Source organism: Pantoea sp. EKM103V, assembly GCF_011800365.1.
Classification (GTDB): domain Bacteria; phylum Pseudomonadota; class Gammaproteobacteria; order Enterobacterales; family Enterobacteriaceae; genus Pantoea; species Pantoea anthophila.
Window position 1 is genome coordinate 1 of the sequence record NZ_JAALFQ010000013.1, and the last position, 57,215, is coordinate 57,215.

Consider the following 57,215-nt stretch of genomic DNA (forward strand, 5'->3'; position numbering starts at 1 on the left):
TGCGGGGGCCGGATTTGAACCGACGACCTTCGGGTTATGAGCCCGACGAGCTACCAGGCTGCTCCACCCCGCGTCCGTCATGCGCTTTGCGACTTTTTATTTTCTGACATCTGTGAAACCGCTGCAAAAGTGTGGTTGCGGGGGCCGGATTTGAACCGACGACCTTCGGGTTATGAGCCCGACGAGCTACCAGGCTGCTCCACCCCGCGTCCGTCTTGCGCTTTGCGACTTTTCACATTGTCACTTCTGCCAGAGTGCTACAGAAGTATTGGTTGCGGGGGCCGGATTTGAACCGACGACCTTCGGGTTATGAGCCCGACGAGCTACCAGGCTGCTCCACCCCGCGTCCGTGGAAGCGCACTATACTCTCCGCGCTGATTGATGCAACCCCTTTTTGCAGATAAAAGCCAAATTAACAGCCAGTTGCTGAAGGATTCCCCCATCTGACTAATTATTGAACTGTTCCGCGCGAGGTCAAAGCGGATGCATTTCATTCTGCCGGGGGCTTTGCTATCGTCGCGTGGCGAACAGTTATAAAAAGAGAAGAGAATGAAATTACATTGGGTGAAGTATGCACTCACTGGCGCGTTGATTACGCTGCTGGCGGCCTGTAGCTCTAAACCGACCGATCGCGGTCAGCAATATAAAGATGGCAAACTGGAACAGCCGCTGGCGCTGGTGAATCAGCCCAATGCCAAAGGCGCGCCGGTCAATGGCCGGGACTTTGGCGAGCAGGTTCGTCAGATTCAGTCCGCCTCGTCTGCGCTCTATGGTCGCCAGAACGGCACCTACAGCGCGATTGAGAGCTGGCTGATGGCGGGCGCCGACACCCGGCAGCTTCGTCAGTACGGGCTGAACGCCTGGCAGATGGAGGGCACGGATAACTACGGCAATGTGCAGTTTACCGGTTACTATACGCCGGTGGTGCAGGCGCGCTACACCCGCCAGGGTGAATTCCAGTATCCGATTTACCGCATGCCGCCGCGCAAACGTGGTGCAAAACTCCCGAGCCGCGCCTCTATCTATAGTGGTGCACTCGATGACCGCTACATCATCGCCTACAGCAACTCGCTGATTGATAACTTCATGATGGATGTGCAGGGCAGTGGCTACGTCGACTTTGGCGATGGTCGCCCGATGAGCTTCTTTGGTTACGCCGGTAAAAATGGCTGGGGTTATCACAGCATCGGTAAGGAGCTGATCGATCGCGGTGAAGTGAAGCGCGAAGATATGTCGATGCAGGCGATTCGCCAGTGGGCGCAGGAGCACTCGCCGCAGGAAGTGCGTGCGCTGCTGGAGACAAACCCCTCTTTCGTCTTCTTTAAGGCGGAGCCTTTCACGCCGGTGCGCGGTGCCAGTGCGGTGCCGCTGGTGGCGAAAGCCTCTGTGGCTTCTGACCGCTCCATCATTCCGGCAGGCACGGTGCTGCTGGCTGAAGTGCCACAGCTGAATGAGAAGGGCAAATTCAACGGTAAGTATGAGATGCGCCTGATGGTGGCCCTCGACGTGGGCGGTGCGATTAAAGGGCAGCACTTTGATATCTATCAGGGTATCGGCCCGGACGCGGCGCATCTGGCGGGCTTCTATAATCACTACGGGCGTGTCTGGGTGCTCAAGGCCGCGCCGGGGGCCGGTCAGCCGCTGTTCTCCAGCCCGCAAAATGGCAACAGTGGTTCACTGCTTCTGGGCGCTAACTGATTTCTTCTCTGCGGGCCTGCGGGCCCGCACGACGTAACAGGTTCAACTATGAAAGTGTTAAACGACGCCTGGCATCAGCGCTTTGGCGGCACGGCGCGTCTCTATGGTCAGGATGCGCTGCAACGGTTTGCTGACGCTCACTTCTGCGTGATCGGTATCGGTGGCGTCGGCTCCTGGGCCGCAGAGGCGCTGGTGCGCACCGGCATTGGCAAAATTACCCTGATTGATATGGATGATGTCTGCATCACCAATACCAACCGGCAGCTTCATGCGCTGCAGGGCAACGTCGGTAAGGCGAAAACAGAGGTGATGGCTGACCGTCTGCGCGCCATCAATCCTGACTGTGACGTGATCTGCATTGATGACTTTATTACGCCCGATAACACCGCTGAACTGATGGCAGCCGGTTTCGACTACGTGATTGACGCGATCGACAGCGTGCGGCCTAAAGCGGCGCTGATCGCCTGGTGTCGCCGCAATAAGATCCCGCTGATCACCACCGGTGGCGCAGGCGGGCAGATTGATCCCACCCAGATCCAGGTCGCCGATCTGGCGAAGACCATCCAGGATCCGCTGGCCGCAAAGCTGCGTGAGCGACTGAAAGGTCTGGGCGTGGTGAAAAACAGCAAAGGAAAACTGGGCATCGACTGCGTTTTTTCCACCGAGGCGCTGGTCTATCCGCAGGCGGATGGCAGCGTCTGTGCGTCACGCGCCACGGCAGAAGGGCCAAAGAGAATGGACTGTTCGTCTGGCTTTGGTGCGGCCACCATGGTGACCGCCAGCTTTGGCTTTGTCGCCGTTTCGCACGCGCTGAAGAAATTTCTGGCGCGCGCAGCCCGTCAGGATGCCGTCAGCGCCTGACGCGCGGCCTGCCGGACCGCGTCGGCCAGCGCCTGCAGGCCGCTGCTGCGTGAAGCACTAAGCTGAGCGCGCAGTCCCAGCGTATCAAACAGCGTCAGGGGATCGTCTGCCAGCAGCTGGTCAGGCATCCGGCCCTCAACGGCGGTCAGCAGTACCGCCAGCAGGCCACGTACGATGCGTCCTTCGCTGTCACCGTAGAAATGCAGCGCGCCATCCTCACGCAGCTGGCTGCCCAGCCAGACCCGGTTTTCACAGCCGCTCAGCTCAATGTCCGCGGTTTTCAGCGCCTCCGGCAGAGCCGGCAGCTGACGACTCAGCTGAATCAGCTGACGATAGCGATCTTCCCACTGATGAAAGTGGCTGAAACGCTCTGTCAGGCTGGCAACGGTAATCTCCTCGCCAAACGGGTGTGGCGCTAACAGCGATGAACACATAATCAAAACTCCGATAACAGCGCGACGGCGCTCTTCATGGCGCGCACCAGCGCATCAACATCCTGCAGGTTATTATAGGGGGCAAAAGAAGCCCGCAGCGTGCCGCTGACGCCCAGCGCCGCCAGCAGCGGCTGCGCACAGTGCTGACCGGCCCGCAGCGCGATGCCCTGTTCGGCCAGCAGCGTCACCAGATCGCTGTGATGCTGATCGGCAAAATCAAAGGCCAGCAGGCTGGCACTGCCACAGCGGAAGCTGCGGAAACCCGGCAGCTCCGCCAGCTGCTCCTCGGCCAGCGTTGCCAGCTGCTGGCTCCAGCGCTCCATCTGCGTCAGGTCGTACTGCGACAGCCAGCTCAGCGCGGCACTTAAGCCCACCACACCTGCCACATTCGGTGTCCCTGCCTCGAAGCGCCACGGCACCGGCTGCGGCGTAAAGCCCGTGAAATCGACATCGGTAATCATCTTGCCGCCGCCCTGCCAGGGTTCCATCGCCTCCAGCAGTTCAGCTTTGCCATAGAGCGCACCGATGCCCATCGGCGCGTAAATTTTATGGCCGGAAAAGGCATAAAAGTCGATATCCAGCGCCTGCAGATCGGGCGGGCAGTGCACCACCCCCTGCGCGCCATCGACCATCACTCTGGCACCCACATCGTGCGCCAGCTGAATCGCCCGGGCAAGATCGGGACAACCGCCAGTGACGTTCGACATCTGGCCGACCGCCAGCAGGCGGGTGCGGCGGTTCAGCAGGGCGGGCAACAGGCCGATATCGGGCAGGCGGTCCGGCCCTAAGGGCCATTTCACCACGCGCGCACCGCAGGCCTGGGCGGCCATCAGCCAGGGCACCAGGTTTGCGTGATGCTCTGCTTCGCTGACCACAATCTCGTCGCCGGGCTGTAAGCGCGGACGCAGCCAGCTGTTTGCCACCAGATTGATCGCTTCGGTGGTGCCGCGTGTCCAGACGATCTCACGATCGTCCGCGGCGTTAAGCCAGCGGGCAACCTGCGATCGCGCCTGCTCATAGCGCTGGGTCAGGGCCTGCGCGGCGGCAAACTGACTGCGGTGCACCGTGCCCGCACTCAGGCTGTAAAACTGCTGCGTACTCTCAATAACAGCCTGGGGTTTCAGCGTGGTCGCTGCGCTGTCGAGATAGACACCGGCGTCGGCGAGTGCGGGAAACTGCTGGCGAAATGCGGTGGGATTAAATGCGGTCATGCCTGGCCCATAGTGTGAATAATCATGACCACACTGAAAGCGTGGTCGGCGTCTGGCAAAGCTGGAAAAGCGCGTTATGCTGAATATTGCAAGGTTTGAACCAAACCCGCATAACGATCGGACGTTCACTGGTCGATCTCACTTATCGGCTGCCTCTGGTTAGCGTAACGCGGGTGGTTTGATGCAATCAATCTACAAGGAGATAGCAGATGAATAAACTTACCGCAGTGCTGGCCGTGTGTACTCTGGCTTTTACCCTGGCGGGCTGTTCAAGCAATTACGTGATGCATACCAATGATGGACGCACCATTGTTGCTGATGGCAAGCCTAAGGTTGATGATGATACCGGTATGATCAGCTATAAAGATGCGAATGGCAACGAGCAGCAGATTAACCGTACTGACGTCAAAGAGATGGTTGAGATGGGCCAGTAAGCAGCAAAAAAAAGCACCGCAATTTGCGGTGCTATTTAAAATCACTATGGACAGACAGGGTAAATCTACAGGAATTAAGAGTTCGATCCGCAATCGTCGGATCAAAAAATTGCAAACACAACATCACGACCACAAGCCAAAAGCTTTCAGAAAATCTGCGAACTCACTCACAAATCTAAAAACTTTTCGTTCCGGCTCAGGAAGTGCGGCAACTATAGGTATTTGCTGGTGGTTCCTCAACGGACAAATTATAATGCCTCGGATTAAAAATTCTAATACGTAAACGCTTTGTATAAGCCCGCGTATTTTTCGCCGATCCGGATACGGAAAACCATGTCGAAACGCCTTCCTCCTCTCAACGCACTGCGTGTTTTTGACGCGGCTGCACGTCATCTCAGCTTTACCAAAGCCGCTGAAGAGCTGTTTGTCACCCAGGCAGCTGTAAGCCATCAGATAAAGTCTCTGGAAGATTTTCTCGGGTTAAAGCTGTTCAGACGGAGGAATCGTTCGTTATTACTGACGGAAGAAGGACAAAGCTACTACCTCGATATCAAAGAGATCTTCTCGGCGATAAACGAAGCGACCCGCAAGCTGCAGGCACGCAGCGCCAAGGGGGCGCTGACCGTCAGTTTACTGCCGAGCTTTGCCATTCAGTGGCTGGTTCCCCGTCTCTCCAGCTTTAATATGGCTTATCCGGGGATCGATGTGCGCATCCAGGCCGTAGACCGCGACGAAGAGAAACTGGCCGACGATGTCGACGTGGCGATCTTTTACGGACGCGGTAACTGGCCGGGGCTGCGGGTGGAAAAACTCTATGCCGAATATCTGCTGCCGGTCTGTTCACCGTCGCTGATGACCGGCGATAATCCGCTGAAAACGCCGATGGACCTGTCGCGCTTTACGCTGCTGCATGACGCATCCCGTCGTGACTGGCAATCCTATATCCGGCAGCTCGGCCTGCAGCATATTAATGTGCAGCAGGGGCCGATCTTCAGCCACAGCGCCATGGTGCTGCAGGCGGCGATTCATGGTCAGGGCGTGGCGCTGGCAAATAACGTCATGGCGCAGAGCGAAATCGAAGCGGGGCGGTTAATCTGTCCGTTTAACGACGTCTTAGTCAGTAAAAATGCTTTTTATCTGGTTTGTCATGACAGTCAGGCAGAACTGGGTAAAATAGCGGCCTTCCGACAGTGGATCCTGGCAAAAGCCGCAACCGAACAAGAAAAATTCCGCTTTCGTTACCAACAATAACGTCTTGATTTGTTTGCATTACGATGCAAAAGCACCCTGAGGATCGGTTAATGTCCAGTCGTGCCATGTTTGTTTTTGCGGCTATCAGCGGTTTTCTGCTGGTGGCTTTTGGCGCATTTGGTGCCCATGTTTTACGTCAGTCGCTGGGCGCGGCTGAAATGGCCTGGATTCATACCGGGCTGGAATATCAGGCTTATCATACGCTCGCGGTGATGGGGCTGGGGGCGGCGATGTTGCGCCGCGCCAATATCTGGTTTTACTGGAGCAGTGCGCTGATGGCGCTCGGCACCGTGCTTTTCAGCGGCAGCCTCTACTGTCTGGCGCTGTCGCATCTGAAGTTTTGGGTTTTTATCACCCCCGTGGGCGGAATCTGTTTCCTCGCTGGTTGGGTATTGATGTTGATTGGCGCGCTGCGTCTTAAACGAAAGGCAGAACGCCATGAATAAAGTTTTACTCTATTGTCGTCCCGGTTTTGAAAAAGAGTGCGCGGCGGAAATCAGCGCCAAAGCGGCAGAACGTGAAGTCTACGGTTTTCCGCGGGTTAAAGAGGATGCCGGCTATGTGCTCTTTGAGTGCTATCAGTTTGAAGATGCTGAGCGTCTGGTGCGGGAACTGCCGTTTCAGGAGCTGATCTTTGCCCGGCAGATGCTGGTCGTGGGCGAACTGCTGCGCGACCTGCCGCAGGAGGATCGCATTACGCCGATTGTCGGTATGCTGACCGGCGTTGTTGAGAAGGGCGGCGAACTGCGTGTTGAAGTGCCGGACACCAACGAAGCCAAAGAGCTGACCAAATTCTGCCGTAAGTTTACCGTGCCGCTGCGCGCGGCCCTGCGTGAAAGTAAGATCCTGCTCAACTACGAAAGCCCGAAACGGCCGGTGGTGCATGTCTTCTTCATCGCGCCAGGTACCTGTTATGTCGGCTACTCCCTGCCGGAAAACAGCTCGCCGTTTTACATGGGGATTCCGCGCCTTAAGTTTCCATCGGATGCGCCAAGCCGCTCCACCCTGAAGCTGGAAGAGGCGTTTCACGTCTTTATTCCGGCCGATGAGTGGGATGAGCGCTTAGCCAGCGGCATGTACGCCGTCGATCTGGGTGCCTGTCCGGGCGGCTGGACCTATCAGCTGGTCAGACGCAGCATGATGGTTTACGCGGTCGACAACGGTCCGATGGCCCCGAGCCTGATGGAAACCGGTCAGGTGATGCACGAAAAAGCGGACGGTTTTAAGTTCCGTCCGCCACGCACCAATATCAGCTGGCTGGTGTGTGACATGGTGGAGAAACCGGTTCGCGTGGCAAATCTGATGGCCGACTGGCTGGTCAACGGCTGGTGCCGTGAAGCGATCTTCAACCTCAAGTTGCCGATGAAAAAGCGTTATGAAGAGGTAACGCAGAATCTGGCGATGCTTCAGGAAAGGCTGAATGAGAACGGCATCAACGCTCAGATCCAGGCGCGTCAGCTCTATCACGATCGCGAAGAGGTGACGGTGCACGTCCGTCGCATCTGGGCCGCCACAGGGGGGCGTCGCGACGAACGTTAATCACCGGGCTGAGTGTTGCGGCACTCAGCCACGATAACGCAGCGTGTTCAGATTGCCTGCCAGCAGCAGATCCCGTTTCAGCGTCGCGACCTGACGGCTGATTTCAGCCATCTGCTGTCCTTCCGCGAGCTTTTCCCGCCATTTAGCCGGCACCTTATCGAGTTGCTGATAGATCCCCTCCAGCGTGTGAAACTCTGCGAGCAGCTGTTTCGCGCTTTTCGGGCCGATACCGCTGACACCCGGGATCTTACTGCTGCTGATCCCGCACAGTCCCCAGAAGTCGGGCAACCGCTGCGGGGGAACGCCAAATTCGGCGTCGATAAAGGGCTGGTCGAGCCAGCGCTTCTGGAAGTAATCGCGGATGCGGATTTCCGGGGCCAGCAACTGGCAGTAGCCTTTATCCGTGGAGACAATAGTGGCCTGATGGCCGGCCTGGGCCATTTTGACCGCCAGCGTCGCCGCCAGATCATCTGCCTCATCCTCGCCCGCCATCCAGCAGCTTACCCCGGCGGCACGAAAAGCTTCCTGCAGCGCCGGCATCTCCGCCTGTAAATCCTCAGGCATCGGCGGACGCCCGCTTTTGTAATCGGCTAACAGCTGATGACGCCAGCCCTGATGACGCGCGTCGCCATCAAATACGGCCACAGCGTGCGTCGGGCGGGTGTGGCCTAAGACCTGACGCAGCGCGGCGACGCAGCCTTCGACACAGGGGGAGCCCTGAACCGCATGGAGACGGCGTATCAGGTTCAGCGCATCAACAATAACAAGATGAAGAGCCATGAGAGTCCGGGCAGCCCGATGGGCTGCCTCCTGGTTTATTTAATGATTTCGTAGCAGGGGATGTAGGCGGTGCCGGGCAGTTTCATACGCTGCTGAGCAACGAAGCCCTGCAGCAGCTCGTCCATGCGGTGCATGATGTCGGCATCGCCATGCAGCCGGTAACGTCCCTTCTCACGGATTTCGCGGATCCCGATCTCTTTCACGTTACCGGCTACGATGCCTGAGAAGGCCCGGCGCAGGTCAGCAGCCAGCTTTTCAGGAGGCTGGTTGGTGTAGAGATTGAGGTTCGCCATGTTTTCATGGGTCGGCAGAAAAGGGATCTGCAGATCGGGCTCGATGCGGATGGACCAGTTGAAACTATACGCATCGCCGGTTTCGCGACGATTCTCTTTGACCTGCGGCATCGCTTTCTTCATCAGACGCGCCACTTCGGCTGCATCATTAATGATGATCTGATAATGCTTACGCGCCTGCTCGCCCAGCGTGTTAACAATGAAATCATCCAGCACGCGGAAGTAGTCGGCACTCTCTTCCGGTCCGGTCAGGATCAGCGGCAGCACCTGGTCCTTGTTCTGCGGGTTCATCAGAATGCCCAGCAGGTAGAGCAGCTCTTCGGCGGTGCCGACCCCGCCCGGGAAAATGATAATGCCGTGGGCAATACGCACAAAGGCTTCCAGACGCTTCTCAATGTCCGGCATGATGATCAGCTCATTGACCAGCGGGTTAGGCGGTTCCGCCGCAATAATTGAGGGTTCGGTGAGACCAATAAAGCGGCTGTCACGGTAGCGCTGCTGCGCATGGCCGACGGCGGCCCCTTTCATCGGTGCTTCCATGACGCCGGGGCCGCAGCCGGTACAGATATTCAGCTCACGCAGGCCCAGCTGTGTGCCGACATTGCGGCAATACTGATATTCAACCGCGTTAATGGAGTGACCGCCCCAGCAGACCACGGTGTTGGGGTACTCACCGATGTGCAGTGCCCGTGCATTACGCAGAATGGAGAAAACGGTGTTGGTGATCGTGGCGGAGTCATTCTCTTCACCCGCGGTTAAGCGCCCCGGCATGGCGAGCTGGCCGCTGACAAACAGGATGTCGCGCAGTACCGCAAACAGGTTCGCCTGCAGGGACCGGATAATGCGGCCATCCACAAAGGCCTCTTCCGGTGGGTTGATCAGCTCCAGTTTGACGCCACGCTCACGGCGCAGCACGTTGATGTCGAAGTTTTCAAAGCGGGAGAGCAGTTCGTGGCTGCTGTCAGTCTGGCTGCCAGAGTTAAGCACGGCCAGAGAGCAATTGCGGAACAGCTGATAGAGGTCGCTGCTGGCGGTGCGCTTGAGCATATCGACTTCCAGCTGCGAGAGCAGATCCATTGAGCCAAGGGGGCTGATATGGGTAATCAAATGAACTCCTTTACACCCGCCTGGGTGCGTGTTGGCACTGCAACGGCAGTGACGAAAATCCCTGGTCGGCAACCCGCAGATTGCCGCCATCACCAGAGTAGCCTTGTCGGCCCGCCCAGCTCAAGCGGAACTGCGCTTCCTTCATGCAGCCTGCGAGAGCTCTCGCAAACTACTGACGCACCAGACGCGAAAAACCGGGCGAGAAGGGCACATTCGTGCGCCATGGGTTGATATCCAGCCCGCCGCGCCGCGTGTAGCGCGCATAGACCGTCAGCGCTTCCGGGTGGCAGAACCGCATCACATCGTTAAAGATGCGTTCGACACACTGTTCATGAAATTCGTTGTGCTGGCGGAAGGAGACCAGATAACGCAGCAGCGCTTCGCGGTGAATGCGCGGACCTTTGTAGCGGATCATCACCGAGCCCCAGTCGGGCTGATGGGTAATCAGGCAGTTTGATTTGAGCAGATGGCTGACCAGCGTCTCTTCCACGATTTCGCTGCCTGCGGCATCGGCCAGATAGTCAGCGTTGAAGCGATAATCCTCGATAGCGATATCCTGCTCATCAATGCAGCTCCCCTCAAAATGGCCGATCGGCTGTCCTTCGATTTCATTCAGACGGAACAGCGCCACCCGCACGTCACCTTCAGCACAGGCGCGGAGATCACGCTCCAGCGTCTGACGCACCTCACCCCAGTCGGCAAAGCGGGTCTGGTTGAAACTGTTGAGATAGAGCTTGAAGCTTTTCGACTCGATGAGGTTGCGGCTATGCGCATCCAGCACCACTTCGCCCACGGCAACCTGCGGCAGCCCCTTGCTGTTCAGCCAGGAGAGCTCATACAGCGTCCAGATATCGCCGCCGGTAAACGGCAGACTTTCAGGAAACAGGTTAAGAGGTTCGCGGTTCAGGCTGCGCGGCACCGCCTGCAATAAGCCATTGTCATAGCGATCGTGATAGGCTGTGGGCTTGCCCAGCGTCAGGTTGCTGAGTGCCTGATCCTGTTCGTGTGTAGTCATTGCGGTTACCACCAGAATTCATCAAAGTGGCTAAGTGTAACCCATCAGAAGTGAGAATATGAATGATGCAGCAAACTGCCGCCGCGTTGCGCGACTTTACCACCCGTTACTGCCAGCACTGGCTGGCGCAGAGGGGTCATGCTCCGGCCAGCCGCGATCTCGCTGGCGTCGCGTCGCCCTGCGCGCTGGAGGAGCGCGAGGAGCAGGTCATCTGGCAGCCGCAGCCTTTTAGTCTGCCGCCGACACTGGATGGAGTCGAGCGGGCCGTGGATCTGCAGCTGCAGCCGTCAGTCACTGCCTTCTATACCACCCAGTTTGCCGGCGACATGTCGGCGCGTCATGGTGAGAATCAGCTGACGCTGTTGCAGGTGTGGAGTGAAGAGGATTTCCTGCGGCTTCAGGAGAACCTGATTGGGCATCTGGTTATGCAGCGCCGCCTCCGACAGTCACCGACGCTGTTTATCGCCACGACGGCGTCAGACGAGGAGATCGTCTCCCTCTCTAACCTGACTGGCGAGGTGATTCTGGAACAGCCTGGCCGTAAACAGCGCCAGATTATTGCGGAAAATCTTGAGATGTTTCTTAAGTCATTACAACCGGTTATCATCTGAATTGCAGTGATTTGCCGCCTCGCTTGTGAGAGATCTCTTACATGTGGTGTGAGAGATCGCTATATAAAATCTGAGCCATCCGGAAGGCTGCAATGTAAAAATATTGTGAATCATCAACTTAATGGCGATTATCTGAATTTGTGCCGCACATTTTGTAAAGTTCAGCTGTAAGTCACTTGTGCGCGTAACGAGTTCTGTCAAAATATTTCCCACTGCAGGATGCTCAGGAAAAAGATATCGTCAGGATGATGATAAGCCATGAGGCAGGAACGTAACGGAGCTTACGGCACACGGAAGGTTTCAGGATGAAACAGGATCGCTCAGGATTGAGTCAGGGACACCTCCAGGATGGAGAACGGGAGCCCCTCGGACGAGGTGGCGGGCCAGGATGCTTAGGAATCATCAGGACGATGCGCGACAGGAGTTCGCACTGGACAAGTTGTCACGGAAGAGCAGGGAGCATTAACGTAGCAGGATGGCTGCAAACGAACCGGGAGCACTGTTTATACAGTGCTCCCTTTTTTTGTGCCTGTGCCAACAAGTGATATGCTTGCCGCCCATTTTTTGACGGCTAGCCGGAGGTGGCGCATGACGCCTGAACAATTGATTACGCAGCGGCTGGAGCAGCTGGAAGCGGTGATGCGTGAGTACCAGCTCTGGCAGAGCACGCCGCCTGCCGTGGAGGCACTGGAGAGTCGTGAACCCTTCTGCCTCGATACGCTTGAGCCGCTGCAATGGCTTCAGTGGGTGCTGATTCCGCGGATGCACGCCCTGATGGCGGCCGGTCATCCGCTGCCGCAAAACTTTGCCGTCGCGCCCTATTATGAGGTTGCGCTGGTGCCTGACCAGCCCGGCATTGCGCCGCTGCTGCTCACGCTGCGTCAGCTGGATGCGTTGCTCAGGGATGCGGCCCACTGATGCTGGAGATACTCTATCAGGATGCGTGGCTGGTTGCGGTCAACAAGCCCAGCGGCTGGCTGGTGCATCGCAGCTGGCTGGATCGGCATGAAACCGTGTTTGTGATGCAGACCGTGCGGGATCAGATCGGCCAGCATGTTTTTACCGCCCACCGTCTGGACAAGCCAACCTCCGGGGTGCTGCTGATGGGGCTCTCGAGTGAGGTTGGCCGCCAGCTTTCTCAGCAGTTTGAACAGCATCAGATGCAGAAAACCTATCACGCCGTGGTGCGTGGCTGGCTGGAGAGCAGCGGGACGCTGGACTATCCGCTGGTTGAAGAGCGGGACAAAATCGCGGACAAGCACGCCACTGAAGCACGCGCCGCGCAGCCCGCGGTCACCGACTATCAGTCGCTGGCCACGGTCGAGATGCCGGTCGCCATCAGCCGTTACCCCACCTCGCGCTACAGTCTGGTTGAGCTCTCACCTAAAACCGGTCGCAAACATCAGCTGCGCCGTCATATGTCCCACCTGCGTCATCCGATTATTGGCGATTCGGCGCATGGCGACCTGCGTCAGAACCGGGGCGCCGCGCAACATTTTGGCGCGGACCGGCTGATGCTGCACGCCAGCAGTCTGGCCCTGACCCACCCGGTGACCGGCGAGCCACTGGTGCTGCGCGCCGGGCTGGATAGCGTCTGGCAGAGGCTGATGACGCAGTTTGGCTGGCAGGATTGCATTCCTGAGGTGCCGCGGGTTGAGTTTGACGCCGCGCCAGGACAGGATAACGTTTCAGAATAAGGGAGAGATCAGATGGCAAAGATTGGCATTTTTGTGGGGACGGTTTACGGCAATGCGCTACTGGTGGCGGAAGAGGCCGAGCCGATTCTGCAGCAGCAGGGGCACAGCGTGACCCTGTTTGATGACCCGACGCTGGCGGACTGGCAGGCCTTTGCAGGCGATGTGGCGCTAATCGTCACCTCAACCACCGGTCAGGGCGATTTTCCTGACACCATTTCCGGTCTGTTCCACGCGATAAAGGATCAGCTGGGGCACCAGCCCGCGCTGCGCTATGGCGTCATTGCGCTGGGCGACAGCAGTTACGACCACTTCTGTGGCGCGGGCAAAGCCTTTGATGCGCTGCTGCAGGAGCAGGGCGCACAGCGGGTCGGTGAGGTGCTGCTGGTGGATGCCACCGAAAATCCTGAGCCGGAAGCGGTGACCTCGCCCTGGGTCGATGCCTGGGGTGCGCTGCTCTGATCGCCTCGCCCGGGCTCTCTCTGCCAGCCGACGGCAGGGAGACGCCGGGCACGGCTCACGTCACCGGAGCCGGATTAAAGACCGCCAGCTGATTACGGAGGCCCCAGCGATCGGACCAGGTCTGCTTCCTGCCACTGGCGATATCAAGAATCAACGCAAACAGCCGCCAGCCGACCTGCTCAATACTCTCTTCTCCGGTGGCAATCGTGCCGGCATTGATATCCATCAGATCGTGCCAGCGTTCGGCCAGCGCATTACGGGTTGCCATCTTGATGACCGGAATGGCCGTCAGCCCGTACGGGGTGCCGCGACCGGTGGTGAAGACCTGCAGCGTAATGCCGGAGGCGAGCTGCTGGGTGCCGCAGACAAAATCGCTGGCGGGCGTTGCCGCGTAGATCAGTCCGCGGCGGGTGGGGCGCTGACCGGGGGACAGCACTTCCACAATGGCGCTGCGTCCCGATTTGGCGATGGAGCCGAGCGCTTTCTCCACCACGTTCGCCAGTCCCCCTTTTTTATTGCCCGGTGATGGATTGGCGCTGCGGTCGGTGTTGCCCTGGTCGAGGTAATTGTCATACCAGGCCATCTCTTCAAGTAAACGCCTTCCGACCTCCTCATTAATGACCCGCGGCGTCAGCAGATGAATGGCATCCCGCACCTCCGTGACCTCAGAAAACATCACGGTAGCCCCGCAGCGCACCAGCAAATCCGAGGCGAACCCCACCGCCGGATTCGCCGTCACGCCGGAAAACGCATCGCTGCCGCCGCACTGCATGCCGACAATCAGTTCCGAGGCGGGACAGGTTTCGCGCTGACGCTGATTCAGCCGCTGAAGATGACGCTCTGCCACCTGCAGAATCGCCTTTACCATCGCACCAAACCCCACCAGCTTTTCATCCTGCAAACGCACGATGTCATCATCATCCAGCGAAATCGCCTGCACGTCGGGGGTGCCGGTCAGCAGACGCTCCGGCTGTAACTTTTCGCAGCCGAGGCTGATGACCATCACTTCACCGCCGAAATTCGCATTCAGCGCCAGGTTGTGAATGGTGCGAATCGGCACTACCGCTGCGGGGGCGTTGATTGCCACGCCGCAGCCGTAGAGGTGATTCAGCGCGACCACGCCATCCACATTCGGATAGCGCGGCAGTAACTCCCGTTCGATGATCTGCACCACATGATCCACCACACCCGCCACACAGTGGACGCTGGTGGTGATGCCGAGCAGGTTACGGGTACCCACGCTGCCATCCGCATTGCGGTAGCCCTCAAAGGTGTAGCCCTCCAGCGGCGGCAGGTCGGGCGGGACCTGGGTGGCTAACGGCAGGCTCGCCAGCGGGGGCGCCTCCGGCAGCGACACCAGTGACTCATCGATCCAGCTGCCGCAGGCAATATCCCGCACGGCATAACCGATCACTTCGCCATAACGCACGATCGCCCCTCCCTGGTGAATCGCCTGTAGCGCGACTTTATGCCCCTGCGGCACATGTTCCGTCAGCGTCAGGCCATCCGCAAACTGTGTGCCAGCGGGCAGACCCAGCGTGTTGACCACAATCGCCACGTTGTCATGCTCATGGACTCTGATGCAGAGCGGCTGTTCATCTGTTGTGGGGTTCATCGCCTATCTCCTGTCGGGCGCACCGGCTTGTCCGGCTCGCATAATCTGACCTGTTACCTGCGGTGTATTAGCCAGCTTCAGTATAAAGAGGGGAAGCAGGCCACACATTGTGCAACTGACCACTATTACGCCGATCTGCCGCGCTGTTTTGGGTCGATTCTCCAGAAGCAAGTGAAACGCCTCACAAAGCGGAGGGGAAAGGGCGACCTGGCACGGTTTCGGCCGCGCTATTTGCCGCTTTCGTGAGCCATGCCGCAGGGTTTCGTGCATCCGCCAGACAATCACTTCATAACGGCCATTATTCCAGGGCGATACGCCAATGTGCTCGCCACAGGCTGTTTTTATACTGAGCGCCGTTAGCCAAAGTCAGGTTATCTGGCACGACGTATTAGCCCGTCCTGAACCAAAGAGATCGCCGTGTTTAACCCAACTTCTCTCTGATACCCAACGCGATGTGTATGCAGTCAGAGCGAATGTAGCTCACGCTATATTTCAGGAGTGCATCATGAATAGTTTCAGCCAGACTGCGGAAGCGGTGCAGAAGCGCACCAACGCCCGTTACTGGATTGTGGTGATGTTATTCATCGTCACCTCATTCAACTACGGCGACCGCGCCACCATTTCGATAGCCGGTTCGGCGATGTCCAAAGATATCGGCCTCGATTCGGTCGGACTGGGCTACATCTTCTCTGCTTTCTCATGGGCGTACGTGATTGGTCAGATCCCGGGCGGCTGGCTGCTCGATCGTTTTGGCTCAAAGCGCGTCTACTTCTGGAGTATTTTTACCTGGTCGCTGTTTACCCTGCTGCAGGGCTTTGTCGATATCTTCAGCGGCTTCGGCATCATCGTGTCACTCTTTCTGCTGCGCTTCCTGGTGGGGCTGGCTGAAGCCCCCTCTTTCCCTGGCAACAGCCGCATCGTGGCCGCCTGGTTTCCGGCGCAGGAGCGTGGCACCGCGGTGGCGATCTTCAATTCAGCGCAATATTTCGCCACGGTGATCTTTGCGCCCATCATGGGCTGGCTGGTGTCGGAAGTGGGCTGGGCACACGTCTTCTGGTTCATGGGCGGGCTGGGGATCATCCTGAGCTTCATCTGGCTGAAAGTGATCCACGATCCCACCGACCACCCCGGCGTAAACAAAGCCGAACTGGCCTATATGGAACAGGGCGGGGCGCTGATCAATATGGATGTCAAAAAGGAGAGCCGCAGGGTGAGCTGGAGCGAAAAGTGGTTCCAGATTAAACAGCTGCTGACCTCCCGCATGATGCTCGGCATCTACCTCGGCCAGTATTGTGTTAATGCCTTAACCTACTTTTTTATCACCTGGTTTCCGGTCTATCTGGTGCAGGCGCGCGGCATGTCGATTCTCAAAGCGGGCTTTATCGCTTCGGTACCCGCGGTGTGTGGCTTCCTCGGCGGGGTGCTGGGTGGAGTGATCTCCGACTGGCTGATGCGCAAAACCGGCTCGCTGAATATTGCACGTAAAACGCCGATTGTGCTCGGCATGCTGCTCTCTATCTCGATGGTGATGTGTAACTACACCGAAACCGAGTGGCTGGTGGTCTTCTTCATGGCGCTGGCGTTCTTCGGTAAAGGGATCGGCGCACTGGGATGGGCGGTGATGGCGGATACCGCCCCCAAAGAGATCAGTGGCCTGAGCGGCGGCCTGTTCAACATGTTCGGCAACTTCTCCGGCATCGTGACGCCTATCGCCATCGGCTACATCATTGCCACCAGCGGCTCCTTTGAGGGTGCGCTGATCTATGTCGGTATCCATGCCTTCGTCGCCGCCTTCAGCTTCCTGGTGATCGCCGGTGATATCAAACGTGTTGAACTGAAAACCCGGCCGGTTAAGGACGCCTCATGACGACGCAAAGTTCACCTGTGATTACGGCGATGCAGGTTATCCCGGTCGCCGGTTACGACAGTATGCTGCTCAACATTGGCGGCGCGCACAACGCCTGTTTTACCCGCAATATCGTGGTGCTCACCGACAGCGCCGGACACACCGGCGTGGGTGAAGCGCCCGGCGGCGACACCATCTACCAGACCCTGATGGCCGTCATTCCGCAGGTCGAAGGCCAGCAGATTGCCCGCATGAATCGTCTGGTGCAGCAGGTGCACAAAGGGAATGCGTCGGCTGACTTCACCACCTTTGGCAACGGTGCCTGGACCTTTGAGCTGCGGGTCAACGCCGTGGCCGCGCTGGAAGCGGCGCTGCTCGACCTGCTGGGACAGTGTCTGGGCGTGCCGGTGGCGGAACTGCTGGGGCCGGGCAAACAGCGGGATGAAGTCACGGTGCTGGGCTATCTCTTCTATCTCGGTGACCGCCGCAAAACCGATCTGCCCTATCAGAGTGGCGAGCAGGCCAGCCACGACTGGTATCACCTGCGTCATCAGGAGGCGCTCACCAGCGAAGCGGTCGTGCGGCTGGCGGAGGCGGCGGCGGATCGCTATGGCTTTAAAGATTTCAAACTTAAAGGGGGCGTGCTGCCGGGCGAGCAGGAGATCGCCACGGCGGTGGCGCTGAAGCAGCGTTTTCCCGGCGCGCGCATCACGGTGGACCCCAACGGGGCATGGCGGCTGGATGAGGCCATCGCCCTCTGTAAGGGGATGCAGGATGTGCTGAGCTACGCCGAAGACCCCTGCGGGGCAGAGCAGGGCTATTCGGGACGTGAAGTAATGGCCGAGTTCCGGCGCGCGACCGGCCTGCCGGTCGCCACCAATATGATCGCGACCAACTGGCGGGAGATGAACCACGCGGTGATGGTTAACGCGGTCGACATCCCGCTGGCGGACCCGCACTTCTGGACGCTGAGCGGGGCCGTGCGGGTCGCCCAGCTGTGCGATGAGTGGGGCCTGACGTGGGGCTGCCATTCCAATAATCACTTCGATATTTCGCTGGCGATGTTCACCCATGTCGGTGCGGCCGCGCCTGGTAACCCGACCGCGATTGACACCCACTGGATCTGGCAGGAGGGCGATCAGCGCCTGACGAAAAACCCGCTGCAAATCCGCAACGGAAAGATTGCCGTGCCGGATGCGCCGGGCCTGGGGATCGAGCTCGACTGGGACCAGGTGCACAAAGCCAGTCAGCTCTATCAGTCACTGCCCGCCGGTGCACGCAACGACGCCACGGCGATGCAGTATCTGATCCCCGGCTGGACATTTGATCGCAAGCGCCCGGCATTTGGCCGTGCAACAGCATAAGGAGCAGGAGATGAGTTCAACACCCAAAGTGACCGCCATGCAGGTGATCCCGGTTGCCGGCTACGACAGCATGCTGCTGAATCTCAGCGGCGCGCACTCGCCATTCTTCACCCGCAACATTGTCATTATCAAAGATAACGCCGGACATACCGGCGTCGGTGAAATCCCCGGCGGGGAGAAAATTCGTCAGACGCTGGAAGATGCCGCCTCGCTGGTGGTCGGCAAAACGCTGGGCGAATATAAAAATACCCTCAGCCTGGTGCGCACGACCTTTGCCGATCGGGATGCGGCCGGTCGCGGCAACCAGACCTTTGATCTGCGCACCACAATCCATGTGGTCACCGGCATTGAGGCAGCGCTGCTGGATCTGCTGGGTCAGCACCTGGGCGTTAACGTCGCCTCGCTGCTGGGTGACGGGCAACAGCGCGACCGCGTGGAGATGCTCGGCTACCTCTTCTATATCGGCGACCGCAGAAAAACCGCCCTGCCATATCAGAGCCAGCCGGACGATCCGTGCGACTGGTATCGCCTGCGTCATGAAGAGGCGCTCACCCCCGAGGCCGTGGTGCGCCTGGCGGAAGCCGCCTATGAGAAATATGGCTTCAACGACTTCAAACTCAAAGGCGGCGTGCTGCGCGGCGGCGAAGAGGCCGAAGCGGTGACGGCGCTGGCAAAACGCTTTCCCACGGCGCGTATTACCCTCGATCCCAATGGAGCCTGGTCGCTCAATGAGGCGATTCTGCTCGGCAAACAGCTCAAGGGCGTGCTGGCCTACGCAGAAGATCCCTGTGGCGCGGAGCAGGGCTACTCCGGGCGGGAAGTGATGGCGGAGTTCCGCCGCGCGACCGGCATGCCTACCGCCACCAATATGATCGCCACCGACTGGCGACAGATGGGACATACCCTGTCGCTGCAGTCAGTCGACATTCCGCTGGCCGACCCCCATTTCTGGACGATGCAGGGTTCGGTGCGGGTCGCACAGATGTGCCAGGACTTCGGCCTGACCTGGGGCTCCCACTCCAATAATCACTTCGACATTTCGCTGGCGATGTTTACCCACGTTGCCGCGGCCGCACCGGGCGCGATCACCGCCATCGATACCCACTGGATCTGGCAGGAGGGGAATCAGCGTCTCACCAGAGAGCCGTTCCTGATCAAAGGCGGCATGGTGCAGGTGCCGCAGAAGCCGGGTCTCGGTATCGAGCTGGATATGGATCAGGTGATGCAGGCCCACGCGCTCTATCAGAAGCAGGGGCTGGGCGCGCGTGACGATGCCGAAGCGATGCAGTTCCTGGCGCCTGGATGGACTTTCGATAACAAACGTCCGTGCCTGGTTCGTTAATCTTTCTGGCTCACGCGGAGCCGTCGTCACAGGAGTTCAACCATGAGTAATGCAGCCTGGCCCAACGGATTTCGTCGTCGCCTGTTAGCGGGTGAAACCCTGATTGGCAGCTGGTGCGCGCTGGCCAGTCCGATCTCTACCGAAATCCTGGGGCTGGCCGGTTTTGACTGGCTGGTGCTGGATGGGGAGCATGCGCCCAACGATATCACCACGTTTGTGCCACAGCTGATGGCGCTGAAAGGGAGCCACAGTGCGCCGGTCGTACGGCCGCCCTGCAACGAGCCGGTGATCATCAAGCGCCTGCTGGATATCGGGTTTAACAACTTCCTCGTGCCCTTTGTTGAGACAGAAGAGGAGGCGCGGCGCGCGGTCGCCTCAACCCGCTATCCGCCCGCCGGTATTCGCGGCGTGTCGGTCTCCCATCGCAGCAACATGTACGGCACCCTGCCGGATTACAACCAGAGCATCAATGACAACATCACCGTGCTGGTGCAGATCGAAACCCGGCAGGCGGTTGATCACATCGACGCCATAGCCGCAGTCGATGGCGTGGACGGCATCTTCGTCGGACCGGGCGATCTCTCTGCGGCGCTGGGCTACCTCGGCCAGCCCGCCCACCCGGAGGTGCTGGACGTGATTAAACACATTTTTGACCGTGCCAGAGCGGCCGGGAAGCCGGCGGGCATTCTGGCCCCGGTGGAGGCGGACGCCCGTCGTTATCTGGAATGGGGAGCCACCTTTGTGGCGGTCGGCAGCGATCTCGGGGTATTCCGCAGCGCCACCCAGGCGTTGTGCGACAAATTTAAGCGCTAAGCAGCAAGGAGACATGCAATGAAGATTGGATTTATTGGCCTGGGCATCATGGGTAAACCCATGAGCAAAAATCTGCTGAAAGCGGGCTATTCACTGGTGGTGCGCGATCACCACGCCAGCAATGAAGCTGAACTGGCTGAACTGGGCGCGACCGTGGCGACCTCGCCGAAAGAGGTGGCTGAGCAGTGTGAGGTGGTCATTACCATGGTGCCCAACTCGCCGCAGGTGAAAGCGGTCTGCCTGGGAGAGGGCGGCATTATCGAAGGCGCGAAGCCGGGCCTGGTGGTGATCGACATGAGCTCGATTGCGCCGCTGGCGAGCCGGGAAGTGCACGATGCGCTGGCTGAGAAAGGGATCAGCATGCTGGACGCCCCGGTCAGCGGCGGGGAGCCGAAAGCGATTGAAGGCACGCTTTCCGTCATGGCCGGCGGAGAGAAAGCGGTGTTTGATCGCTGTTACGACATCATGAAGGCGATGGCGGGATCGGTAGTGCACACCGGTGACATCGGCGCAGGCAATGTCACCAAGCTGGCCAATCAGGTGATTGTCGCGCTGAACATCGCGGCGATGTCCGAAGCCCTGTCGCTGGCGACCAAAGCGGGGGTCAGTCCGGAGCTGGTGTTCCAGGCGATTCGTGGCGGCCTGGCGGGCAGCACGGTGCTGGAGGCGAAAGCGCCGATGGTGATGGATCGCAACTTCAGACCGGGCTTCCGCATCGACCTGCATATCAAGGATCTGGCGAACGCTCTGGATACCTCGCACACGCTGGGCGCGCATCTGCCGCTGACGGCGGCGGTGATGGAGATGATGCAGGCGCTGCGTAATGATGGCCAGGGAACGTCCGACCACAGTGCGCTGGCCTGCTATTATGAGAAGTTAGCGAAGGTTGAAATCGCCCGCTAAATCCCGGTGCCGGTCTCCGCGGAAACCGGCCGGGTTCAGCGCCGTTTCAATGACTCAACTGTGCTCGGATTGCCTATGAAAATCGTAATCGCACCGGATTCATATAAAGAGAGTTTATCCGCCCTGGAGGTGGCATCGGCGATTGAAGCGGGATTCCGTGACATCTTTCCCGATGCCCACTACGTGAAAATACCGGTCGCCGACGGCGGCGAAGGAACGGTAGAAGCGATGGTCGCGGCGACGAAAGGAAACATCGTCAGGCTGAAGGTGACCGGGCCACTGGGCACACAGGTCGAGGCTTTCTATGGCCTCTCCGGCGATGCGTCCACCGCCTATATCGAAATGGCGGCGGCCAGCGGACTGGAGCGGGTGCCTGCCGCCCAGCGCGATCCGCTGATCACCACCTCGTTCGGCACCGGCGAGCTGATCCGGCATGCGCTGGATAAAGGGGTCGGCCACATCATTATTGGCATTGGTGGTAGTGCGACCAACGATGGCGGTGCCGGGATGATGCAGGCGCTGGGCGCCCGGCTGCTGGACGATCGCGGCCAGCAGATTGGTTACGGCGGCGGGGCGCTGCCTGACCTCGCCACCATTGAGATTGATGCACTGGATGCCCGGCTTCGGCAGTGCCGCATTGAAGTGGCGTGTGACGTCACTAATCCGCTGACCGGAAAGGAGGGCGCTTCGGCTGTTTTCGGTCCGCAGAAAGGGGCGACACCGGCACTGGTGCAGCAGCTCGATCAGGCGCTGACCCATTACGCCGCGATTATTCAGCGCGACCTCGATATCGACGTGCTGCATATCCCCGGCGGCGGTGCGGCGGGCGGCATGGGGGCGGCGCTACACGCCTTTTGCCAGGCAGAACTGCGGCGTGGCATCGAAATTGTCACGGAGGCGCTGGGGCTGGCAGAGCAGGTAAAAGATGCCGACCTCGTGATCACCGGGGAAGGCCGCATCGACAGCCAGAGTATCAATGGCAAGGTGCCGGTGGGGGTTGCCAGCGTGGCAAAGCGCTTCAACAAGCCGGTGATAGGCATCGCCGGCAGCCTGACGGCGGATGTGGGGGTGGTGCATCAGCATGGTATCGATGCGGTGTTCAGCGTGCTCTACAGCATCTGCACGCTGGATGAGGCGCTCGCCACGGCCGGCAAAAATGTAACGATGACGGCGCGTAACGTTGCCGCCACGCTAAAGCTGGCCGGCTTTCACTGATCCTGCGGCCAGCCCGGATTACCCGATGCCCAGCAGCTGCCGGGCTTCACGCGCCACGTTCTCCATCTCATCCTGCAGCTCCAGCAGTTCCGGCTCCAGGGCGGCGATATCGCTGGCCTGCAGCAGCTCTCTCTCCAGCTGGTGGCAGAGCTGCTTCATGCGCGGCACGCCGCTGTAGCTGGCACTGCCGTGCAGCTTGTGAATGATCTCCCGCAGGGCCGTGACTTCATTGGCGGCCATAAACTGCGCCATCTTCGCGTGAACTTCCGGTAAAAACTCCAGCAGCATCCGCAGCAGATCCCGTGCCAGGTCGGGTTTATTCGCCGCCTGCCGCAGTGCCAGCTGCCAGTCCAGCGTCGGCAGTATCGGCGGCAGTTCCGGCACGGCGACCACCGGTGCGGGCGTATAGCGCGCCAGCAGCTGCCTTAACTTGCTCTCATCAATCGGTTTGGCAAGATAGTCATTCATGCCCGCTTTGATGAGCTGCTCGCGTTCGCCATCAATGGCGTGAGCGGTCACCGCCACGATGGGGGTCGTGGCGTGCAGCGGCAGACCACGGATGATTTCGCTGGCGCGAATGCCATCGATGTCAGGCATCTGAATATCCATCAGAATCACATCCAGCGACTGCTGGCGCGCCTCGCGGATAGCGTGTTCGGCGCTGCTGCACAGCAGGATATTCTGCACCTGCTCCTCCAGCAGCGCACCGATCAGCTTGAGGTTGGCAGGGTTATCATCCACTGCCATCACCGTCAGCGGCAGGCGCGGGGAGAAGGGCAGCTCGCTGATCTGGCGGGTGTGCAGATCCAGCAGCATCGGCAGGAGTCGCGTCAGGGAGATTGGCTTGGCAATGCAGCCGTCAATGCCGCGCACCTTCAGTTCATCAGCCAGCAGCATCATCGGGCTGGGCAGGGCCATCAGCACATTATCTGCCCGATCCAGCAGCGCATTGATCCTCCCCTCGTTCAGCAGCTCGGGCTGGCTGATGCTGACCGGCATCGCCATCAGCAGCAGCGGATAGTGGGACGCCGGCAGGCCCTCCAGCGTTTCGCTGTAGTCGATCTGCAACGGCGTGGCGCTCAGCATCTCCAGCGCCGCGCGGGCAACGGTGGCATCCGCCTCGACATAGGCGATGCGGGACTGTGACAGCGCTTCCAGCACGCGCGGCATACCGGGCGCGTTGGGGTTAAGATCCAGCTGCACGCGAATCACAAAGGTAGAGCCCTGATCCGGCTGGCTGCTGAAGGTGATATCCCCGCCCATCTCCCGCACCAGTTTCTGGGTGATGACCAGCCCCAGCCCGGTGCCGCCATGACGGCGCGAAATACTGGCGTCGGCCTGGCGGAACGCCTGAAACAGCTGCGTCTGCTGCTGCTCAGAGATACCGATGCCGCTATCCTCTACCTGAATCTCCAGCTCGACGCGCGTCTGGGTCATAACGCGCTGCGTGACGCGCAGGCCGATATGGCCCTGTTCAGTAAACTTGATGGCGTTGCCAATCAGGTTGATCAGAATCTGCTGCAGGCGCAGCGCATCGCCGATGACGTTGTCCGGCACGCTGCTGTCGCACACCACCGTCAGCTCCAGCCCCTTGTCATGCGCCGACGGGGCCAGCAGCACCAGGGTCTCATCCAGGGTGGCACGCAGGGGGAAGGGGATCGCCTCCAGCATCAGCTTGCCCGCTTCCAGCTTCGAAAAATCGAGCACGTCATTAATGATGCTGAGCAGGTTGTTGGCCGAGCGCTCGATGGTCTGCATGTAGTCGCGCTGGGTCGTGCGCAGCTGAGTTTTCAGCATCTGGCGGGTAAAACCCAGCACGCCATTAAGCGGCGTTCGCAGCTCGTGCGACATGTTTGCCAGGAACTCCGATTTGATGCGCGCCGCTTCCTGAGCGCGCTTCTTCGCCAGATCCAGTTCGACGTTCTGAATCTCCAGCTGTTCAAGCGTTTCCCGCAGATCGTACGTCGCCTGGTCGATGTTGTGCTGCATCTCTTCGTGATAGGCGGTCAGCGACATCGCCATGGCGTTGATGCCGTTTTTCAGCGTGCTGAGTTCGCCCAGCATGTACCCCTCAACGCGGCTGTCGAGCTGACCGCGGCGGATGCGGTCAACGGTGGTCACCATGTTGCGGATCGGGCCAGTGACATCACGCATCAGACGATAGGCAAACAGCATCGCAAGGCAGAGGCAGAAGAGCAGCATCAGGGTGGCGACAAACACCTCTTTATACTGCTGCAGGCGCACCGACTGCAGATCGAGTTCAATCGCCACATAGCCCAGGGGGTTGCCCGAGGGTTTGACCTTTTCATCGGGTAATTCATCCAGATCGTAACGCTCGGCCGTGATCGGCGTGCGCAGAATCAACAGATTACCGTGACGCTCCATGGAGACATCATCGGGCAGGGCGTGGATATCCTCCTGCTGCAGCAGGCTGAGATTCTGCCGGTTATTGGAGGTGACGTAGAGCTGGTTATGATTATCGAACACCGAGATCGCCCGGACGATGCCGGAGTGGCGGCGGTGCAGTAAACTCACCAGCTCCCGCATCGCATCGCGATCGTCCCAGGTCATGCTGTATTCGCTGGAGATAGCCAGCGGTTCGATGATATTCGCCCCGGCATCGATTACCTGGCGCTGCAGTTCATTGTAGCGGTGGACCACAAAAAATGAGCTGAGCAGCAGGCCAACCATCAGCGTGGGTGCCAGAATTAAAATCATCATTCGCGCCCGCAGGCTGTATTTGGTCATAATAGTCGCCTGGCTACTCCGGCATTAACCTCCCTGCACATCCTGTCGACAGCACCGTGCAGGTCGTTTCGATAAAGAGAACTGATAACACTATGGCGCAATTTTACGTTGCAAAACAGCGCGTGGCGACACAACAGCGGATCACCGTCACCATCGATGAGCTCGATCCGTTCGGTCAGGGCGTGGCGCGTCACAAAGGCAAAACGATTTTTGTCGCCGGTGCCTTGCCGGGTGAACAGGCGGAGATCACGCTGACAGAGGATAAACGCCAGTTTGCCCGGGGGAAAGTGAAACGGCTGCTCAGCCGCAGTCCGGCACGCGTTGCACCGCACTGTCCCCACTTTGATCGCTGCGGTGGCTGCCAGCAGCAGCATGCAGAGGTGGATCTGCAGCAGCAGAGCAAAGCTCAGGCGCTGAGCCGGATGCTGAGCCAGGCCGCCGCGCAGACGATCGCGGTGGAGGAGGTGATCGCCGGTGAACCCTGGGGCTACCGGCGTCGCGCCCGTCTGGGTCTGCAGTGGCAGAATAAAGCGCAGCGGCTGCAGATGGGGTTTCGCCAGGAGGCGAGCAACGATCTGGTCGATATTCAGCACTGCCCCGTTTTAGTGCCCGAACTTGAGGCATTGCTGGTGCCGCTGCACCACTGCCTGAGTGCACTGCGCGCCGTCAGGCGTCTCGGTCATGTGGAACTGGTGCTGGCGGATAACGGCCCGCTGATGATCCTGCGCCATCTTGATGCGCTGCATCCGGACGACCGTGAAAAACTGGAACAGTTTTCGCATAAGCATCAGCTGATGCTCTTCCTGGATGCGGGTGATGAAGGGTTAACGTCGCTAACGACTCAGACACCTTTTTATCACTCTCACCAGCTTAAGCTAACCTTCAGTCCACAGGACTTTATTCAGGTTAACGATGCGGTGAATCAGCAGATGGTGGCAAAGGCGATAGCCTGGCTCGATCTGCAACCGGAGGACCGGGTTCTGGATCTCTTTTGCGGCATGGGAAACTTCACACTTCCTATAGGAATCTTCGTACAAAATGTGGTTGGTGTGGAGGGGGTTGCAGCATTAGTGCGGCAGGCAGCGTATAATGCTGATTCGAATAATCTTAAAAACGTCAGTTTTTTTCAGCATAATCTGGAAGAGACGGTGTCGCGCCAGCCGTGGGCGGCACAGGGATTTAACAAGGTATTACTCGATCCGGCACGCGCCGGGGCTGCGGGCGTGATGGCACATGTGGTTAAACTTGCGCCAGAACGCGTGGTCTATGTGTCGTGTAATCCAACAACACTCGCCCGCGACAGTCAGGTCTTGCTGTCGGCAGGCTACCAATTGGAAAGGGTCGCGATGCTGGATATGTTCCCTCATACCCGTCATCTCGAATCCATGGTGCTGTTCAGAAAAACATAAGCGATGTATGTCGTTGTGCAGGAGAGGTTATGGTTGCGGTCAGAAGTGCGCATTTAAATACTGAGGGGGAATTTGCCCTCGACCAGTGGATCGCCAGTCTCGGTATCGCCAACCCGCAATCATGTCAACGCGTTGCCGATACCTGGCGCTACTGTGAAGCGCAGACGCAGGACCATCCCGATCAGTCGCTGCTGCTGTGGCGCGGGATCGAGATGGTGGAAATCCTCTCCATGCTCAGCATGGATATCGAAAGCCTCTGTGCGGCGCTGATCTTCCCGCTGGCTAACGATGAAGTGGTGAGTGAGGAGGAGCTGGAAACCGCCGTCGGCAAAGGCATCGTCTCGCTGGTGCACGGCGTGCGCGACATGGACGCCATCCGCCAGCTGAAAGCGATTCACAACGACTCCATGGCCTCTGAACAGGTCGATAACGTCCGCCGTATGCTGCTGGCGATGGTCGAAGATTTCCGCTGCGTGGTGCTGAAGCTGGCCGAACGCATCATGAACCTGCGCGAAATGAAAGATGCGCCGGAAGATGAGCGGGTGCTGGCGGCCAAAGAGAGCACCAACATCTATGCTCCGCTGGCCAACCGTCTCGGCATCGGTCAGCTCAAATGGGAGCTGGAAGATTACTGCTTCCGCTATCTGCATCCCGACGAATACAAACATATTGCGCGGTTACTGCATGAGCGGCGTATCGACCGCGAGCAGTATATCGACAACTTCGTCAGCAACCTGCGCAAAGAGATGGCCAAAGAGGGCGTGCGCGCCGAGGTCTACGGTCGTCCGAAACATATCTACAGCATCTGGCGTAAGATGCAGAAAAAGTCGCTGGCCTTTGATGAGCTGTTTGATGTGCGGGCGGTGCGCATCGTGGCCGATCGCCTGCAGGATTGCTACGGCGCGCTGGGCACGGTGCATACGCTCTATCGCCATCTGCCCAGCGAGTTTGATGACTACGTCGCTAACCCGAAACCCAATGGCTATCAGTCGATTCATACCGTGGTGTTAGGCCCGCAGGGCAAAACGGTGGAGATTCAGATCCGTACCCGCCAGATGCATGAAGATGCGGAGCTGGGGGTGGCGGCGCACTGGAAATACAAAGAGGGCCCAACCTCGAGCAGCGCGCGTGGCGCTGCCGGCCACGAAGAGCGCATCGCCTGGCTGCGTAAGCTGATCAGCTGGCAGGAGGAGATGGCGGACTCGGGCGAGCTGCTTGAAGAGGTGCGCAGCCAGGTGTTTGATGACCGGGTCTACGTCTTTACCCCGAAAGGGGACGTGGTGGATCTGCCTGCCGGATCGACACCGCTCGACTTTGCCTACCATATTCACAGCGACATCGGTCACCGCTGCATCGGCGCAAAAATTGGCGGCCGCATTGTGCCGTTTACCTATCAGTTGCAGATGGGCGACCAGGTTGAGGTGATTACCCAGAAGCAGCCGAACCCGAGTCGCGACTGGCTCAACCCGAACCTGGGCTACATCACCACCAGCCGCGGACGCTCGAAGATCCACAACTGGTTCCGCAAGCAGGATCGCGACAAGAACATTGCCGCCGGACGGCAGATTCTGGATAACGAGCTGAACCAGTTCGATATCAGCCTGCGCGAGGCGGAAAAACTGCTGCTGCCGCGCTATAACGTGACCTCGCTTGAAGAGCTGCTGGCGGCGATTGGCGGCGGCGATATTCGTCTCAACCAGATGGTGAACTTCCTGCAGGCGAAGCTGAACAAGCCGAGCGCCGAAGAGGAAGATCGTGAGGCGCTGCGCCAGCTGACGCAGAAAGCCTACACTCCGCCGGCGCGCAAAGAGAGCGGGCGCGTGGTCGTGGAAGGGGTGGGCAATCTGATGCACCATATCGCCCGCTGCTGCCAGCCGATCCCGGGCGACGATATTGTCGGTTTCATCACCCAGGGGCGCGGCATCTCTATCCACCGCGCCGACTGCGACCAGCTGGCCGAACTGATTTCCCACGCCCCGGAACGCATCGTCGATGCGGTGTGGGGCGAAAGTTACTCCAGCGGCTATTCGCTGGTGGTGCGGGTGACGGCCAACGATCGCAGCGGGCTGCTGCGCGACATCACCACCATTCTCGCCAATGAGAAAGTGAATGTACTGGGCGTGTCGAGCCGCAGCGACACCAAAAAACAGCTCGCCACCATCGACATGGATATTGAGATCTACAACCATCAGGTACTGGGACGTGTCCTGGCGCGCCTGAACCAGGTCTCTGATATCATTGACGCCCGTCGCCTGCACTGATTGTCAGTCAGGCCCTGCGGCAACCGGCAGCGTGCGGTTGCGCGGGCGCAATCTGCACCCCGGGGCGCTGCCGGATGCGCGTTACAGCATCCGTCAGCGCCTGTCATGCGCCTCTCTGTTTCCTGTCATCTGACCATCAATCAAGGATCTACCCGAATGAACGCTATTGAGCGCCTGCTTGGCATTATGAAAACCCTGCGCGATCCCGAGCATGGCTGTCCGTGGGATCGTGAACAGACCTTTGCCAGCATCGCGCCCTATACGCTGGAAGAGACCTATGAGGTGCTGGACGCCATCCAGCGCGAAGATTTCAGCGACCTGCGCGGCGAGCTGGGCGACCTGCTGTTTCAGGTGGTCTTTTATGCCCAGATGGCGAGCGAAGCGGATCGCTTCAACTTTGAGGATGTCTGCCACGCCATCAGCGACAAGCTGGAGCGCCGTCATCCGCACATCTTTGGCGAGGCCACGGCGGAAACCAGCACGGAGGTGCTGAAAAACTGGGAAGCGATTAAAAGCGCCGAACGGGCAGAGAAAGCGCAGCATTCGGCGCTGGACGACATCCCCAAAGCACTGCCTGCGCTGATGCGCGCCCATAAAATCCAGAAGCGTTGTCATAATGTCGGCTTCGACTGGACCACCCTGGGACCGGTGGTGGCGAAAGTGCATGAAGAGATTGATGAGGTCATGCACGAGGCGCAGCAGAGCGTGGTGGACAGCGAAAAGCTGGAAGAGGAGATTGGCGATCTGCTGTTCGCCACCGTCAACCTGTCGCGCCATCTGGGCAGCAAAGCAGAAACCGCACTGCAGAAGGCCAACGACAAGTTTGAGCGCCGCTTCCGCGCGGTTGAAGCGATCATTGCCGCGCAGGGACTGAGTATGCCGGGGGCGACGCTGGAACAGATTGAAACCGCCTGGCAGCAGGTCAAAGCCGGGGAGAAGTGATGATTATTCCAGCGCTGTGCATAAAGTCGCCGTTTGCGCTTACACGATTCAGCGCGCCATCAACTTTGTGACGCACGTCAACATTTCTTTGGCGGCTATCCGCTATGTTAGCCGCAGCAATGCGTTGGAGGATGGCTGTGATTCATCAATTGTGGCTGATAGCGGTTTCCAGTATACTGTTTTCCCGTCCTGGTTATTCCACCGTCTTTAAACCTAAACTCTCAGGTTCAGCATGACAACGAATTATATTTTTGTGACCGGCGGGGTCGTTTCCTCTCTGGGTAAAGGCATTGCCGCAGCCTCCCTCGCAGCCATTCTCGAAGCCCGTGGTCTGAACGTGACCATCATGAAGCTGGACCCGTATATCAACGTGGATCCAGGCACCATGAGTCCGACGCAGCACGGCGAAGTTTTCGTCACTGACGACGGCGCCGAAACTGACCTGGATCTGGGTCACTATGAGCGCTTCATCCGCACCAAAATGACGCGTCGCAACAACTTCACCACGGGTCGTATCTACTCAGATGTCCTGCGCAAAGAGCGCCGGGGCGACTATCTGGGCGCAACCATTCAGGTTATCCCGCACATCACCAACGCCATCAAAGAACGCATCATTGAAGGCGGCGAAGGTCATGATGTCGTGCTGGTCGAAATCGGCGGCACGGTAGGCGATATCGAATCGCTGCCGTTCCTGGAAGCGATTCGTCAGATGGCCGTCGATGTGGGCCGCGAGCACACCATGTACATGCACCTGACGCTGGTGCCTTATATGGCGGCGGCGGGTGAGGTGAAAACCAAACCGACTCAGCACTCTGTTAAAGAGCTGCTGTCGATCGGTATTCAGCCAGACGTGCTGATTTGCCGTTCTGACCGTGCCGTACCGGCTAACGAACGCGCCAAAATCGCCCTGTTCTGTAACGTCCCTGAAAAAGCGGTGATCTCGCTGAAGGACGTCGATTCCATCTACAAGATTCCTGGCATGCTGAAATCGCAGGGCCTGGATGACTATATCTGCAAGCGCTTCAACCTGAACGCACCGGAAGCCAACCTGGCCGAGTGGGAGCAGGTGATTTACGAAGAAGCCAATCCGGGTGGCGAAGTCACCATCGGTATGGTGGGCAAGTATGTTGAGCTGCCGGATGCCTACAAGTCCGTGATCGAAGCGCTGAAACATGGCGGCCTGAAAAATCGCGTGACCGTGAACATCAAACTGATCGATTCGCAGGATGTGGAATCACGCGGTGTCGAATTGCTGAAAGATCTGGATGCGATTCTGATTCCGGGTGGCTTCGGTTACCGCGGTGTGGAAGGCAAGCTGATGACCGCGCAGTATGCGCGTGAAAACAATGTGCCGTACCTGGGTATCTGCCTGGGCATGCAGGTCGCGCTGATGGAGTTTGCGCGCAATGTCGCCGGGATGCCGGGCGCCAACTCCACCGAATTTGTGCCAGACTGTAAATACCCGGTGGTGGCGTTAATCACCGAATGGCGTGACGAAGAGGGCAACGTCGAAGTCCGCAGCGAGCAGAGCGATCTGGGCGGCACCATGCGTCTGGGCAGCCAGCAGTGTCAGTTAACGCCGGGCAGCCAGGTTCGCCAGCTCTACGGCTCTGACACCATCGTTGAGCGCCATCGCCACCGCTATGAAGTCAACAATATGCTGTTAAAGCAGATTGAAGCAGCCGGTCTGCGCGTGGCGGGTCGCTCTGGTGATGATCAGCTGGTTGAGATCATCGAGATCCCGAACCATCCGTGGTTTGTGGCTTGCCAGTTCCACCCGGAGTTCACCTCGACACCACGCGACGGCCATCCGTTGTTTGCCGGCTTTGTGAAAGCCGCGCATGAGCATCAGAAGCGTTTAGCGAAGTAAGTTTCACAAACAGCGCGCGAACTTTTCGCGCGTTGTTTGTCTTAGGATTGACTAACTTGTACTGAGGAAAATCGTAATGTCCAAAATCGTAAAAGTCATCGGTCGCGAAATTATCGACTCACGTGGTAACCCGACTGTTGAAGCTGAAGTGCATCTGGAAGGCGGTTTCGTAGGCCTGGCCGCTGCGCCATCAGGTGCTTCTACCGGTTCACGCGAAGCGCTGGAACTGCGTGACGGTGACAAATCACGTTTCCTGGGCAAAGGCGTAACCAAAGCCGTTGCTGCAGTAAACGGTCCGATTGCTGAAGCGGTAAAAGGCAAAGACGCGAAAGATCAGGCGAACATCGACAAGATCATGATCGACCTGGACGGTACTGAGAACAAATCTAACTTCGGTGCAAACGCCATTCTGGCTGTTTCCCTGGCGGCGGCAAAAGCGGCGGCGGCGTCTAAAGGTCAGCCACTGTATGAGCACATCGCTGAACTGAACGGCACCCCGGGCAAATACTCTATGCCACTGCCAATGATGAACATCATCAACGGTGGCGAACATGCCGACAACAACGTCGACATCCAGGAGTTCATGATCCAGCCGGTTGGCGCAGCTAACGTGAAAGAAGCCATCCGTATGGGTTCTGAAGTGTTCCACAACCTGGCAAAAGTGCTGAAAAGCAAAGGCATGAGCACCGCTGTCGGTGACGAAGGCGGCTACGCACCAAACCTGGGTTCCAACGCTGAAGCGCTGGCTGTTATCGCAGAAGCGGTAAAAGCAGCAGGCTACGAGCTGGGCAAAGACATCACCCTGGCGATGGACTGTGCGGCATCTGAGTTCTACAAAGATGGCAAATATGTTCTGGCCGGTGAAGGCGGTAAAGCGTTCACCTCTGAAGAGTTCACCCACTTCCTGGAAGATCTGACTAAACAGTATCCGATCGTCTCTATCGAAGATGGCCTGGACGAATCTGACTGGAACGGCTTCGCTTACCAGACCAAAGTTCTGGGCGACAAAATCCAGCTGGTGGGTGATGACCTGTTCGTAACCAACACCAAAATCCTGAAAGAAGGTATCGAAAAAGGTATCGCGAACTCCATCCTGATCAAATTCAACCAGATCGGTTCTCTGACCGAAACTCTGGCTGCGATCAAAATGGCGAAAGACGCGGGCTACACTGCGGTGATCTCTCACCGTTCAGGTGAAACCGAAGATGCGACCATCGCTGACCTGGCGGTTGGTACTGCAGCAGGCCAGATCAAAACCGGTTCAATGAGCCGCTCTGACCGTGTTGCTAAGTACAACCAGCTGATCCGTATCGAAGAAGCGCTGGGTTCTAAAGCGCCATTCAACGGTCTGAAAGAAGTAAAAGGTCAGTAATGACCTGGTGCTGATGCCACGTTGCGTGGCATCGCATAAACAGAAAGCCCCGCCCTGTGCGGGGCTTTCTGTTTATGCAGTGTACAGTCACGGATGGCAGGGCCCGATCAAGCGGCATTCCTGCCGGCCCGTGCAGTTCCCTGCGCGCGGAGAAAAGGCACAACGCGTGGTTGAGCTGCGCGACAAATCTGCCATAATCAGCGCCCCGATTTATCCAGGCGAGTAAAAAATGTTCTACCCGATTAACGAAATGTTCCAGACACTGCAGGGCGAAGGTTACTACACCGGCGTGCCTGCTCTCTTTATCCGCCTGCAGGGATGCCCGGTGGGCTGTAGCTGGTGCGATACCAAACATACCTGGGACAAACGGGCAGATCGGGAGACCTCGCTGGGCGACATTTTGATCAAAACGGTGGAGAGTGACGCCTGGGGCGATGCCGACGCGGCGACCCTGCTTCGCGCCATCGAACAGCAGGGCTGGACGGCGCGGCACGTGGTGATTACCGGCGGTGAACCGGCGATATACGATCTGCGCCCGTTAACCGCTGCGCTGGAACAGCAGGGTTTTCAGTGCCAGATTGAGACCAGCGGCACTCACGAAATCCACTGCTCTGAACGGACCTGGGTGACGGTGTCGCCGAAGGTGAACATGCGCGGCGGCTACGACGTGCTGCCGCAGGCCCTGAGCCGGGCTGATGAAATCAAACATCCGGTGGCGCGCCAGCGTGATGTCGAGGCACTGGATGCGCTACTGGCGGGCATTGAGGACAGCAAAACGCGCATCATCGCGCTTCAGCCCATCAGCCGCAAAGAGGATGCGACCCGCCTCTGCATTGAGACCTGCATCGCCCGTAACTGGCGTCTGTCGATGCAGACCCACAAATATCTCAATATCGCCTGATTTTCATCGCGGTGGTTTCTGCGCGCGGAGGGGGGCGTGCAGGGCAGGAGATAGCAGAGGCGAAAAAGGGGAGCCGCGTCGGATCGAAGGATTCGATCCGACAGGGTCAGCCGCGGTAAACGCAGCCCGCAGTACAGGTTTCTTTGATCATGACCGCGCTTAACAGCGGCAGTTGCGGCTTCATCTGATCCCAGATCCATTTCGCCAGCACTTCGCTGGTGGGATTTTCCAGGCCGGGAATATCGTTCAGGTAGTAGTGGTCCAGCCGATCGTAGACCGGCTTAAACGCCGCTTTCAGTTCAGCAAAATCCATAACCCAGCCGGTATGCGCATCCACTTCGCCGGTAATCTCCAGACGAACCAGGAACGAATGACCGTGCAGACGGCCACATTTGTGTCCGGCCGGCACATTCGGAAGATGGTGCGCGGCCTCGAACTGGAATTCTTTAAACAGGGTGGTAGACATAGTGGTTCTCAGACATTAAAAAACCGCTGAATTCTACCTGATTACCGCTTTTTTCGCACCCGCTGCGCACGAAGCGTTCTTTTTCTTCACCCGTCTTCCTCTGATGTCCAGCTAATTAACTGATATAGCGCCGCTTTGCTTACCACTTTTGCTGATTAATCCTACCTGAAAAACCATTTAGTCATTTTGGTTATTTGATATGTCGAAGGCGTATTTAATCGTTAATATACAGCCCGGTAACCTACGCACTCTTCCGCCATTTTACGGTCCGGACTTCTGATACTGGAATTTTTAACGCGATGACGACTCAGGCACCTGGTTCAATGCTTCCGCTCTCTCCGGAACAACTCGCCCGCTTACAGGCGGCGACGACAGATTATTCCCCGACTCAACTGGCGTGGCTGTCAGGCTATTTCTGGGGCAGGGTAGAACAGGCACCGGGTAGCGCCGTCGCCAGCAGCACACCGCCTGCGGCGGCCGCTGAAGCACCGGTTATCACACTGCTTTCCGCCTCACAGACCGGCAATGCCCGTCGTCTGGCCGAGCAGCTGCGTGATGATCTGCTGGCCGCCAAGCTGAATGTCAACCTGGTGAACGCCGGTGATTACAAGTTCAAACAGATTGGCCAGGAAAAGATGCTGGTCGTCGTTACCTCGACCCAGGGCGAGGGCGAACCGCCTGAAGAGGCGGTGGCGCTGCATAAGTTCCTGATGTCGAAAAAGGCACCGAAAATGGAGGGGGCCGCCTTTGCCGTGTTTGGCCTGGGCGACACCTCCTATGAATTCTTCAGCCAGGCGGGCAAAGATTTTGACAGCCGTCTGGCCGAGCTGGGCGGCGAGCGCCTGCTTGATCGCGTGGATGCGGATGTCGAGTATGCGGAGCAGGCCACGGCCTGGCGCAGTGCGCTGACAGCGATCCTCAAAGCGCGCGTGCCGACCGAATCGCCGGCGCAGGCGGCCGCGACAGTGGCAGGCAGCGTCAACGAAGTGACCACCAGCCCCTACAGCAAAGAGGCGCCGCTCAGCGCCAGCCTGGCGGTGAATCAGAAAATCACCGGACGGGATTCCGACAAAGATGTGCGCCATATCGAAATCGATCTGGGCGACTCCGGTCTGCGCTATCAGCCCGGCGATGCGCTGGGCGTCTGGTATGAAAACGACGCGGCGCTGGTCAGCGAACTGCTGGAGCTGGTCTGGCTGAAAGGCGATGAACCGGTTGAGGTTCAGGGCAGCACGCTGCCGCTGGCCGAGGCGCTGCAGAAGCATTTCGAGCTGACGGTGAACACGGCGCAGATTGTTGCGCAGTACGCTCAGCTGTCACGTAACGCCGAACTGCTGGCTCTGGTGGATGATAAAGCCAGACTGCAGCACTATGCGCAGCAGTACCCCATCGTCGACATGGTGCGCCTGGCCCCGTCTGAGCTCAGCGCCGAACAGCTGACCGGACTGCTGCGTCCGCTGACGCCGCGACTCTACTCTATCGCCTCCTCTCAGGCAGAAACCGATACCGAAGTGCATATCACCGTGGGTGCCGTTCGCTTTGATATCGAAGGTCGCCAGCGCGGCGGCGGCGCATCCACCTGGCTGGCCGATCGCATTGAAGAAGAGGGCGAGGTCCGGGTGTTCATCGAACATAACGACAACTTCCGCCTGCCGGCCGATCCGGATGCTCCGGTCATCATGATCGGGCCGGGCACCGGCATCGCTCCCTTCCGCGCCTTTATGCAGCAGCGCGATAACGACGGTGCGGGCGGCAAAAACTGGCTATTCTTTGGCAATCCCCACTTCACCGAGGATTTCCTCTATCAGGTCGAGTGGCAGAAATATGTGAAGGATGGTCTGCTGACCCATATCGACCTCGCCTGGTCACGCGATCAGGCTGAAAAGATTTACGTTCAGGATAAGATCCGCGCGAAAGGTGCCGAAGTGTGGCGCTGGATTCAGGAGGGCGCGCATCTTTATGTCTGTGGCGACGCCAATCGCATGGCAAAAGACGTCGAGCAGGCATTGCTGGATGTGGTGGTCGAACACGGCGGAATGGATCGTGAAACGGCCGACGAATTTTTAAGTGAGCTGCGCATTGAGCGCCGTTATCAGCGAGACGTTTACTAATGAGCGATAAACACCCTGGACCGCTGGTTGTAGAAGGCAAATTAACCGACGCTGAGCGTCTGAAGAAGCAGAGCAACTATCTGCGCGGCACCATTAAAGAAGATCTGGAAGAGGGTCTGACCGGTGGATTTACCGGCGACAACTTCCTGCTGATCCGTTTCCACGGCATGTACCAGCAGGACGATCGCGACATCCGTGCCGAGCGTGCTGAGCAGAAGCTGGAGCCGCGCCACGCCATGATGCTGCGCTGCCGTCTGCCGGGCGGGATCATTACGCCGACCCAGTGGCTGGCTATCGACAGATTTGCCACCGACAAAACCCTTTATGGCAGCATCCGTCTGACCAACCGTCAGACCTTCCAGTTTCACGGCATTCTGAAAAAGAACGTGAAGCCGACGCATCAGATGCTGCACGAAGTGGGGCTGGACGCGCTGGCGACCGCCAACGACGTCAACCGTAACGTTCTCTGCACCTCGAACCCGGTTGAGTCGGAACTGCATCAGGAAGCGTATGAGTGGGCGAAGAAGCTCTCTGAGCATCTTCTACCGCGCACCCGTGCCTATGCCGAGATCTGGTGGGACAAGGAAAAGATCGCGACCACCGATGAAGAGCCGATCCTCGGTGAAACCTATCTGCCGCGTAAGTTCAAAACGACGGTGGTGATCCCGCCACACAACGACGTGGATCTGCACGCCAACGATCTGAACTTCGTAGCGATCGCTGAAAATGGCAAGCTGGTGGGCTTTAACCTGCTGGTGGGCGGCGGCCTGTCGATCGAGCACGGCAACAAAGCGACCTACGCACGCACCGCCAGCGAGTTTGGCTACTTCCCGGTGGATAAGATCCTCGACGTGGCTGAAGCGGTTGTCACTACCCAGCGCGACTGGGGTAACCGTACCGACCGTAAAAACGCCAAAACCAAGTACACCCTGGAGCGCGTGGGCGTCGAGACCTTTAAGGCGGAAGTGGAAAAACGGGCCGGCGTGACCTTTGAGCCGATCCGCCCGTATGAATTCACCACCCGTGGCGATCGCATTGGCTGGATTAAAGGCATCGACAATAAATGGCACCTGACGCTGTTTATCGAGAATGGTCGCCTGCTCGACTATCCAGGCCGTCCGCTGAAGAGCGGCATTGCCGAAATTGCGAAAGTCCATCAGGGCGATTTCCGCCTGACCGCCAACCAGAACCTGATTGTGGCGGGCGTGCCGGAGAGCGAGAAAGCGAAGATTGAAGCGATTGCCCGTGAACATGGTCTGATGGATCACGTCACGCCGCAGCGCGAAAACTCGATGGCCTGCGTGGCCTTCCCGACCTGTCCGCTGGCGATGGCGGAAGCAGAACGCTTCCTGCCTGCCTTCGTGACCAAAGTCGAGGGCATCATGCATGCGCACGGCGTCGGTGATGAGCACATAGTGTTACGCGTTACCGGTTGTCCGAACGGTTGTGGTCGTGCCATGCTGGCAGAGCTGGGTCTGGTGGGTAAAGCGCCAGGCCGCTATAACCTGCATCTGGGCGGAAACCGCACCGGAACGCGTATTCCCCGCATGTACCGTGAGAACATTAACGAAAGCGAAATTCTCGCCACCATTGATGAGCTGGTGGGACGCTGGGCCACCGAGCGCCAGGCCGCAGAAGGCTTTGGTGACTTCACCATCCGCGCGGGCATTGTCGCGCCGGTGCTGGACCCGGCACGCGACTTTTGGGAGGAGGCAAAATGAGTCATCCTGACCTCGCAGCACTGAATGAGATGTCCAAAGTCCAGCGCGCAATGGCGCTGGCGGCGACCAATGCGCAGCTGGAAAAGGCGTCAGCAGAAGAGCGGGTCAGCTGGGCGCTGGAGCATCTGCCGGGCGCCTATGTGCTCTCATCCAGCTTCGGTATTCAGGCCGCGGTGTCGCTGCACCTGGTGACGCGTCAGCAGCCCGATATTCCGGTGATCCTGACCGACACCGGCTATCTCTTCCCGGAGACTTACCGTTTTATTGATGAGCTGGCAGACCAGCTCAATCTCAACCTCAAAGTGTTCCGCGCCGAAACCTCCCCGGCCTGGCAGGAAGCGCGCTACGGCAAACTGTGGGAGCAGGGCGTCGAGGGGATTGAGAAGTATAACGAGATTAACAAAGTCGAACCGATGAACCGCGCGCTGGAAACCCTGGGCGCGCAGACCTGGTTTGCCGGTTTGCGCCGCGATCAGTCGGGCAGCCGGGCGAATCTGCCGGTGCTGGGCGTGCAGCGCGGCGTCTTTAAGGTGCTGCCGATTATCGACTGGGATAACCGGAAGATTCATCAGTATCTGGAACAGCACAAGCTGAAATACCATCCGCTGTGGGATGAGGGCTATCTCTCGGTGGGCGATACCCACACCACCCGCAAATGGGAGCCGGGTATGGCAGAAGAAGAGACCCGCTTCTTCGGTCTCAAGCGTGAGTGCGGCCTGCACGAAGGCTGAATCCCGCGCCTCTTCTCTCCCCCCTGACTGGCGGGAGAGAAGGGCGTCACTGCCTGGTCTCAGACGCCGGTTAAGCCACTGAAGGCTTCCGCTGCCCGCGTTACATTCACCTTTGTCACCTCATACTGCGCCACGGCGACAAAAGGATCTTCCGCTAAGATCGCCTCCAGCCGTTCACGCTCAATATCCCTCACCAGCAGCATGCCGCCGGTGCGCGGATCTTTACGTCCCGCCGCAATAAAAATGTCCGCGTCAAAATAGCGATTAAGCCAGTCGATATGGCCAGCCAGCAGGGTTTCAACTTCCTCTACCGGACGAATGTAATTCAGAAAGACGACGTACATGTCAGATCCTCACACCTTGGGATTGGTCAGTTCTCTGAGCAGCGGCAGCAGCACGCTGACACTGTCATGGGTTCGTCGGGCTATCTGACCCGGCAGCCAGCGGTCAAGGTAGTTCAGATTATCCAGGTCAGTCTGATGGCGGGTGACGCCATCGGGAAAGTGGCGGCTGCGGTGACGCTGCAGCGCGCCATCTTTATTTCCCAGCGTCCAGTTACTGGCGGTCACATCCAGCAGCGGAAAACCCGCCCTGTCAAAGGCATTCAGCCCGCTGACATCTTTGCGGGTCAGCTGATGACTGGCGGCGGGAATGCCGAGCTGGCGGGCCAGCAGCAGCGCCCGATCGCTGGTCTGCTTGCGTACCGCCCGGGGCGTATTCATGCCGCTGTTAAAATAGAGATGATCGCCGGTGATCAGGCTGTTGAGGTCGATGACCAGCAGGGTGTTCTTCTTCTCACGCGCGCTCATCCGCTCCACGTAGTCATCCATGCCGTGCAGATCGGCTTCTCCGGCGCTCAATGCCACAAAGCGGACGCCATAGTGCAGCGGTTTCTGACTCAGCTGCTGCGCCAGTTCCAGCATCACGCCCAGCCCTGAGGCGTTATCATCCACCCCCTGCAGACGCAGGCCGCCCAGATTGCGGTGAACCTGGGCGCTGTTCAGCGGCGTCCAGGTATCCAGATGGGCCACGATCAGGATCTCCTGCGGCACGCTGCCGGCGCGTGCGGCAATGACCGAGGTGGCGGTCAGCTTGTGCCAGCGCCGCGAGCCATCCTCTTCCTGCCAGTTGTAACCGGTGTTGAACTGACGGGTATTGGTCTGATAACCCAGCGCGGTAAATTGCTGCTGCAGATAGTCAGCCGCCATCAGCTCAGCCGGGCTGCCGCTCATGCGGCCCGGGAAAAAGGTGGCGATGTGCCGGACCTGCTGCTCGGCAAACTGGCCGGGCGGCGTGGCCAGTGCCAGCGAGGAGAGGAGTGCGCCAGACAAAAGAGTGGCAACCCTCAGACGGAGGGAACAAAACATAGTGCATCCTTTTTTTTATTTGTCCGGAGCGGGCCTGTACAGGGGCCAGGGCCGCTCATGCCGGGCGTATTATACGCTTTTTGTTCCGCAATCCTGTTAGTGGAATCGGGCGCTGTCGCCTCCGGCACAGAGAGGCAGACCTTTGAGCTGGCACTTATCTGCTTTTGCAGCGCAGCAGGTGCGGAGGAATCTGTGAGCCTGTTCACGAAAAAGCCATTACATTTCATCTGTTAAGATCAAATTGTTCTGTGCTTTGCGCCACCGTTATTCCATTCGGTAACTACTCATTCCAATTCGTAATTTCATCTGGATAAACTCAGCGACGTATAGTCCCGTTAATACAAAGTTAAAACATCAGGGTTAACGTGGACTATTTGCCTCTTTTTGCCGATCTCTCTGGCCGCCCGGTTCTGGTTGTCGGCGGTGGAGATATTGCGGCGCGAAAAATTGAACTGCTGCGTCGCGCGCGCGCGCGTGTTCAGATCGCCTCTCGTGAACTCTGCCCGGAACTGCAGGAACTGCTGGATAAGCAGGAGCTGGAGTGGGTGGCGACCGAATTTGATCCGGCTCAGCTGGATGGCGTTTTCCTGGTGATTGCTGCCACCGACGATAACCATCTCAACACCCAGGTTTTTGAAGCCGCTAACGCGCGGCATAAGCTGGTTAACGTGGTCGACGACCAGCCAAAATGCACCTTTATCTTCCCGTCGATTGTTGACCGCTCACCGCTGGTAGTAGCGATCTCCTCCAGCGGCACCGCGCCGGTACTGGCACGCATGCTGCGCGAAAAAATTGAAACGCTGCTGCCCGCCAGTCTGGGTCAGATGGCGGAGGTAGCCGGGCTGTGGCGCGATAAGGTCAAACAGCGCTTCAGCCGCATGTCCGATCGTCGGCGTTTCTGGGAGCGGGCCTTCGACGGTCTGTTCGCCAGTCAGATGTCCGCCGGTAACGTCGAAGAGGCGAAACGCACGCTGGATCGTGAACTGCTGGAAGAGCCAACCCGTCAGGGCGAGATCTTTCTGGTCGGTGCCGGGCCGGGCGACAGCGGCCTCCTGACGCTGCGTGGCCTGCAGGTAATGCAGTTAGCCGATGTGGTGCTCTATGACCATCTGGTCAGCGAAGAGGTGCTGGACCTGGTGCGTCGTGACGCCGACCGCATCTGCGTCGGTAAACGCGCCAGCGCGCATACGTTGCCGCAGGAAGAGATTAATCAGTTGCTGGTTTCACTGGCGCTGAAAGGTAAGCGCGTTGTCCGCCTCAAGGGCGGCGATCCCTTTATCTTTGGCCGCGGCGGCGAAGAGCTGCAGGCGGCACAGCAGGCGGGCGTGCCGTTCCAGGTGGTGCCGGGCGTCACCGCGGCTGCCGGTGCGACGGCCTATGCCGGGATTCCGCTGACCCACCGCGACTATGCCCAGAGCGTGATGTTTATTACCGGTCACTGCCGTCCCGATGGGGATGATATTGACTGGCCATCGCTGGCGCGTGCGCGTCAGACGCTGGCGATTTATATGGGTACGGTTAAAGCGGCCCTGATCAGCGAGGCGCTGATTCAGCATGGTCGTGCGGCCTCCACGCCGGTGGCGGTGATCAGTCGCGGCACCCGTCAGGATCAGCAGGTGCTGACCGGCACCTTAGAACACCTTGAGGCGCTGGCCGCCTCGGCACCCACTCCGGCGCTGCTGGTGATCGGAGAGGTGGTTAATCTGCACGGGCAACTCGCCTGGTTTAAACATTCAGCACAGCAGGGGGCTCGCGAGTCCGCCGTTGTCAATCTGGCTTGAGGGAAAATCATGGACCAAAAACGACTCACTCATCTGCGTCAGCTGGAGGCGGAGAGCATCCATATCATTCGCGAAGTGGCTGCAGAGTTCAGCAACCCGGTGATGATGTACTCCATCGGCAAAGACTCTTCGGTCATGCTGCACCTGGCACGCAAAGCGTTCTATCCGGGCACGCTGCCGTTTCCGTTGCTGCATGTGGACACCGGCTGGAAATTCCGCGAGATGTATGAATTCCGTGACCGCGCCGTGAAAGCGATGGGTGCCGAGCTGATCGTTCACCGCAACCCGGAAGGGGTGGCGATGGGCATTAACCCGTTTGTCCACGGCAGCGCCAAACACACCGATATCATGAAAACGGAAGGGCTGAAGCAGGCGCTGGACAAATATGGTTTTGACGCGGCCTTCGGCGGCGCACGTCGCGATGAAGAGAAGTCGCGCGCCAAAGAGCGTATCTACTCGTTCCGTGATCGCTTCCATCGCTGGGACCCGAAAAACCAGCGCCCTGAGCTGTGGCACAACTACAACGGTCAGATCAACAAGGGCGAAAGCATCCGCGTTTTCCCGCTGTCGAACTGGACCGAACTGGATATCTGGCAGTACATCTTCCTGGAAAACATTGAGATCGTGCCGCTCTATCTCGCCGCGCCGCGTCCGGTGCTGGAGCGTGACGGCATGCTGATGATGATTGATGACGATCGTATCAATCTGCAGCCGGGTGAAGAGATCACCCAACGGATGGTCCGTTTCCGTACCCTCGGCTGCTGGCCGCTGACCGGTGCAGTAGAGTCCGAAGCGCAGACGCTGCCGGAGATCATCGAAGAGATGCTGGTGTCCACCACCAGTGAGCGTCAGGGCCGCATGATCGACCGCGACCAGTCCGGTTCGATGGAACTGAAAAAACGCCAGGGTTATTTCTAAGGAGACGCCAGATGAATACCGTAATTGCACAACAGATTGCCGACCAGGGCGGCGTTGAAGCCTGGCTGACCGCTCAGCAACACAAGAGCCTGCTGCGTTTTCTGACCTGCGGCAGCGTGGACGATGGAAAAAGTACCCTGATTGGGCGTCTGCTGCACGACACCCGTCAGATCTATGAAGACCAGCTCTCTTCACTGCACAACGACAGCAAACGTCACGGCACCCAGGGCGAGAAGCTCGATCTGGCGCTGCTGGTGGACGGTCTGCAGGCGGAGCGTGAGCAGGGCATTACCATCGACGTGGCCTACCGCTACTTCTCGACCGAAAAGCGTAAATTCATTATTGCCGACACGCCGGGCCATGAGCAGTACACCCGCAACATGGCGACCGGGGCCTCCACCTGCGACCTGGCGATCCTGCTGATCGACGCGCGTAAAGGCGTGCTGGATCAGACCCGTCGTCACAGCTTTATCTCAACGCTGCTGGGCATTAAAAACCTGGTGGTGGCGATCAACAAGATGGATCTGGTGGACTACAGTCAGGAGCGCTTCGAGGCGATCAAACAGGATTATCTCGATTTCGCCGCCCAGCTGCCGGACGATCTCGACATCCGCTTTGTGCCGATGTCGGCGCTGGAAGGGGACAACGTTGCGACGGCCAGCCAGACCATGCCGTGGTACACCGGCCCGACGCTGCTGGACGTGCTGGAGACCGTGGAGCTGAAGCGCGTTGTCGACCATCAGCCGATGCGCTTCCCGGTGCAGTATGTGAACCGTCCTAACCTCGATTTCCGTGGCTATGCCGGTACCCTGGCGTCAGGCAGCGTGCAGGTAGGACAGCGCGTTAAAGTGCTGCCGTCTGGCGTGGAGTCGACGATTGCCCGCATTGTGACCTTTGATGGCGATCTGCAGGACGCGGGAGCAGGGGAGGCGATTACCCTGGTGCTGCAGGATGAGATTGATATCAGCCGTGGCGATCTGCTGGTGGACGCCAGCGAAACGCTGACGGCGGTGCAGTCGGCCAGCGTAGACGTGGTGTGGATGGCGGAGCAGCCGCTGCAGGCGGGTCAGAGCTACGATCTGAAAATCGCCGGTAAGAAAACCCGTGGCCGGGTCGAAAAGGTGCTGCACCAGGTCGACATCAACTCGCTGGCGACCCATCAGGTCGAGGCGCTGCCGCTGAACGGAATCGGTCGCATTGAGATCGTCTTCAATGAACCGATGGTGCTCGACAGCTATCAGCAGAACCCGGTGACCGGCGGCATGATCTTTATCGATCGCCTGAGCAACGTCACGGTCGGGGCGGGCATGATCCATCAGCCCAACCAGGATGTGCCGGCCAGTGCGGGTGAGTTCAGCGCCTTTGAGCTGGAACTGAATGCGCTGGTGCGCCGTCACTTCCCGCACTGGAACGCGCGCGATCTGCTGGGCGGTCAATAATGGCGCAGCACGACGACAACGTGGTGTGGCATGACCATCCGGTCACCCGCGCGGCACGCGAACAGCAGCACGGCCATCAGGGCGTGGTGCTGTGGTTCACCGGGCTGTCGGGCTCGGGGAAATCCACGGTCGCCGGTGCGCTGGAGCAGGCGCTGCACCGCATTGGTGTCAGTACCTATCTGCTGGATGGAGATAATGTGCGTCACGGCCTGTGCCGTGACCTCGGTTTCAGCGATGACGACCGTAAAGAGAATATCCGTCGGGTCGGCGAAGTGGCGAAACTGATGGTGGATGCCGGATTAGTGGTGCTCACCGCCTTTATTTCACCGCATCGCGCCGAGCGGCAGATGGTGCGCGATCTGCTGGAACCGGGACAGTTTATCGAGGTGTTTGTCGATACGCCGTTAGCGGTGTGCGAGGCGCGCGATCCTAAAGGGTTATACCGCAAAGCCCGTGCCGGAGAACTGCGAAACTTCACCGGCATCGACAGCGTTTACGAAGCCCCGGAGAGCCCGGAAATTCAGCTGGATGGCGAACAATTGGTTACAAAACTGGCCGCCCAATTGTTAGACCTGCTGCGTGACCGCGATATCATCAGATCCTGAAGAGACAGCGGCAAATCGTCTCTGATTTGCCGCCCTCGCACCAACAGGATGCCTATGCAGAACATAACCCCACTGCTCGCTCGTAAAGATGACACCACCCCGGATGAGCCACGCTCACTGCTGCCGGGCTGCGTGATCGGCTTTCTCGCTTACTGGTGTGCGCTGGCGATCCCATTCCTGCTGTTCGGCTCTAACACGCTGTTTTTCTTTCTTTATACCTGGCCATTCTTTCTGGCGCTGCTGCCGGTTGCGGTGGTCGCCGGTATTGCCCTGAATACCCTGCTCAGCGGACAGTGGCTCTGGACCGCACTCGCCACCGTGATTCTGGTGGTCTCTCTCTTCTGGTTAATGTTCTCTTTTCTCTCCGGCTGGTAAGCGCTGATGCCCCTGCGCTGATGTGCAAACGCATCGGCCGGTTACAAATCTTTTCCCCCTGGAATCGCTGCTGATTCATATTTTGTGCAGACGCGCGGCAAAGCGCGCCATTTTCTCCGCTGGTGTGGAGTCCTGTGCAAAGTTATGGGATGATTGGGCCGTTTTTAGGGGGCGGGATGGGAAAACTGACGTTACTGTTACTGGTGCTGCTCGGCTGGCTGCAATATTCATTGTGGCTGGGGAAAAATGGCATCCACGACTATACGCGCGTCAATGATGATGTCGCGGTGCAACAGGCTAACAATGCCAAACTGAAATCGCGCAACGATCAGCTGTTTGCCGAAATTGATGACCTCAATGGCGGCTCGGAAGCGATCGAGGAGCGTGCACGCAATGAGCTGGGCATGATTAAGCCCGGTGAGACCTTCTATCGTCTGGTGCCTGACCAGAACAAACGCAACGCGCAACAATCAGCGCAAAACCAACAACGATAAAACATGAATACTCTGGCCTCCCTTGCGGATGTGATTGCCGTAGTGCCCGCGGCCGGGATCGGCAGCCGCATGCAGGCAACCTGTCCTAAGCAGTATCTGACGATTGGTCAGCACACCCTTCTGGAACACAGCATTGCACGTCTGTTTTCCCATCCTGCCATTAAACAGGTTATTGTCGCCCTCAGTCCCGACGATCAGCACTTCGCCTCACTGCCGCTGGCGCGCGATCCGCGCGTGCTCAGGGTTACCGGCGGAGAGACCCGCGCCGAATCGGTGCTGGCTGGCCTGCAGGCCGCGCAGGGTGCCGCGTGGGTTCTGGTTCACGATGCTGCCCGTCCCTGTCTGCATCCCGACGACCTGCAGCAGCTGCTCAACGTGCGCGAACAGAGCCACGTCGGCGGGATTCTGGCCGCACCGGTGCGCGACACCATGAAGCGGGGCGAGCCGGGCAAAGCCGCGGTGGCCCACACGGTAGAGCGTGACGATCTCTGGCACGCCTTAACCCCCCAGTTTTTCCCGCATGCGCTGCTGACAGCCTGCCTGACGCGGGCACTCACCGAAGGCGCAACCATTACGGATGAGGCCTCGGCGCTGGAGTATTGCGGCTACCATCCGCTGCTGGTCAGCGGACGCAGTGATAACATCAAAGTCACCCGGCCAGAAGATCTGGCGCTGGCGGCTTTTTATCTGAGTCAGATTCAATTAAAGGAGAGCGCATGATGCGTATCGGTCACGGTTTTGACGTTCACGCCTTTGGCGGAGAGGGTCCGTTAGTGATTGGCGGTGTGCGGATCCCGTTTGAGCAGGGGTTTATCGCCCATTCCGATGGTGATGTGGCGCTGCATGCGCTGACGGATGCGCTGCTGGGCGCGGTCGCCATGGGCGATATTGGCAAGCTGTTTCCGGATACCGATCCCGCGTTTAAAGGCGCGGACAGCCGCGGCCTGCTGCGCGAGGCCTGGCGTCGTATCGAAGCCAAAGGGTATCGCATCGGTAACGTGGATGTCACCCTGATTGCCCAGGCGCCGAAAATGCTGCCGCATGTGCCGCAGATGCGCATCAACATTGCGGAAGATCTGGGATGTCACATGGATGCGGTCAATGTCAAAGCCACCACGACCGAAAAGCTGGGCTTTACCGGGCGCGGTGAAGGGATCGCCTGCGAAGCGGTGGCCCTGCTGCTGAAAGCCGACACTCAATGACGCTTCACTATCTGCACGGCACGCCCGCTGCCACCGGCGTCATCAAAGCCAGCCCGGAAGATTTTGTGGTGGTTGAAGATCTCGGTTATGGCCCGGATGGGGAAGGTGAGCATCTGCTGGTACGCATCCGTAAAGTGGGCGCGAATACCCGCTTCGTGGCGGAGGCACTGGCGAAATATCTCGGGGTGCATCAGCGTGACATGAGCTATGCCGGGATGAAGGATCGCCATGCCGTGACAGAGCAGACGCTCTGTTTCCGTCTGCCGGGGAATGCGATGCCCGATCTGCGCGGTTTTGCGCTGGAGGGGGTTGAGATCCTGCAGGCGGTACGCCACAAGCGCAAGCTGCGCACCGGCGCGCTGGCCGGAAATGCGTTCCGGCTGGTCATCCGCCAGATCAGTGACCGTGAGGCGGTTGAGACGCGCCTGACGCAGATTCGTGACGCGGGCGTGCCGAACTATTTCGGTGAGCAGCGTTTCGGGCGCGGCGGCAACAACCTGGTGATCGCAGAGAAGTGGGCGCGCAATGAGATTACCCTGCGCGATCGCAACAAGCGCAGCCTGATGCTCTCTGCCGCGCGCAGTGCGCTGTTTAATCAGGTGACCAGTGCGCGTCTGGCGCAGCAGGGTGGCCTCAGTCAGGTCCTTAACGGCGATGCCCTGCAGCTGACCGGGCGAGGCAGCTGGTTTGTTGCGCAGCCGGATGAGCTGGAAGCGTGCCAGCGTCGGGTTGAACAGCATGAACTGCGCATCACCGCGCCGCTGCCGGGGCGGGGTGAGGCGGGTCCGCAGGCGGATGCGCTGGCTTTTGAAGAGCAGGTGCTGGCTGGCGAAACCCTGCTGACCGGCCTGATTGAGCGCGAGCGGGTGGATGCCGCACGCCGTGCCATGCTGGTCGTGCCGCGCGATCTGCGCTGGAGCTGGTGGGATGAGGTGACGCTGGAGCTGACGTTCTGGCTGCCCGCAGGCAGCTTCGCCACCAGCGTCGTCAGAGAACTGCTGGTTCAGGCCGACGCGTCCGATCAGATTGATGAGTAATCTTCGCCGCAACCTGACCCGCTGTGTGGGGAATGTTGCGGCAACCCCCCTCTGCTGTGTGATTTACGCCTACCACTTCCTTGCGTGCCTCGCTAGAATGCAAAAATCGCCGCCCATTCCTCACCTGTTGCCATGCCGTTCAGACAGGTTCAGTCGCGGCGACCAGTCGAATAAAAAAAGGTCAGAACGAAATGCGGATATTGCTCAGCAACGATGACGGCATTCATGCGCCAGGTATTCAGACTCTGGCGAAAGCCCTGCGGCAGATTGCTGACGTGCAGGTGGTTGCCCCCGATCGTAACCGAAGCGGTGCGTCAAACTCGCTCACCCTGGAAACGCCCCTGCGAACGTTCACCCATGAAAACGGCGATATCGCGGTGCAGATGGGTACCCCGACCGACTGTGTCTATCTGGGGGTGAATGCCCTGATGCAGCCGCGGCCCGATATTGTGGTGTCAGGCATCAATGCCGGTCCCAACCTGGGGGATGATGTGATTTACTCCGGCACGGTCGCGGCGGCGATGGAGGGGAGACACCTGGGCTTACCGGCGATCGCCGTTTCGCTCAATGGTCATCAGCACTACGAGACAGCCGCGGCGGTGACCTGTGCGCTTCTCCGGGCGCTGACGCATGAGCCGTTGCGCACCGGTCGCATTCTCAATATCAACGTGCCCGATCTGCCGCTCTCCGAACTCCGGGGCATTCGCGTGACGCGCTGTGGCAGCCGCCATCCGGCCGATCAGGTGATTGCGCAGCAGGACCCGCGCGGCAATACCCTCTACTGGATTGGCCCGCCGGGTGAAAAACTGGATGCCGGGCCGGATACGGACTTCGCCGCCGTGGATCAGGGCTATGTCTCTGTCACCGCGCTGCACGTCGATTTAACGGCGCACAGTGCCCAGGAGGTGCTCAGCGACTGGCTGGCGAAAGCTGAGGTGAATCTGGCATGGTGAATCGGCGTATTGAGACGTTGCTGTCACAACTGCGTCAGCAGGGCATCCATGACGAAAACCTGCTGAAAGCCATCAGCGAGGTGCCACGCGAACGCTTTATCGATGAGGCGTTCGAGCACAAGGCCTGGGACAATGTCGCTCTGCCTATCGGTTCTGGTCAGACCATCTCACAGCCTTACATGGTGGCGCGGATGACCGCGCTGCTCGGGCTGAATCCCCATTCGCGGGTGCTGGAGATCGGCACCGGTTCGGGTTATCAGACCGCCATTCTGGCCCACCTGGTTGATCACGTCTATTCCGTGGAGCGGATTAAAGGGCTGCAGTGGCAGGCCAAGCGCCGGCTGAAACAGCTCGATCTGCACAATGTCTCCACCCGCCATGGCGACGGCTGGCAGGGCTGGCCATCCCGTGGCCCGTTCGATGCGATTATCGTCACGGCGGCCCCGCCGGAAATTCCGATTGCGCTGATAGCGCAGCTGGCAGAAGGCGGCATTATGGTGCTGCCAGTGGGGGAAGATCAGCAGGTACTGAAACGGCTGCGTCGTCAGGGAAAAGAGGTGACGGAAGAGACCATCGAGCCGGTGCGTTTTGTTCCGCTGGTGCAGGGCGACCTGGCCTGACCCTCTACGTATTTCTTCACAACTGTTTCATGGCACCACGTACCTGATGTTGTTACTATCCGGTTTACCTAACGAAAACACAGCTTTTATCGCGTCACGCAGAGCATTCTGCTGGCAGATACAGTGAAACAGATAGATCAGAGTTGCCATCACGGGGGATTAATGAGCACGGGAAGCACACTTTTTCAGTTACGCCGTCTGGCGGCGCTTTCACTGGTAGGTTTCTGGCTGGCAGGCTGCAGCTCCAGCGACAACTCGCAGGCGCCCATCAGTCGCGTGGGCGACAATAGCGGCATGAACAGCAGCCCGTCTGACACAGGCATGGTTTCGGGCGGCGTACCTGCCACACCTGCCCAGGGACAAATGTTAAGCACAAATTCAGGATCTGCTCCCCGTAGCGGTGGAATGATTAGTACCAGCGATAATGTTGAGACACAGAATGGCCGGATTGTGTACAACCGCAGTTATCAGAATATTCCAAAGGGTAGTTACTCCGGTGAAACATATACCGTTAAGCGCGGTGACACATTGTTTTACATTGCCTGGATTACCGGCAACGACTTCCGCGATTTAGCCCAGCGCAACAACGTTCCGGCGCCCTATAGCCTGAATGTGGGGCAAACGCTGCAGATTGGAAATGGGTCAGGTCAGCCGATTACGGGCGGAAATCCCATTACCGTTGCTGATGCAACGCAGGGCGGTGTCCCGGCGTCGCCACAAATTAAAGCGCCTGTTGTTGCACAGCAACCTGTTATTACGTATTCTGATGATTCGGGTAATTCGGGTGGCAGCAAATTGTTGCCTTCGAAAGGAGCAAATGTTGCAACGACAACAGCTCCAGTCGTTACCGCCCCCCCAACGGTGAGCAGTACCACCAACAGTTCAACGCCGGTCGGAAGCTGGCGCTGGCCGACCGATGGGAAGATTATCGATAACTTCTCTGCCGCCGAGGGTGGCAATAAAGGGATCGATATCGCCGGAACGCGCGGACAATCTGTCGTTTCCACCGCATCAGGACGCGTGGTTTACGCAGGTAACGCACTCCGGGGGTACGGTAATTTAATCATCATTAAACACAACGATGATTACCTGAGTGCCTACGCCCACAACGATACAATGCTGGTTCGGGAACAACAGGAAGTTAAGGCGGGGCAGAAGATCGCTACCATGGGTAGCACCGGAACCAGTTCAGTCAGATTACATTTTGAAATTCGTTACAAGGGGAAATCCGTAAACCCGTTGCGTTATTTACCGCAGCGATAATCCGGCAGAACAGACCCTTTTTATGTTCTGCCCTGGAATCACGGGTAGGAGCCGCTTATGAGCCAGAATACGCTGAAAGTAAACGAGTTACATGAGAACGCGGAATTCGATGAGAATGGAGCTGAAATTTTTGACGAGAAAGCACTCGTTGAAAACGAAGCCAGTGATAGCGACGTAGCGGAAGAAGAGTTGCTATCACAGGGTGCGACGCAGCGTGTTTTAGATGCGACGCAGCTCTATCTTGGGGAGATTGGCTATTCTCCGTTGTTAACGGCAGAGGAAGAGGTTTTCTTCGCTCGCCGTGCATTGCGGGGTGATATTCCTTCCCGTCGCCGTATGATCGAAAGTAACTTACGCCTGGTGGTGAAAATCGCCCGTCGTTACAGCAATCGTGGTTTAGCTCTGCTGGACCTGATTGAAGAAGGTAACCTCGGCCTGATTCGCGCCGTTGAGAAATTTGACCCGGAGCGCGGGTTCCGTTTCTCAACGTACGCCACCTGGTGGATTCGTCAGACCATTGAACGGGCGATCATGAATCAAACCCGTACTATCCGTCTGCCGATTCACATTGTTAAAGAACTGAACGTTTATCTGCGTACTGCGCGTGAACTGTCCCACAAGCTCGACCATGAGCCGAGTGCGGAAGAGATCGCGGAGCAGCTTGATAAACCGGTTGATGACGTAAGCCGTATGTTGCGTCTCAACGAACGCATTACCTCGGTTGACACGCCATTAGGTGGGGATTCTGAAAAAGCGCTGCTGGATATTCTGGCCGATGAGAAAGACAACGGCCCGGAAGACACCACGCAGGACGATGACATGAAACAAAGCATCGTCAAATGGCTGTTCGAACTGAACGCCAAGCAGCGTGAAGTGCTGGCACGTCGTTTCGGCCTGTTGGGCTATGAAGCGGCAACGCTTGAGGATGTCGGCCGTGAAATCGGCTTAACCCGTGAGCGTGTCCGTCAGATTCAGGTTGAAGGTTTGCGCCGTCTGCGCGAAATCCTGCAGGCGCAGGGCCTCAACATTGAAGCACTGTTTCGTGAATAACTGATCTGAGCATGAATGCGAAAAGCGGTGGTGAAAACCACCGCTTTTTTTATGCCTGCAGAAAAGGTCAGGCAGAAACGTAGCGGGCCGGTCCGCGCTTTTACGCGGCACGGCGAACCTTCAGACCAGCGACTTAAGGCGATAGATCCAGTCGAGCGCCTGACGCGGCGTCAGCGTATCCGGGTCCAGCGCCTCCAGGGCTTCTACCGCCGGTGAGGTCTCTTCAACCAGCAGCGGCAGCTGAGAACCATCGACCGTCGATGAGGCGGAGTGACTGGAGACGGTCTCCAGCTCTTTCAGCTTGCTGCGCGCGCGTCTGATGACCTCTTTGGGCACCCCCGCCAGCGCTGCCACGGCCAGACCATAGCTCTTGCTGGCGGCCCCCTCCTGCACGCTGTGCATAAAGGCGATGGTGTCACCGTGCTCCACCGCGTCCAGGTGAACGTTCACCACGCCCTCCATTTTCTCCGGCAGGGTGGTCAGCTCGAAGTAATGGGTCGCGAACAGCGTCATCGCTTTAATGCGGTTGGCCAGGTTTTCGGCACAGGCCCAGGCCAGCGATAAGCCGTCGTAGGTGGAGGTACCGCGTCCAATCTCATCCATCAGCACCAGACTGTTTTCGGTGGCGTTGTGCAGGATGTTGGCGGTTTCGGTCATCTCCACCATAAAGGTCGAGCGTCCGGAGGCGAGATCATCAGCGGCACCCACGCGGGTGAAGATGCGATCCAGCGGGCCAATCAGCGTCTCATCGGCGGGAACAAAACTGCCAATCCACGCCATCAGCGCAATCAGCGCCGCCTGACGCATATAGGTACTTTTACCGCCCATGTTCGGACCGGTGATGATCAGCATTCTGCGCTGGGGGGCCAGGGAGAGCGGGTTAGCAATAAACGGCTCTTTCAGTACCTGTTCAACCACCGGATGGCGACCGCCGCTGATTTTGATCCCGGCTTTATCCTGCAACACCGGTCGGCAGTAGTTCAGCGTCCAGGCACGCTCAGCCAGATTGCTCAGCACATCCAGCTCTGCCAGCGCCGCGGCACTCAGCTGCAACGCTTCAAGATGCGGCAGCAGCTGATCGAACAGCGCCTCATAGAGGCTTTTTTCCAGCGACAGCGCTTTCCCCTTCGAGGTCAGTACCTTGTCTTCGTACTCTTTCAGCTCCGGGATAATGTAGCGTTCCGCATTTTTCAGGGTCTGACGACGGACATAGTGCATTGGCACCTGATGGCTCTGCGCGCGGCTTACCTGGATGAAGTAGCCGTGTACGCCGTTAAAGCCAACTTTGAGGGTATCCAGTCCCAGCTTCTCGCGTTCGCGAATCTCCAGCCTGTCGAGATAGTCCGTTGCGCCATCGGCCAGCGCACGCCACTCATCCAGCTCGGCGTTATAACCGGGGGCAATCACGCCGCCGTCGCGGATCAGCACCGGCGGGGAGTCGATGATCGCCTGCTCCAGCAGCTCACGCAGCGCGGCGAACTCGCCCATCTGGGTGCGCAGCTTCTGCAGCTGTGGTGCTTCAACATCGGCCAGCAGCTGGTTAAGCTCCGGCAGCTGCTGAAAAGCGTGCCGCATGCGGGCCAGATCGCGCGGGCGGGCGGTACGCAGCGCCAGGCGGGCCAGGATTCGTTCCAGATCGCCGACCTGACGCAACACCGGCTGAAGCACCTCACTGAGAGGCTGCAGTTCTGCAATCGACTCCTGACGCTGGGTGATCGTGCGCACGTCGCGCAGCGGCATATGCAGCCAGCGTTTGAGCATCCGGCTTCCCATCGGGGTGACCGTTTTGTCCAGCACGGCCGCCAGGGTGTTGTCGGTGCCGCCTGCCAGGTTCTGGGTGATCTCCAGATTACGGCGGGTGGCCGCATCCATAATGATGCTGTCCTGCTGCCGCTCCATGCTCAGCGAGCGGATGTGCGGCAGGGTGGTGCGCTGGGTATCTTTGGCATACTGCAGCAGACAGCCCGCCGCACTCAGTCCGAGCTGCGCATTCTCCACGCCAAACCCGTTAAGGTCACGGGTGCCGAACTGCAGATTGAGCTGCTGCCGGGCGGTGTCGATCTCAAACTCCCACAGCGGACGGCGGCGCAGGCCACGACGCTGATCGATCAGTGACATCGCCTGGAAATCTTCAGGGTAGAGCAGCTCGGCCGGGTTGGTGCGCTGCAGCTCTGCCGCCATGGTTTCGGCATCGGCAGGTTCGCTGAGGCGAAAACGGCCCGAGCTGATATCGAGCGTGGCGTAGCCAAACCCCCGCGGGCTTTGCACAATCGCCGCCAGCAGGTTGTCGTGCCGCTCCTGCAACAGCGCCTCATCGCTGATGGTTCCCGGCGTAACGATACGCACCACTTTGCGCTCGACCGGCCCTTTGCTCAGCGCCGGGTCACCGATCTGCTCGCAGATCGCCACGGATTCGCCCAGCTGCACCAGCTTAGCCAGATACCCCTCAACCGCATGATAGGGCACACCGGCCATCGGGATCGGTTCGCCTGCCGACGCGCCGCGTTTGGTCAGCGAAATCTCCAGCAGCTGTGAGGCACGTTTCGCGTCGTCATAAAACAGCTCGTAGAAGTCACCCATACGGTAAAACAGCAGAATGTCAGGGTGCTCTGCCTTGAGGCGCAGGTACTGCTGCATCATGGGCGTGTGAGAAGGAAAGTCCTTTTCGGTTGGCTCTTGCATAAGGTTTTAACTCATTTTTGATGCGGTAAATTTCTGGCGGTCAACGCCCATGAAACCGAAAGGCATTCCAGGCGCGCAGGATAATCAGATGATAACGAATAGGGCAGGGCATATGCCAGCCTGATGCGCAGACCGTGAACCTGACCGGCCAGGAGCCATCCTGGCAAATGGCAGGGCGGCTGCGACAGAAAAGTGTCACTTTTGCACCCTCTGATGTGCTGCTGCGAGGCGGCTCGCGATTTCTGGCAGGATAGCGCACCGGGGGATTGCCGATCAGGCGGCTGCGCGCGGAGCGTGCGGTTCACCGGCAGGGTCGCGCGGATTAAAGAAAAATCAGTCCACCGTGCCCGCCTGAAAAAGAGACACCGGTCAAAGAAGTGGCACGCACATCTGCGCCCGGCGGACAAAAGTGGTTGAATCAACGGGTTACATTTTCAGCGCGCAAAATTTACCCGGCGCAGTCAGGTCAGCATCACGCCGTCATAGCGGCGACCGGGAGCGTTTGCCGGGATGATGACGTCGCGCTCAGGATGGAACGGAAAGTCTGAATAACGGCTTTAATGACCTTAATTATCAGGAGGATAAATGTCACTAACCCGTCGGCATTTCTTACACTCAGGCGCGGCGCTGGCTTTCGCTGCGACGTTTCCCGCCTTCGCAAACGTGCCTTACAGTTCGGGCGAGAAAAAACCTCAGCTGATTCCGCCGCCAGGCAGCGTCGATTGCCATATGCATCTGTACGACAGCCGCTGTCCTGCCGTGCCTGGCACAAAACTGATGAACCCGGCGAACGCCTCACTGGAAGACTATCGGAAGCTTCAGCAGAGACTGGGCATCAACCGGATGGTGATTGTCACGCCCTCCCGCTATGGAACCGATAACAGCGTCCTGCTGAATGGCCTGGCGGCGAGCGGGGGAAATGCGCGCGGCGTGGTGGTGCTGGACTCGTCGGTCAGCGATGATGAACTGCAGAAGCTGCATCAGGCGGGCGTCAGGGGAATCCGGTTCAATCTGCGTTACAGCGCGGTTAACCTCGATGATATGGAGAAGTTAGCAGCTCGCGTAAATCCCCTGAACTGGCATATTCAGGTGGTGACCTCTGGTAAACACTTAACCGAACTGGAAAGCCGGCTGCAAAGACTCCCGACCCCGGTGGTGATCGATCATATGGGGCACGTGCCGCAGCCGGAGGGCATTACGTCGCCGGTGTTTACCACGCTGCAGCGGATGCTGGATGGCGGGAAAAGCTGGATAAAACTCTCCGGGGTTTATATCGACTCCTTAACCGGCGCGCCGGGCTATAACGATGTGACGCCGGTGGCACAAAAACTGGTGCAGATTAACCCGGAACGGCTGCTGTGGGGCAGCGACTGGCCGCATCCGACCGAACCGGACAGCCATAAGCCGGACGATGCGGTGTTACTCGATCTGATGCAGGTCTGGGCGCCGGAGAGCCGGGATCGGCAGAGAATACTGCGTGATAACCCCGTTAAGCTCTATGACTTCTGACGCAGCATTTACAGGCAGCCAGGTCAGTTCAGCCCGTGCTGCAGCGCCCATACCGCGGCTTCCAGCCGGGATTTAAGGTTCATCTTCTTCAGCAGATATTTGACGTGGACCTTAACGGTGCTTTCGCTGATGGCCAGCTTACGGGCGATCGCTTTATTGGTCATCCCGTCGCTGATCAGCTGCAGGATTTCGCGTTCGCGTCGGGTCAGCTGCGTGATGTCACGCGGCCGGGCAGGCCGGGCGTCGCGCAGCCGGGTGACCAGCATCGGCGTTAACGCCTCGCTCAGCACGATCTGACCGGCTGCCGCCTGATGCAGGGCTTTCAGCAGCGCTTCCGGCTCCATATCTTTCAGCAGATAGCCATCGGCGCCGCGCTGCAGTGCGCTGACGACATCCTCTTCCTCATCCGACACGCTGAACACCACCACCCGCCCGGAGAGGGGGGCTTCGCGCAGTCGGGTCAGGGTATCCAGCCCATTCAGTCCCGGCATATTCAGATCCAGCAGGATCAGGTCAGGATCGTGCTGCTGCGCCAGCGCCACGCCCTGCGCACCGTTTCCCGCCTCGGCAACCACCTGCAGTCTCTCATCCAGCGCGATTAGCTGCTTCAGCCCGTTGCGCAGCATGGGGTGGTCGTCGATCAATAAAAGCGTAAATGTCTCTGCCGTCACCATGACTCCTGTTCCTGTCACCGCTGCCCGTCCGGATCGGGTGTGGGCCTATCTTACCGGTGAGGCGGGGGCGCTATATACCCCCAAAGGACTACTCCTTTATTTCCATTTTCCCTCTCCCCGGCACGCCATTTTCAGTGCAGCCGATTAACCTTATGATTTGCAATGACTCTCTGCTGCCTCTCCGCTACTTATCCCGGCTGAGACAGGATGACCACGCCCGGATAAC

The 57,215-nt window shown here is 58.7% G+C and carries 51 protein-coding genes and 3 tRNA genes; 39 read left to right on the forward strand and 15 right to left on the reverse strand.

Going from position 1 to position 57,215, the window contains the following annotated elements:
• The 3 genes from HFD97_RS19420 to HFD97_RS19430 form a co-directional block, all read right to left on the reverse strand.
• Positions 1-73 (reverse strand) — tRNA-Met (locus tag HFD97_RS19420).
• A 59-nt stretch (positions 74-132) separates the two neighbouring features.
• Positions 133-209: transfer RNA gene (locus HFD97_RS19425), tRNA-Met, on the reverse strand.
• A gap of 60 nt (positions 210-269) precedes the next feature.
• Positions 270-346, reverse strand: a tRNA-Met gene (locus HFD97_RS19430).
• Between the two features lie 203 nt (positions 347-549).
• On the opposite strand from HFD97_RS19430, the gene mltA reads away from it, so the two are divergent.
• Both mltA and tcdA read left to right on the forward strand, forming a co-directional pair.
• Positions 550-1,698 (forward strand): murein transglycosylase A, encoded by a 1,149-nt coding sequence (mltA, locus tag HFD97_RS19435; protein WP_009087006.1) that lies wholly within the window; start codon positions 550-552, stop codon positions 1,696-1,698.
• Positions 1,699-1,746: 48 nt separating this feature from the next.
• Entirely contained in the window at positions 1,747-2,559 is an 813-nt protein-coding gene (tcdA, locus tag HFD97_RS19440; RefSeq protein WP_167429529.1) for a tRNA cyclic N6-threonylcarbamoyladenosine(37) synthase TcdA, read from the forward strand.
• Here the strand turns inward: tcdA and csdE are convergent.
• Positions 2,538-2,993 carry a cysteine desulfurase sulfur acceptor subunit CsdE gene (gene csdE, locus HFD97_RS19445; protein WP_167432401.1) on the reverse strand — a complete coding sequence of 152 codons (456 nt, stop codon included), beginning with the start codon at positions 2,991-2,993 and terminating at the stop codon, positions 2,538-2,540. The genes tcdA and csdE overlap by 22 nt on opposite strands.
• Before the next feature lie 2 nt (positions 2,994-2,995).
• Complete coding sequence (gene csdA, locus HFD97_RS19450; protein WP_058958273.1) at positions 2,996-4,204, reverse strand: cysteine desulfurase CsdA; 1,209 nt, start codon at positions 4,202-4,204, stop codon at positions 2,996-2,998.
• A 209-nt stretch (positions 4,205-4,413) separates the two neighbouring features.
• On the opposite strand from csdA, the gene HFD97_RS19455 reads away from it, so the two are divergent.
• The 4 genes from HFD97_RS19455 to rlmM all read left to right on the forward strand — a co-directional run bounded on the left by HFD97_RS19455 (position 4,414) and on the right by rlmM (position 7,428).
• Positions 4,414-4,638 carry a YgdI/YgdR family lipoprotein gene (locus tag HFD97_RS19455; RefSeq protein WP_009087002.1) on the forward strand — a complete coding sequence of 75 codons (225 nt, stop codon included), beginning with the start codon at positions 4,414-4,416 and terminating at the stop codon, positions 4,636-4,638.
• A 333-nt stretch (positions 4,639-4,971) separates the two neighbouring features.
• Positions 4,972-5,889 (forward strand): transcriptional regulator GcvA, encoded by a 918-nt coding sequence (locus HFD97_RS19460; RefSeq protein ID WP_046102471.1) that lies wholly within the window; start codon positions 4,972-4,974, stop codon positions 5,887-5,889.
• 50 nt (positions 5,890-5,939) lie between these two features.
• The gene (locus tag HFD97_RS19465; RefSeq protein WP_009087000.1) at positions 5,940-6,335 is read left to right on the forward strand and encodes a DUF423 domain-containing protein; all 396 of its coding nucleotides are present in this window, start codon (positions 5,940-5,942) and stop codon (positions 6,333-6,335) included.
• Entirely contained in the window at positions 6,328-7,428 is a 1,101-nt protein-coding gene (rlmM, locus tag HFD97_RS19470) for a 23S rRNA (cytidine(2498)-2'-O)-methyltransferase RlmM (RefSeq protein WP_009086999.1), read from the forward strand. Before HFD97_RS19465 ends, rlmM begins: the two co-directional genes overlap by 8 nt.
• Before the next feature lie 24 nt (positions 7,429-7,452).
• On the opposite strand, the gene xni is transcribed toward rlmM, so the two are convergent.
• The 3 genes from xni to queF all read right to left on the reverse strand — a co-directional run bounded on the left by xni (position 7,453) and on the right by queF (position 10,623).
• On the reverse strand, positions 7,453-8,208 hold the full coding sequence (xni, locus tag HFD97_RS19475; RefSeq protein WP_046102470.1) for a flap endonuclease Xni: 756 nt from the start codon (positions 8,206-8,208) through the stop codon (positions 7,453-7,455).
• A 35-nt stretch (positions 8,209-8,243) separates the two neighbouring features.
• Positions 8,244-9,608, reverse strand: coding sequence for a nucleotide 5'-monophosphate nucleosidase PpnN (ppnN, locus tag HFD97_RS19480; RefSeq protein ID WP_009086997.1), 1,365 nt, complete (start codon positions 9,606-9,608; stop codon positions 8,244-8,246).
• A 169-nt stretch (positions 9,609-9,777) separates the two neighbouring features.
• Positions 9,778-10,623, reverse strand: a complete 846-nt coding sequence (queF, locus tag HFD97_RS19485; RefSeq protein ID WP_167432402.1) for an NADPH-dependent 7-cyano-7-deazaguanine reductase QueF — start codon at positions 10,621-10,623, stop codon at positions 9,778-9,780.
• 62 nt (positions 10,624-10,685) lie between these two features.
• Between queF and syd the strand changes: the two genes are divergently transcribed.
• The 4 genes from syd (at position 10,686) to HFD97_RS19505 (ending at position 13,390) form a co-directional block, all read left to right on the forward strand.
• A complete protein-coding gene (gene syd / locus HFD97_RS19490) occupies positions 10,686-11,234 on the forward strand; it encodes a SecY-interacting protein (RefSeq protein ID WP_154929332.1) in 549 nt (182 codons plus the stop codon).
• Positions 11,235-11,822: 588 nt separating this feature from the next.
• Positions 11,823-12,152, forward strand: coding sequence for a YqcC family protein (locus tag HFD97_RS19495; RefSeq protein ID WP_046102467.1), 330 nt, complete (start codon positions 11,823-11,825; stop codon positions 12,150-12,152).
• Entirely contained in the window at positions 12,152-12,931 is a 780-nt protein-coding gene (truC, locus tag HFD97_RS19500; protein ID WP_009086991.1) for a tRNA pseudouridine(65) synthase TruC, read from the forward strand. Before HFD97_RS19495 ends, truC begins: the two co-directional genes overlap by 1 nt.
• Positions 12,932-12,943: 12 nt before the next feature.
• Positions 12,944-13,390, forward strand: a complete 447-nt coding sequence (locus HFD97_RS19505) for a flavodoxin (protein WP_046102465.1) — start codon at positions 12,944-12,946, stop codon at positions 13,388-13,390.
• A gap of 55 nt (positions 13,391-13,445) precedes the next feature.
• Here the strand turns inward: HFD97_RS19505 and garD are convergent, their stop codons facing one another.
• Complete coding sequence (gene garD, locus HFD97_RS19510; RefSeq protein ID WP_167432403.1) at positions 13,446-15,005, reverse strand: galactarate dehydratase; 1,560 nt, start codon at positions 15,003-15,005, stop codon at positions 13,446-13,448.
• A 505-nt stretch (positions 15,006-15,510) separates the two neighbouring features.
• Between garD and HFD97_RS19515 the strand changes: the two genes are divergently transcribed.
• The 6 genes from HFD97_RS19515 to HFD97_RS19540 all read left to right on the forward strand — a co-directional run bounded on the left by HFD97_RS19515 (position 15,511) and on the right by HFD97_RS19540 (position 22,488).
• Positions 15,511-16,872 carry an MFS transporter gene (locus HFD97_RS19515; protein ID WP_009086984.1) on the forward strand — a complete coding sequence of 454 codons (1,362 nt, stop codon included), beginning with the start codon at positions 15,511-15,513 and terminating at the stop codon, positions 16,870-16,872.
• Positions 16,869-18,215 carry an enolase C-terminal domain-like protein gene (locus HFD97_RS19520; protein ID WP_167432404.1) on the forward strand — a complete coding sequence of 449 codons (1,347 nt, stop codon included), beginning with the start codon at positions 16,869-16,871 and terminating at the stop codon, positions 18,213-18,215. The genes HFD97_RS19515 and HFD97_RS19520 overlap by 4 nt, the downstream gene beginning before the upstream one ends.
• A gap of 10 nt (positions 18,216-18,225) precedes the next feature.
• Positions 18,226-19,557 (forward strand): glucarate dehydratase, encoded by a 1,332-nt coding sequence (gene gudD, locus HFD97_RS19525; protein WP_167432405.1) that lies wholly within the window; start codon positions 18,226-18,228, stop codon positions 19,555-19,557.
• Between the two features lie 42 nt (positions 19,558-19,599).
• Positions 19,600-20,370 (forward strand): 2-dehydro-3-deoxyglucarate aldolase, encoded by a 771-nt coding sequence (garL, locus tag HFD97_RS19530; RefSeq protein ID WP_058958278.1) that lies wholly within the window; start codon positions 19,600-19,602, stop codon positions 20,368-20,370.
• 18 nt (positions 20,371-20,388) lie between these two features.
• Positions 20,389-21,273 (forward strand): 2-hydroxy-3-oxopropionate reductase, encoded by an 885-nt coding sequence (gene garR / locus HFD97_RS19535; RefSeq protein WP_140029479.1) that lies wholly within the window; start codon positions 20,389-20,391, stop codon positions 21,271-21,273.
• Between the two features lie 75 nt (positions 21,274-21,348).
• Positions 21,349-22,488: a glycerate kinase gene (locus HFD97_RS19540; RefSeq protein ID WP_009086974.1), complete on the forward strand. Its 1,140-nt coding sequence runs from the start codon at positions 21,349-21,351 to the stop codon at positions 22,486-22,488.
• 18 nt (positions 22,489-22,506) lie between these two features.
• Here HFD97_RS19540 and barA read toward each other — a convergent pair whose 3' ends face one another.
• On the reverse strand, positions 22,507-25,236 hold the full coding sequence (gene barA, locus HFD97_RS19545) for a two-component sensor histidine kinase BarA (protein WP_009086972.1): 2,730 nt from the start codon (positions 25,234-25,236) through the stop codon (positions 22,507-22,509).
• A gap of 92 nt (positions 25,237-25,328) precedes the next feature.
• Between barA and rlmD the strand changes: the two genes are divergently transcribed.
• From rlmD to queE, 6 genes are all read left to right on the forward strand, one after another.
• Positions 25,329-26,645 carry a 23S rRNA (uracil(1939)-C(5))-methyltransferase RlmD gene (gene rlmD / locus HFD97_RS19550; RefSeq protein ID WP_167432406.1) on the forward strand — a complete coding sequence of 439 codons (1,317 nt, stop codon included), beginning with the start codon at positions 25,329-25,331 and terminating at the stop codon, positions 26,643-26,645.
• 29 nt (positions 26,646-26,674) lie between these two features.
• Positions 26,675-28,906 (forward strand): GTP diphosphokinase, encoded by a 2,232-nt coding sequence (gene relA / locus HFD97_RS19555; protein ID WP_009086968.1) that lies wholly within the window; start codon positions 26,675-26,677, stop codon positions 28,904-28,906.
• A gap of 156 nt (positions 28,907-29,062) precedes the next feature.
• The gene (gene mazG, locus HFD97_RS19560; RefSeq protein WP_167432407.1) at positions 29,063-29,848 is read left to right on the forward strand and encodes a nucleoside triphosphate pyrophosphohydrolase; all 786 of its coding nucleotides are present in this window, start codon (positions 29,063-29,065) and stop codon (positions 29,846-29,848) included.
• Positions 29,849-30,080: 232 nt separating this feature from the next.
• Positions 30,081-31,718: a glutamine hydrolyzing CTP synthase gene (gene pyrG, locus HFD97_RS19565; RefSeq protein WP_009086964.1), complete on the forward strand. Its 1,638-nt coding sequence runs from the start codon at positions 30,081-30,083 to the stop codon at positions 31,716-31,718.
• 76 nt (positions 31,719-31,794) lie between these two features.
• Complete coding sequence (gene eno, locus HFD97_RS19570; RefSeq protein ID WP_009086962.1) at positions 31,795-33,090, forward strand: phosphopyruvate hydratase; 1,296 nt, start codon at positions 31,795-31,797, stop codon at positions 33,088-33,090.
• Between the two features lie 229 nt (positions 33,091-33,319).
• The gene (queE, locus tag HFD97_RS19575; RefSeq protein WP_167432408.1) at positions 33,320-33,991 is read left to right on the forward strand and encodes a 7-carboxy-7-deazaguanine synthase QueE; all 672 of its coding nucleotides are present in this window, start codon (positions 33,320-33,322) and stop codon (positions 33,989-33,991) included.
• A gap of 106 nt (positions 33,992-34,097) precedes the next feature.
• Here the strand turns inward: queE and queD are convergent, their stop codons facing one another.
• The gene (queD, locus tag HFD97_RS19580; RefSeq protein ID WP_009086958.1) at positions 34,098-34,457 is read right to left on the reverse strand and encodes a 6-carboxytetrahydropterin synthase QueD; all 360 of its coding nucleotides are present in this window, start codon (positions 34,455-34,457) and stop codon (positions 34,098-34,100) included.
• 299 nt (positions 34,458-34,756) lie between these two features.
• Between queD and cysJ the strand changes: the two genes are divergently transcribed.
• From cysJ to HFD97_RS19595, 3 genes are read left to right on the forward strand one after another with little or no spacing between them, the layout of a single operon-like run.
• Positions 34,757-36,568 carry an NADPH-dependent assimilatory sulfite reductase flavoprotein subunit gene (cysJ, locus tag HFD97_RS19585; RefSeq protein ID WP_009086955.1) on the forward strand — a complete coding sequence of 604 codons (1,812 nt, stop codon included), beginning with the start codon at positions 34,757-34,759 and terminating at the stop codon, positions 36,566-36,568.
• On the forward strand, positions 36,568-38,289 hold the full coding sequence (gene cysI, locus HFD97_RS19590; protein ID WP_009086953.1) for an assimilatory sulfite reductase (NADPH) hemoprotein subunit: 1,722 nt from the start codon (positions 36,568-36,570) through the stop codon (positions 38,287-38,289). Before cysJ ends, cysI begins: the two co-directional genes overlap by 1 nt.
• Positions 38,286-39,020 (forward strand): phosphoadenylyl-sulfate reductase, encoded by a 735-nt coding sequence (locus HFD97_RS19595; RefSeq protein ID WP_009086951.1) that lies wholly within the window; start codon positions 38,286-38,288, stop codon positions 39,018-39,020. The genes cysI and HFD97_RS19595 overlap by 4 nt, the downstream gene beginning before the upstream one ends.
• 59 nt (positions 39,021-39,079) lie before the next feature.
• On the opposite strand, the gene HFD97_RS19600 is transcribed toward HFD97_RS19595, so the two are convergent.
• Both HFD97_RS19600 and HFD97_RS19605 read right to left on the reverse strand, forming a co-directional pair.
• Positions 39,080-39,364 (reverse strand): YciI family protein, encoded by a 285-nt coding sequence (locus HFD97_RS19600; RefSeq protein WP_009086949.1) that lies wholly within the window; start codon positions 39,362-39,364, stop codon positions 39,080-39,082.
• 9 nt (positions 39,365-39,373) lie between these two features.
• Entirely contained in the window at positions 39,374-40,387 is a 1,014-nt protein-coding gene (locus tag HFD97_RS19605) for an aminopeptidase (RefSeq protein ID WP_167432409.1), read from the reverse strand.
• A 365-nt stretch (positions 40,388-40,752) separates the two neighbouring features.
• Between HFD97_RS19605 and cysG the strand changes: the two genes are divergently transcribed.
• From cysG to rpoS, 13 genes are all read left to right on the forward strand, one after another.
• Complete coding sequence (gene cysG, locus HFD97_RS19610; protein ID WP_167432410.1) at positions 40,753-42,168, forward strand: siroheme synthase CysG; 1,416 nt, start codon at positions 40,753-40,755, stop codon at positions 42,166-42,168.
• A 9-nt stretch (positions 42,169-42,177) separates the two neighbouring features.
• On the forward strand, positions 42,178-43,086 hold the full coding sequence (gene cysD, locus HFD97_RS19615; protein WP_167432411.1) for a sulfate adenylyltransferase subunit CysD: 909 nt from the start codon (positions 42,178-42,180) through the stop codon (positions 43,084-43,086).
• Between the two features lie 11 nt (positions 43,087-43,097).
• Positions 43,098-44,525 carry a sulfate adenylyltransferase subunit CysN gene (gene cysN, locus HFD97_RS19620; protein ID WP_167432412.1) on the forward strand — a complete coding sequence of 476 codons (1,428 nt, stop codon included), beginning with the start codon at positions 43,098-43,100 and terminating at the stop codon, positions 44,523-44,525.
• On the forward strand, positions 44,525-45,130 hold the full coding sequence (gene cysC / locus HFD97_RS19625; protein ID WP_046102454.1) for an adenylyl-sulfate kinase: 606 nt from the start codon (positions 44,525-44,527) through the stop codon (positions 45,128-45,130). The genes cysN and cysC overlap by 1 nt, the downstream gene beginning before the upstream one ends.
• A gap of 54 nt (positions 45,131-45,184) precedes the next feature.
• Positions 45,185-45,505, forward strand: a complete 321-nt coding sequence (locus HFD97_RS19630) for a DUF3561 family protein (protein WP_140925056.1) — start codon at positions 45,185-45,187, stop codon at positions 45,503-45,505.
• Between the two features lie 176 nt (positions 45,506-45,681).
• The gene (ftsB, locus tag HFD97_RS19635) at positions 45,682-45,999 is read left to right on the forward strand and encodes a cell division protein FtsB (RefSeq protein ID WP_009086936.1); all 318 of its coding nucleotides are present in this window, start codon (positions 45,682-45,684) and stop codon (positions 45,997-45,999) included.
• Positions 46,000-46,002: 3 nt separating this feature from the next.
• Entirely contained in the window at positions 46,003-46,719 is a 717-nt protein-coding gene (ispD, locus tag HFD97_RS19640) for a 2-C-methyl-D-erythritol 4-phosphate cytidylyltransferase (RefSeq protein ID WP_046102453.1), read from the forward strand.
• Entirely contained in the window at positions 46,719-47,201 is a 483-nt protein-coding gene (ispF, locus tag HFD97_RS19645) for a 2-C-methyl-D-erythritol 2,4-cyclodiphosphate synthase (protein ID WP_009086933.1), read from the forward strand. The genes ispD and ispF overlap by 1 nt, the downstream gene beginning before the upstream one ends.
• Positions 47,198-48,238 carry a tRNA pseudouridine(13) synthase TruD gene (gene truD / locus HFD97_RS19650; RefSeq protein ID WP_167432413.1) on the forward strand — a complete coding sequence of 347 codons (1,041 nt, stop codon included), beginning with the start codon at positions 47,198-47,200 and terminating at the stop codon, positions 48,236-48,238. The genes ispF and truD overlap by 4 nt, the downstream gene beginning before the upstream one ends.
• Before the next feature lie 191 nt (positions 48,239-48,429).
• Positions 48,430-49,191: a 5'/3'-nucleotidase SurE gene (gene surE / locus HFD97_RS19655; RefSeq protein WP_009086929.1), complete on the forward strand. Its 762-nt coding sequence runs from the start codon at positions 48,430-48,432 to the stop codon at positions 49,189-49,191.
• Positions 49,185-49,811, forward strand: coding sequence for a protein-L-isoaspartate(D-aspartate) O-methyltransferase (locus HFD97_RS19660; protein WP_009086927.1), 627 nt, complete (start codon positions 49,185-49,187; stop codon positions 49,809-49,811). Before surE ends, HFD97_RS19660 begins: the two co-directional genes overlap by 7 nt.
• A 162-nt stretch (positions 49,812-49,973) precedes the next feature.
• Positions 49,974-51,074, forward strand: coding sequence for a murein hydrolase activator NlpD (nlpD, locus tag HFD97_RS19665; protein ID WP_058958445.1), 1,101 nt, complete (start codon positions 49,974-49,976; stop codon positions 51,072-51,074).
• Between the two features lie 57 nt (positions 51,075-51,131).
• A complete protein-coding gene (rpoS, locus tag HFD97_RS19670) occupies positions 51,132-52,124 on the forward strand; it encodes an RNA polymerase sigma factor RpoS (RefSeq protein WP_009086923.1) in 993 nt (330 codons plus the stop codon).
• A 120-nt stretch (positions 52,125-52,244) separates the two neighbouring features.
• Here rpoS and mutS read toward each other — a convergent pair whose 3' ends face one another.
• Entirely contained in the window at positions 52,245-54,806 is a 2,562-nt protein-coding gene (mutS, locus tag HFD97_RS19675; RefSeq protein ID WP_009086921.1) for a DNA mismatch repair protein MutS, read from the reverse strand.
• A gap of 585 nt (positions 54,807-55,391) precedes the next feature.
• Here mutS and HFD97_RS19680 point away from each other — a divergent pair.
• On the forward strand, positions 55,392-56,315 hold the full coding sequence (locus HFD97_RS19680; RefSeq protein ID WP_167432414.1) for an amidohydrolase family protein: 924 nt from the start codon (positions 55,392-55,394) through the stop codon (positions 56,313-56,315).
• Between the two features lie 23 nt (positions 56,316-56,338).
• On the opposite strand, the gene narL is transcribed toward HFD97_RS19680, so the two are convergent.
• Positions 56,339-56,989, reverse strand: coding sequence for a two-component system response regulator NarL (narL, locus tag HFD97_RS19685; RefSeq protein ID WP_111208205.1), 651 nt, complete (start codon positions 56,987-56,989; stop codon positions 56,339-56,341).
• Positions 56,990-57,215: the final 226 nt, after the last annotated feature.

Excerpts from the sequence above, each read along its gene's own strand:
- mltA (WP_009087006.1), top strand. The coding sequence starts at position 550 with ATGAAATTACATTGGGTGAAGTATGCACTCACTGGCGCGTTGATTACG.
- tcdA (WP_167429529.1), top strand. The coding sequence starts at position 1,747 with ATGAAAGTGTTAAACGACGCCTGGCATCAGCGCTTTGGCGGCACGGCG.
- csdE (WP_167432401.1), bottom strand. The coding sequence starts at position 2,993 with ATGTGTTCATCGCTGTTAGCGCCACACCCGTTTGGCGAGGAGATTACC.
- csdA (WP_058958273.1), bottom strand. The coding sequence starts at position 4,204 with ATGACCGCATTTAATCCCACCGCATTTCGCCAGCAGTTTCCCGCACTC.
- HFD97_RS19455 (WP_009087002.1), top strand. The coding sequence starts at position 4,414 with ATGAATAAACTTACCGCAGTGCTGGCCGTGTGTACTCTGGCTTTTACC.
- HFD97_RS19460 (WP_046102471.1), top strand. The coding sequence starts at position 4,972 with ATGTCGAAACGCCTTCCTCCTCTCAACGCACTGCGTGTTTTTGACGCG.
- HFD97_RS19465 (WP_009087000.1), top strand. The coding sequence starts at position 5,940 with ATGTCCAGTCGTGCCATGTTTGTTTTTGCGGCTATCAGCGGTTTTCTG.
- rlmM (WP_009086999.1), top strand. The coding sequence starts at position 6,328 with ATGAATAAAGTTTTACTCTATTGTCGTCCCGGTTTTGAAAAAGAGTGC.
- xni (WP_046102470.1), bottom strand. The coding sequence starts at position 8,208 with ATGGCTCTTCATCTTGTTATTGTTGATGCGCTGAACCTGATACGCCGT.
- queF (WP_167432402.1), bottom strand. The coding sequence starts at position 10,623 with ATGACTACACACGAACAGGATCAGGCACTCAGCAACCTGACGCTGGGC.
- syd (WP_154929332.1), top strand. The coding sequence starts at position 10,686 with ATGATGCAGCAAACTGCCGCCGCGTTGCGCGACTTTACCACCCGTTAC.
- HFD97_RS19495 (WP_046102467.1), top strand. The coding sequence starts at position 11,823 with ATGACGCCTGAACAATTGATTACGCAGCGGCTGGAGCAGCTGGAAGCG.
- truC (WP_009086991.1), top strand. The coding sequence starts at position 12,152 with ATGCTGGAGATACTCTATCAGGATGCGTGGCTGGTTGCGGTCAACAAG.
- HFD97_RS19505 (WP_046102465.1), top strand. The coding sequence starts at position 12,944 with ATGGCAAAGATTGGCATTTTTGTGGGGACGGTTTACGGCAATGCGCTA.
- garD (WP_167432403.1), bottom strand. The coding sequence starts at position 15,005 with ATGAACCCCACAACAGATGAACAGCCGCTCTGCATCAGAGTCCATGAG.
- HFD97_RS19515 (WP_009086984.1), top strand. The coding sequence starts at position 15,511 with ATGAATAGTTTCAGCCAGACTGCGGAAGCGGTGCAGAAGCGCACCAAC.
- HFD97_RS19520 (WP_167432404.1), top strand. The coding sequence starts at position 16,869 with ATGACGACGCAAAGTTCACCTGTGATTACGGCGATGCAGGTTATCCCG.
- gudD (WP_167432405.1), top strand. The coding sequence starts at position 18,226 with ATGAGTTCAACACCCAAAGTGACCGCCATGCAGGTGATCCCGGTTGCC.
- garL (WP_058958278.1), top strand. The coding sequence starts at position 19,600 with ATGAGTAATGCAGCCTGGCCCAACGGATTTCGTCGTCGCCTGTTAGCG.
- garR (WP_140029479.1), top strand. The coding sequence starts at position 20,389 with ATGAAGATTGGATTTATTGGCCTGGGCATCATGGGTAAACCCATGAGC.
- HFD97_RS19540 (WP_009086974.1), top strand. The coding sequence starts at position 21,349 with ATGAAAATCGTAATCGCACCGGATTCATATAAAGAGAGTTTATCCGCC.
- barA (WP_009086972.1), bottom strand. The coding sequence starts at position 25,236 with ATGACCAAATACAGCCTGCGGGCGCGAATGATGATTTTAATTCTGGCA.
- rlmD (WP_167432406.1), top strand. The coding sequence starts at position 25,329 with ATGGCGCAATTTTACGTTGCAAAACAGCGCGTGGCGACACAACAGCGG.
- relA (WP_009086968.1), top strand. The coding sequence starts at position 26,675 with ATGGTTGCGGTCAGAAGTGCGCATTTAAATACTGAGGGGGAATTTGCC.
- mazG (WP_167432407.1), top strand. The coding sequence starts at position 29,063 with ATGAACGCTATTGAGCGCCTGCTTGGCATTATGAAAACCCTGCGCGAT.
- pyrG (WP_009086964.1), top strand. The coding sequence starts at position 30,081 with ATGACAACGAATTATATTTTTGTGACCGGCGGGGTCGTTTCCTCTCTG.
- eno (WP_009086962.1), top strand. The coding sequence starts at position 31,795 with ATGTCCAAAATCGTAAAAGTCATCGGTCGCGAAATTATCGACTCACGT.
- queE (WP_167432408.1), top strand. The coding sequence starts at position 33,320 with ATGTTCTACCCGATTAACGAAATGTTCCAGACACTGCAGGGCGAAGGT.
- queD (WP_009086958.1), bottom strand. The coding sequence starts at position 34,457 with ATGTCTACCACCCTGTTTAAAGAATTCCAGTTCGAGGCCGCGCACCAT.
- cysJ (WP_009086955.1), top strand. The coding sequence starts at position 34,757 with ATGACGACTCAGGCACCTGGTTCAATGCTTCCGCTCTCTCCGGAACAA.
- cysI (WP_009086953.1), top strand. The coding sequence starts at position 36,568 with ATGAGCGATAAACACCCTGGACCGCTGGTTGTAGAAGGCAAATTAACC.
- HFD97_RS19595 (WP_009086951.1), top strand. The coding sequence starts at position 38,286 with ATGAGTCATCCTGACCTCGCAGCACTGAATGAGATGTCCAAAGTCCAG.
- HFD97_RS19600 (WP_009086949.1), bottom strand. The coding sequence starts at position 39,364 with ATGTACGTCGTCTTTCTGAATTACATTCGTCCGGTAGAGGAAGTTGAA.
- HFD97_RS19605 (WP_167432409.1), bottom strand. The coding sequence starts at position 40,387 with ATGTTTTGTTCCCTCCGTCTGAGGGTTGCCACTCTTTTGTCTGGCGCA.
- cysD (WP_167432411.1), top strand. The coding sequence starts at position 42,178 with ATGGACCAAAAACGACTCACTCATCTGCGTCAGCTGGAGGCGGAGAGC.
- cysN (WP_167432412.1), top strand. The coding sequence starts at position 43,098 with ATGAATACCGTAATTGCACAACAGATTGCCGACCAGGGCGGCGTTGAA.
- cysC (WP_046102454.1), top strand. The coding sequence starts at position 44,525 with ATGGCGCAGCACGACGACAACGTGGTGTGGCATGACCATCCGGTCACC.
- HFD97_RS19630 (WP_140925056.1), top strand. The coding sequence starts at position 45,185 with ATGCAGAACATAACCCCACTGCTCGCTCGTAAAGATGACACCACCCCG.
- ftsB (WP_009086936.1), top strand. The coding sequence starts at position 45,682 with ATGGGAAAACTGACGTTACTGTTACTGGTGCTGCTCGGCTGGCTGCAA.
- ispD (WP_046102453.1), top strand. The coding sequence starts at position 46,003 with ATGAATACTCTGGCCTCCCTTGCGGATGTGATTGCCGTAGTGCCCGCG.
- ispF (WP_009086933.1), top strand. The coding sequence starts at position 46,719 with ATGCGTATCGGTCACGGTTTTGACGTTCACGCCTTTGGCGGAGAGGGT.
- truD (WP_167432413.1), top strand. The coding sequence starts at position 47,198 with ATGACGCTTCACTATCTGCACGGCACGCCCGCTGCCACCGGCGTCATC.
- surE (WP_009086929.1), top strand. The coding sequence starts at position 48,430 with ATGCGGATATTGCTCAGCAACGATGACGGCATTCATGCGCCAGGTATT.
- HFD97_RS19660 (WP_009086927.1), top strand. The coding sequence starts at position 49,185 with ATGGTGAATCGGCGTATTGAGACGTTGCTGTCACAACTGCGTCAGCAG.
- nlpD (WP_058958445.1), top strand. The coding sequence starts at position 49,974 with ATGAGCACGGGAAGCACACTTTTTCAGTTACGCCGTCTGGCGGCGCTT.
- rpoS (WP_009086923.1), top strand. The coding sequence starts at position 51,132 with ATGAGCCAGAATACGCTGAAAGTAAACGAGTTACATGAGAACGCGGAA.
- mutS (WP_009086921.1), bottom strand. The coding sequence starts at position 54,806 with ATGCAAGAGCCAACCGAAAAGGACTTTCCTTCTCACACGCCCATGATG.
- HFD97_RS19680 (WP_167432414.1), top strand. The coding sequence starts at position 55,392 with ATGTCACTAACCCGTCGGCATTTCTTACACTCAGGCGCGGCGCTGGCT.
- narL (WP_111208205.1), bottom strand. The coding sequence starts at position 56,989 with ATGGTGACGGCAGAGACATTTACGCTTTTATTGATCGACGACCACCCC.